Annotated in this window: 40 protein-coding genes (1 of these 40 running past the window's edge); 26 read left to right on the plus strand and 14 right to left on the minus strand. The window is 64.4% G+C overall.

Going from position 1 to position 48,115, the window contains the following annotated elements; genetic code table 11:
• Positions 1–974, plus strand: the 3' portion of a protein-coding gene (locus tag BMX94_RS04390; RefSeq protein WP_091004068.1) for an ABC transporter substrate-binding protein. 121 nt of this gene lie to the left of the window's left edge; only the last 974 of its 1,095 coding nucleotides appear in the window; its start codon lies beyond the left edge, outside the window; its stop codon occupies positions 972–974.
• A gap of 12 nt (positions 975–986) precedes the next feature.
• Positions 987–2,426, plus strand: coding sequence for an ATP-binding cassette domain-containing protein (locus BMX94_RS04395; RefSeq protein ID WP_091004070.1), 1,440 nt, complete (start codon positions 987–989; stop codon positions 2,424–2,426).
• Between the two features lie 39 nt (positions 2,427–2,465).
• On the opposite strand, the gene BMX94_RS04400 is transcribed toward BMX94_RS04395, so the two are convergent.
• The 4 genes from BMX94_RS04400 to yihA form a co-directional block, all read right to left on the minus strand.
• A complete protein-coding gene (locus BMX94_RS04400) occupies positions 2,466–2,708 on the minus strand; it encodes a TM1266 family iron-only hydrogenase system putative regulator (protein ID WP_091004073.1) in 243 nt (80 codons plus the stop codon).
• Positions 2,709–2,854: 146 nt separating this feature from the next.
• Positions 2,855–4,975 carry a HelD family protein gene (locus tag BMX94_RS04405; protein ID WP_091004075.1) on the minus strand — a complete coding sequence of 707 codons (2,121 nt, stop codon included), beginning with the start codon at positions 4,973–4,975 and terminating at the stop codon, positions 2,855–2,857.
• 79 nt (positions 4,976–5,054) lie between these two features.
• Entirely contained in the window at positions 5,055–5,405 is a 351-nt protein-coding gene (locus BMX94_RS04410) for a hypothetical protein (protein WP_091004077.1), read from the minus strand.
• Between the two features lie 58 nt (positions 5,406–5,463).
• Complete coding sequence (gene yihA, locus BMX94_RS04415) at positions 5,464–6,048, minus strand: ribosome biogenesis GTP-binding protein YihA/YsxC (RefSeq protein WP_091004079.1); 585 nt, start codon at positions 6,046–6,048, stop codon at positions 5,464–5,466.
• 260 nt (positions 6,049–6,308) lie between these two features.
• Between yihA and BMX94_RS10735 the strand changes: the two genes are divergently transcribed.
• The 3 genes from BMX94_RS10735 to BMX94_RS04425 all read left to right on the plus strand — a co-directional run bounded on the left by BMX94_RS10735 (position 6,309) and on the right by BMX94_RS04425 (position 8,563).
• A complete protein-coding gene (locus tag BMX94_RS10735) occupies positions 6,309–6,443 on the plus strand; it encodes a hypothetical protein (RefSeq protein WP_286160017.1) in 135 nt (44 codons plus the stop codon).
• A 181-nt stretch (positions 6,444–6,624) separates the two neighbouring features.
• Entirely contained in the window at positions 6,625–7,599 is a 975-nt protein-coding gene (locus tag BMX94_RS04420) for an undecaprenyl-diphosphate phosphatase (RefSeq protein ID WP_091004082.1), read from the plus strand.
• 43 nt (positions 7,600–7,642) lie between these two features.
• Positions 7,643–8,563: a proline iminopeptidase-family hydrolase gene (locus BMX94_RS04425; RefSeq protein ID WP_091004085.1), complete on the plus strand. Its 921-nt coding sequence runs from the start codon at positions 7,643–7,645 to the stop codon at positions 8,561–8,563.
• A 22-nt stretch (positions 8,564–8,585) separates the two neighbouring features.
• On the opposite strand, the gene BMX94_RS04430 is transcribed toward BMX94_RS04425, so the two are convergent.
• Positions 8,586–9,629: a hypothetical protein gene (locus tag BMX94_RS04430; protein ID WP_091004087.1), complete on the minus strand. Its 1,044-nt coding sequence runs from the start codon at positions 9,627–9,629 to the stop codon at positions 8,586–8,588.
• Between the two features lie 375 nt (positions 9,630–10,004).
• On the opposite strand from BMX94_RS04430, the gene BMX94_RS04435 reads away from it, so the two are divergent.
• Entirely contained in the window at positions 10,005–10,439 is a 435-nt protein-coding gene (locus BMX94_RS04435) for an arginine repressor (protein ID WP_091004090.1), read from the plus strand.
• 195 nt (positions 10,440–10,634) lie between these two features.
• Here the strand turns inward: BMX94_RS04435 and BMX94_RS04440 are convergent, their stop codons facing one another.
• Together BMX94_RS04440 and BMX94_RS04445 are read right to left on the minus strand one after the other, a co-directional pair.
• Positions 10,635–12,899, minus strand: coding sequence for a transglycosylase domain-containing protein (locus BMX94_RS04440; protein ID WP_091004093.1), 2,265 nt, complete (start codon positions 12,897–12,899; stop codon positions 10,635–10,637).
• Between the two features lie 139 nt (positions 12,900–13,038).
• Positions 13,039–15,045: a DUF6541 family protein gene (locus BMX94_RS04445; protein WP_091004096.1), complete on the minus strand. Its 2,007-nt coding sequence runs from the start codon at positions 15,043–15,045 to the stop codon at positions 13,039–13,041.
• A gap of 177 nt (positions 15,046–15,222) precedes the next feature.
• Here BMX94_RS04445 and BMX94_RS04450 point away from each other — a divergent pair, with 177 nt between their 5' ends.
• Positions 15,223–16,323 carry an acyltransferase gene (locus BMX94_RS04450; RefSeq protein ID WP_177171323.1) on the plus strand — a complete coding sequence of 367 codons (1,101 nt, stop codon included), beginning with the start codon at positions 15,223–15,225 and terminating at the stop codon, positions 16,321–16,323.
• A gap of 120 nt (positions 16,324–16,443) precedes the next feature.
• A complete protein-coding gene (tyrS, locus tag BMX94_RS04455) occupies positions 16,444–17,661 on the plus strand; it encodes a tyrosine--tRNA ligase (protein ID WP_091004102.1) in 1,218 nt (405 codons plus the stop codon).
• A gap of 107 nt (positions 17,662–17,768) precedes the next feature.
• Here the strand turns inward: tyrS and BMX94_RS04460 are convergent, their stop codons facing one another.
• From BMX94_RS04460 to BMX94_RS04470, 3 genes are all read right to left on the minus strand, one after another.
• Positions 17,769–19,328: a glycosyltransferase-like membrane protein gene (locus BMX94_RS04460; RefSeq protein WP_143052266.1), complete on the minus strand. Its 1,560-nt coding sequence runs from the start codon at positions 19,326–19,328 to the stop codon at positions 17,769–17,771.
• 102 nt (positions 19,329–19,430) lie between these two features.
• Complete coding sequence (locus tag BMX94_RS04465) at positions 19,431–19,835, minus strand: GtrA family protein (protein ID WP_091004108.1); 405 nt, start codon at positions 19,833–19,835, stop codon at positions 19,431–19,433.
• 10 nt (positions 19,836–19,845) lie between these two features.
• Positions 19,846–20,802: a glycosyltransferase family 2 protein gene (locus BMX94_RS04470; protein ID WP_286160018.1), complete on the minus strand. Its 957-nt coding sequence runs from the start codon at positions 20,800–20,802 to the stop codon at positions 19,846–19,848.
• A gap of 246 nt (positions 20,803–21,048) precedes the next feature.
• Between BMX94_RS04470 and BMX94_RS04475 the strand changes: the two genes are divergently transcribed.
• The 8 genes from BMX94_RS04475 to BMX94_RS04510 all read left to right on the plus strand — a co-directional run bounded on the left by BMX94_RS04475 (position 21,049) and on the right by BMX94_RS04510 (position 35,900).
• Positions 21,049–23,553 (plus strand): U32 family peptidase, encoded by a 2,505-nt coding sequence (locus tag BMX94_RS04475; RefSeq protein ID WP_286160019.1) that lies wholly within the window; start codon positions 21,049–21,051, stop codon positions 23,551–23,553.
• Positions 23,554–23,650: 97 nt separating this feature from the next.
• Positions 23,651–23,959, plus strand: a complete 309-nt coding sequence (locus BMX94_RS04480) for a NifU family protein (RefSeq protein WP_091004113.1) — start codon at positions 23,651–23,653, stop codon at positions 23,957–23,959.
• Between the two features lie 15 nt (positions 23,960–23,974).
• Entirely contained in the window at positions 23,975–24,829 is an 855-nt protein-coding gene (gene lgt, locus BMX94_RS04485; RefSeq protein WP_091004116.1) for a prolipoprotein diacylglyceryl transferase, read from the plus strand.
• Positions 24,830–25,442: 613 nt separating this feature from the next.
• Entirely contained in the window at positions 25,443–26,276 is an 834-nt protein-coding gene (locus BMX94_RS04490) for a hypothetical protein (RefSeq protein WP_091004118.1), read from the plus strand.
• 372 nt (positions 26,277–26,648) lie between these two features.
• A complete protein-coding gene (locus BMX94_RS04495) occupies positions 26,649–32,366 on the plus strand; it encodes a DUF4430 domain-containing protein (RefSeq protein ID WP_091004121.1) in 5,718 nt (1,905 codons plus the stop codon).
• Positions 32,367–33,560 (plus strand): DUF4430 domain-containing protein, encoded by a 1,194-nt coding sequence (locus tag BMX94_RS04500; RefSeq protein WP_143052267.1) that lies wholly within the window; start codon positions 32,367–32,369, stop codon positions 33,558–33,560. It abuts the gene before it with no gap.
• Positions 33,561–33,588: 28 nt separating this feature from the next.
• Positions 33,589–34,464, plus strand: coding sequence for an energy-coupling factor transporter transmembrane component T family protein (locus BMX94_RS04505; RefSeq protein ID WP_218138458.1), 876 nt, complete (start codon positions 33,589–33,591; stop codon positions 34,462–34,464).
• Complete coding sequence (locus BMX94_RS04510) at positions 34,461–35,900, plus strand: ABC transporter ATP-binding protein (protein WP_091004124.1); 1,440 nt, start codon at positions 34,461–34,463, stop codon at positions 35,898–35,900. The genes BMX94_RS04505 and BMX94_RS04510 overlap by 4 nt, the downstream gene beginning before the upstream one ends.
• A 57-nt stretch (positions 35,901–35,957) precedes the next feature.
• Here the strand turns inward: BMX94_RS04510 and BMX94_RS04515 are convergent, their stop codons facing one another.
• On the minus strand, positions 35,958–36,398 hold the full coding sequence (locus BMX94_RS04515; protein WP_091004127.1) for a hypothetical protein: 441 nt from the start codon (positions 36,396–36,398) through the stop codon (positions 35,958–35,960).
• A gap of 143 nt (positions 36,399–36,541) precedes the next feature.
• Here BMX94_RS04515 and BMX94_RS04520 point away from each other — a divergent pair, with 143 nt between their 5' ends.
• The 10 genes from BMX94_RS04520 (at position 36,542) to BMX94_RS04565 (ending at position 46,254) form a co-directional block, all read left to right on the plus strand.
• Positions 36,542–37,249 carry an ECF transporter S component gene (locus BMX94_RS04520; protein ID WP_091004130.1) on the plus strand — a complete coding sequence of 236 codons (708 nt, stop codon included), beginning with the start codon at positions 36,542–36,544 and terminating at the stop codon, positions 37,247–37,249.
• Positions 37,250–37,712: 463 nt separating this feature from the next.
• Positions 37,713–38,516 carry a YebC/PmpR family DNA-binding transcriptional regulator gene (locus BMX94_RS04525; protein ID WP_091004132.1) on the plus strand — a complete coding sequence of 268 codons (804 nt, stop codon included), beginning with the start codon at positions 37,713–37,715 and terminating at the stop codon, positions 38,514–38,516.
• Between the two features lie 102 nt (positions 38,517–38,618).
• The gene (locus BMX94_RS04530) at positions 38,619–39,275 is read left to right on the plus strand and encodes a YveK family protein (RefSeq protein WP_091004134.1); all 657 of its coding nucleotides are present in this window, start codon (positions 38,619–38,621) and stop codon (positions 39,273–39,275) included.
• A gap of 3 nt (positions 39,276–39,278) precedes the next feature.
• Positions 39,279–40,331 (plus strand): CpsD/CapB family tyrosine-protein kinase, encoded by a 1,053-nt coding sequence (locus BMX94_RS04535; protein ID WP_177171324.1) that lies wholly within the window; start codon positions 39,279–39,281, stop codon positions 40,329–40,331.
• 21 nt (positions 40,332–40,352) lie between these two features.
• The gene (locus BMX94_RS04540; RefSeq protein ID WP_091004139.1) at positions 40,353–40,994 is read left to right on the plus strand and encodes a CpsB/CapC family capsule biosynthesis tyrosine phosphatase; all 642 of its coding nucleotides are present in this window, start codon (positions 40,353–40,355) and stop codon (positions 40,992–40,994) included.
• 161 nt (positions 40,995–41,155) lie between these two features.
• Positions 41,156–41,962: a sugar transferase gene (locus BMX94_RS04545; RefSeq protein WP_218138459.1), complete on the plus strand. Its 807-nt coding sequence runs from the start codon at positions 41,156–41,158 to the stop codon at positions 41,960–41,962.
• Positions 41,962–42,843, plus strand: coding sequence for a glycosyltransferase family 2 protein (locus BMX94_RS04550; protein ID WP_091004142.1), 882 nt, complete (start codon positions 41,962–41,964; stop codon positions 42,841–42,843). The genes BMX94_RS04545 and BMX94_RS04550 overlap by 1 nt, the downstream gene beginning before the upstream one ends.
• On the plus strand, positions 42,840–43,745 hold the full coding sequence (gene rfbA, locus BMX94_RS04555; RefSeq protein ID WP_091004145.1) for a glucose-1-phosphate thymidylyltransferase RfbA: 906 nt from the start codon (positions 42,840–42,842) through the stop codon (positions 43,743–43,745). Before BMX94_RS04550 ends, rfbA begins: the two co-directional genes overlap by 4 nt.
• A gap of 3 nt (positions 43,746–43,748) precedes the next feature.
• On the plus strand, positions 43,749–44,771 hold the full coding sequence (rfbB, locus tag BMX94_RS04560) for a dTDP-glucose 4,6-dehydratase (RefSeq protein ID WP_091004148.1): 1,023 nt from the start codon (positions 43,749–43,751) through the stop codon (positions 44,769–44,771).
• 10 nt (positions 44,772–44,781) lie between these two features.
• Positions 44,782–46,254: a sugar nucleotide-binding protein gene (locus BMX94_RS04565; protein ID WP_091004151.1), complete on the plus strand. Its 1,473-nt coding sequence runs from the start codon at positions 44,782–44,784 to the stop codon at positions 46,252–46,254.
• 397 nt (positions 46,255–46,651) lie between these two features.
• On the opposite strand, the gene istB is transcribed toward BMX94_RS04565, so the two are convergent.
• The 3 genes from istB to BMX94_RS04580 form a co-directional block, all read right to left on the minus strand.
• The gene (gene istB / locus BMX94_RS04570) at positions 46,652–47,410 is read right to left on the minus strand and encodes an IS21-like element helper ATPase IstB (RefSeq protein ID WP_091004154.1); all 759 of its coding nucleotides are present in this window, start codon (positions 47,408–47,410) and stop codon (positions 46,652–46,654) included.
• Positions 47,403–47,903, minus strand: coding sequence for a hypothetical protein (locus tag BMX94_RS04575; protein WP_091004156.1), 501 nt, complete (start codon positions 47,901–47,903; stop codon positions 47,403–47,405). The genes istB and BMX94_RS04575 overlap by 8 nt, the downstream gene beginning before the upstream one ends.
• A 26-nt stretch (positions 47,904–47,929) precedes the next feature.
• Positions 47,930–48,115: ATP-binding protein (locus tag BMX94_RS04580; RefSeq protein ID WP_177171325.1), on the minus strand; the 186-nt coding region annotated here is incomplete at its 5' end.

Genomic DNA, 48,115 nt, shown 5'->3' on the forward strand with positions numbered 1-48,115 from the left:
CCAGCGATGCCTCGTCCTCGTCGGAAGCCTCCACCGCCTCCGAGGACGTGACCGTCCGCGTGGCATCCCTCAAGGGCCCCACCACCATTGGCCTGGTCTCGATGATGGATACCACCTCCGGCGTCCCCACCGAGGATGCCCCCACCGAGCCCGCCGAAGGCTCCACGGGCATCACCTACTCCTACACGATCTCCGGTGCGGCCGACCAGGTCCTACCGCTGGTCATCCAGGGCGAGGCGGACATTGCCCTCGTGCCCTCCAACGTGGCCTCGGTCCTCTACAACAAGACCCAGGGCGGCATCCGCGTGATCGACGTCAACACGCTGGGCGTGCTCTCCGTGGTCACCGGGGACGCCTTCGTCGAGCAGTTCGAGGATCTCGCCGGCCACATCGTCTACCTCTCCGGTCAGGGAGCCACCCCCGAGTACACGCTCAACTACTTGCTTGACCAGGCCGGGATCAGGGATCAGGTGACCATCGAGTTCAAGAGCGAGCACAGCGAGTGTGCGGCCGCCATCCAGGCAGACCCTACCGCCGTCGCCATCCTGCCCGAGCCCTTCACCACGGCAACGCTGGCCAAGGACTCCTCGCTCTCTGCGCCCGTGAGCCTTACCGACGTCTGGGACCGCTACGCCGGCGGCTCGGGTAGCCAGTTCGTGATGGGAGCGACCATTGCTCGCTCCGAGTTTGTGGACGAGCATCCCGCAGCCATTGCGGACTTCCTCTCGCGCCACGCCGAGTCCGTCGACACCGTGAACGGCGATCCCGCCGCTGCGGCGCCACTCGTGGCGAAGGCTGGTATCGTGGCTAGCGAGGCCATCGCCGAGAAGGCCATTCCCAAGTGCAACATCGTGTGCACTACGGGCGAGGACATGCGCTCCGCGCTCTCCGGTTATCTGCAGGTCCTCTATGATGCCGACGCCTCCTCGGTGGGCGGTGCGCTCCCCGGCGACGACTTCTACTACGAGGCCTAGGCCTCAGCCAGCATGGCAGCCGAGAGTAACAAGCCTGCCGTGGCTCCGCGCGACGTTCTGCGCCGCGCGGGCGCCGTTGCCTTCTGGCTCCTCGTGTGGCAGCTCGCAAGCATGGCCGTTGGCTCCGATCTTCTGCTTGCCGGCCCAGTGACGGTGCTTGTGCGCCTGGCACAACTCGTTCCCACGGCAGGTTTCTGGTCCGCAGTTGGCTTCTCGCTTGCGAGAATAGCCGCCGGATTCGCTGTGGCCTTCCTGCTTGGTCTGGTGCTTGGCCTTCTCGCTCACCGCTGGCACGCGCTGGCGGAGCTTCTCGCCCCGGCAGTGAGCTTCCTTAAGAGCGTGCCCATCGTCTGCGTGATTGTGCTTTTGCTCATGTGGGTGGGGTCGGTGCGGGTCTCGGCCATCGCTGTCTTTCTCGCCGTATTTCCCGCCATTTACTTCAGCGTGCTTGAGGGATGCATGGCGGCAGACCCCGGACTGGGAGAGCTGCTCCGCGTGATGGGCGTCCCCGGCTGGCGGCGCTTCCTGGCAGACACCTGGCAGCAGCTACTCTCGTACCTGGTGGCCACGTGCAGGAACGCCTGCGGCATGGCGTGGAAGGCAGGTGTTGCCGCCGAGCTTATAGGAAGTCCGCGCGGCTCGATGGGGGAGCGCGTCTACCAGGCAAAGCTCCTGCTCGAGACCGGCGACCTTTTTGCGTGGACCATCGTGGTGGTGGCGCTTTCGTGGGCGTGCGAGAAGGCCTTTCTGGCACTCCTGCGTTCCACTGGTGGCTGGGCGATTGCGGCAAGCGTACCGCGAGCTGCGGCGCCGCAGCGCCGACAAGCCTCGCCTGCCCCGATAGGCATCTCGCTTGAGGACGTGACCCTGGGCTACGACGGCGTGCCGGTTGCTACCTGCAGCCTCGCGCTTGCACCGGGCTCGCGCACGGTGCTCGCCGACCCATCCGGCGCGGGAAAGTCCACGCTGGTCAAGGTGGTCTGCGGGCTTCTCGCCCCGCTCGCCGGACTCGTGGAGGCGCCGACTTGGGGTGAGCTCTCGGTGCAGTTCCAGGACCCGCGCCTGGTCGAGGCAATGACTGCGGAGCAGAACGTGCTGCTCTGCTCGGCGGGCACCCGTTCTGCGGGGGAGGCGCATGCGCTCCTGGCGGAGCTTCTTCCCGAGGATGCTCTGGGCAGGCCGATTGCGGAGCTCTCCGGCGGGCAACGCCGCCGTGTGGAGCTGGCGCGGGCGCTCGCGCATCCTAGCGCGGCGGTTGTTCTCGACGAGCCCTTTGCCTCGCTCGACGCCGACTCGCACAAGGTGGCGGCTGCCTTTGTGGTGCGCCACCTTTGTGGCCGCACGCTGCTCGTTGCCTCTCACGCCCCCGGTGACGCCGAGCTTCTCGATGCGCAGCCGGCACGGTTGGGCAACGCAGACGAGAAGGATCGGAAAGAATTCTCGGAAGAATAATTCTTGCGAGAATATTCTAGGACTCTTGCCGAGACGTGCCTACTTCGAGTAGGCCGCTCGCACGCTGACGCCGGGGATGGCGCCGATGCGGCCGGCCAGTGCCGCGATGGTGTCCTGCGGCGCGTCGACGGCGACGGAAATTACGTTCATGTGGCGCTTGGGGTAGGGGATGCCCATGCGGCCGATGATGATACTGGCATTCTCGTGCAGCACCTCGTTGAGGCGCGCGACCGATTCCGTGTCCTCGACGATGATTCCCAGCACTGCGACGCGCGTCTCCATGACTGCCTCCCGTGACCTGCGGTTCCTCGGCTTCAAGCGACAGAATACGCCCTTGTGGCGCCAAAACGGCGCCACAAGGGCGTTCCCGCAGCAACTGCGTACGAAACCCTCGCTGCGCCGCCGAGCCTTCCGGCGCGCACCGCGCCCTACCGCGCGAGAAGCGGCGTCAGCTCGCCCTGCGAGACGATCGTGACCTCGTGCATCGCGCGGCTGATGGCGGTGTAGAGCCGCCGCCGCGAGATCGGCGTGTCCGGGTAGACCCCTGCCTGCGCGTCGGGCACCACCACGTGGTCGAACTCGAGGCCCTTCGCCAGCCGCAGGTCCATGACCACCACGCCACTCGCCGGCATGAGGGTGTCGCGGCTCACAAGGCGCACGCAATCGCCCAGCTGCTTCGCAAGCCAGTTGGCGCGTGCGGCGTCGGCGGCAACGATGGCGGTGAGGCCCTCCTCGTCCGTGGCCTTCTCGGCAATGCGCGCCAGCTCAGCCACGTAACGTCCCGGGTCGCCGTCCGCCACCTCCACAACGCGCGGTGGCGTGCCAGCCCGTTGCACCGAGGTGAGACGCGCGCGCTCGTCAAGCGGCAAGAGGCTCGTGAACAGCTCTGTGATCTCGGGGCTCGAGCGGTAGCTGGTGAGAAGCTCGCAGGTCTCGACCTCGCCATGCGTCGCCGAGAAGATCTGTCGCACCTGGTCGAAGCTCGCCGTGCCCTCGCGGATGGCCTGGTGCTCGTCGCCAAGCAGCATGAAGTGCGCACGCGGGAAGTAGCGCGCAAGCACCATGAGCTGCGTCACGGTGTAGTCCTGCACCTCGTCCACCATCACGTAGCGCGCGGACTTCTCGCCGCCGCCCATCACCAGCAGCTTGAGGTAGACCCACTCTGCCGCCGTGAGCGCGCTCTTGCCCAGCACGCGCATGCCAATACGGTCAATGCGCAGCCAGTTGCCGCGCTCGATCTCGTCGTGCGCGCCGGCAAAGAGATGGCGCACGTACGTGAGCGCGTAGGCGGCGCACTCTTCGTCGTCGGCGGGGCTTATCGTCTGGCCAAAGACCTCGACCTGCTCTTCCACGTCGAGGCCCAGCATCTCCTCCCAGACCTCCTCGCTCTTGGAGAGCGCCGCAAGCTTGCGGTCAAGGCGGTCGTGCAGCTCGTCCTTCACCAGGGCGGTAAGGCGCGGGCCCACGGGAATCTGCGAGAACTTGGCCACGGCACCCGCCACCGAGGATGCCTTGAGCATCACGCGTTCGCCGCAGCGGACCTCGCGCAGGTCGTCGGGCTCAAGTGTCATCGTGCGCACGCCCTCCTCAAGGTGGGCGAGCTCCTCCGGGTCTCCGTCGCGCCCGTCGCCGCGCTCGGAAAGTCCAAGGCTGGCGAGAAACCCGCGCCACGTGAAGATGCGCGGGTTCTTCTCGCCCATGCTGGGCAGCACGGTGTCGATGTAGTGGCGAAAGACGTCGTTGGGCGTGAAGAGAAAGACCTGGTCTGCCGAGAGGGTCTTGCGCTCCTGATAGAAGAGGTACGCCACGCGCTGCAGCAGCACCGAGGTCTTGCCCGAGCCGGCGATGCCGCTCACGAGCAGCACCGGGACGTCCTCGTGGCGGATGACTGCGTTCTGCTCGCGCTGGATGGTGGCGGTGATGGCCGCGAGCTTCTCGGAGTGGTGCTTCTTGAGCGCACCCAGAAGCAGCGAGTCCTCGATGGCCACGGTGGTGTCGAAGTACGAGTTGAGCGTGTCGCGCGTGATGTCAAACTGGCGGCGCAGCAGCAGGTTGACGGTGCGCGTGCGGCCGTCTACCTGGTAGGATGTGGGACCCATCTCCTGGTTGTAGTAGGTCTCGGCCACGGGGCTGCGCCAGTCCACGATGAGCGGGCGCTTGTGCTCGTCGGTCATGCCTGCGGCGCCAATGTAGACGTCGCGCGGCGGACGGCCGGGACGCATCTCCAGCGTGACCTTGGCGAAGTAGGGCTGGCGCAGCAGCAGGAGCACGCGCTGGAGCTTCTCGACGGTGAAGTCGTGGTACTGGTTGTACGTATCGATGACCGAGTTGAGCGTCTCGATGGCGGCCAGCGTCTCCATGGTCTCGTCGGAGCCGCCAAAGTCGGGACGAATCTCCTCGCTCATCTCGCGGAGGTCCGCCGCCGCGCCCCTGTGGCTGGTCTCGATCTCCTCCGTGAGGGTGTCGCGCAGGCCGCAGAGCTGGGTGTATATCGCGCTCAGGTGGTCCTGCTCCTCACGGAACGTCTTGTCGTGCGTCTCGTCTGCCATGCGTCCTCCCCGTGCCCGGCACGAAAGCGTGACGGACTATTGTAGCGCGAGACGGGCGCGGGCGAGCAGGACCGCGGGGCTACTCTGTCGTGTCTCCGTCTCCCGCGAGCCGCACGGTGCAGGATGGGAAGCCCCCGGCGTTCGAGTACGTCACGGTGCAGGGAATGCGGTCGGGGAGCGCCTTGGGGTCGAGGCCCGCGCCAAGCGAAAGCGCACCCATCTCCCGGGCGTTGATGCGCCCTACCAGCTCGCCAAAAACCTGGCAACGCCAGGTGGCGCCAATGCCCAGCGGGCCCTTCTCGCGCACAAACTCGCCGGGTGCCGAGGTGACGGAGTGCTTTGTCATCTCGAGACCGGCGGCAAGGACCATCGTGGTGTTCTCAAAGACAAACTCCTCGAGCCTCTCGGGCTCGCGCCTACGTGCGGACATGTGTGTCTCCTCGTTGCGACCTTGATGTTCTCGATGCGTGTGCCTCGCAGCGCGCCGCCTAGTCGCAGGCCTTCTCGATGCGGCGGCGCAGCTCGTCGATGCCCAGGCCGGTCTGCGCGGAGGTGAGCAGCATCTGCTCGCGCGGCACGTCGAGCTGGCGCGAGAGAAGTTCAACCTGACGCGCCTGCTTGGGTCGGCTGAGCTTGTCTGCCTTGGTGAGCGCGACCACAAAGGGAAGCTCGTTCTCGCGGAGGAACGCCAGCATATCCTGGTCGAGCTTCTGCGCCTCCAGGCGCACGTCGACAAGGGCGATGACCAGGTTGAAGCTGCGTTCCTGCGCAAAGTAGCCAGAGATGAGGTTTGCCCAGCGCTGGCGCTCGGCCATCGAGACGCGCGCGAAGCCGTAGCCAGGCAGGTCCACAAAGCTAATGCCGTCTGCCTCGAAGAAGTTCACGTTTGCCGTCTTGCCTGGCTGCGACGAGACCTTTGCCAGCGCCTTGCGGCCCAGCAGCTTGTTGAGAAGCGATGACTTGCCCACGTTGGAGCGGCCGACAAACGCCACCTCGGGTGTGGTGGGGGCGGGGAGCCCGTCGACGGTTCCGTATGAAGCGATGTAGCGAGCGTTCTGCAGGTTGAGCGCCATGGTTTCCTCTTTTCGCGATGCCTTTGGGTGACGATTTTACCCGAAGCGAGGCTGCGGCCCCTCGCGGCGCGGTCCCGCGCTCCGGTGCGTCACCGCGTTCCGGCCCTCATCCGTCATGCACTGTTGAGAAGGATTTCGACATTCTGCGGCCGGCAAACCGAAGATTCCGTCCAATTTGTTCTCAACAGCGACGGGCATAACCATCAGCAGGACCGGTAGAATGTCGCCGTAGTGCAAAGCGGGCAGGGAGGTGCGACAGCGTGGACGAGAAGGACCAAAAACCTGGCGAGCCACCCAAGCGCTCTCTTCTCGTCACGCTCCTCATCGCGGCAGCGATCGCGCTGCTCGCCGGCTTTCTCGCCTGGGGAGTTCCTGCGCTGCTCGGTGTGAGATAGGTCGAAGCGCCGCCCCCGTCTCCTGCGCGCCGCCCCGTCGCCAGCTGCGCGCCAGCCCTGTCTCTAGTTTTTCGCTGAATGCACGGCGTCCGCGTGACCCGTTCCGCGCGGCCCCTTCATCATTGACACGTTAACAGGCGCGCGCACCCGCCGTCGGCGGCTGGCGCAAGAAGGGGGAAACGTGGATCTTCTCGAGCTTCTCAAGGCAGCGGTCTATGGCGTGGTCGAGGGCATCACCGAGTGGCTGCCCATCTCGTCGACGGGGCACATGCTCCTTCTCGAGCAGGTCATGCCGCTCAGCGTCTCGAAGGACTTCTGGGACATGTTCCTCGTGGTAATCCAGCTCGGCGCCATCATTGCCGTGCTTGTCGCCTTCTTCCACGAGCTCAACCCGTTCTCGGGCTCCAAGTCGGCCAAAGAGCGCCGCTTCACGTGGACGCTCTGGGGCAAGACCATCGTCGCGTGCATTCCCGCCGCCGTGATTGGCCTCCCGCTTGACGATTGGATCGAGGACCACCTGGGCAGCCCCTTTGTGATTGCCGCGGCGCTTATCGTCTACGGCATTGCCTTTATCATTATCGAGACCCTCCGCGAGCGCCGTGCCCAGCGCCTCGCCGCCCCAGCAGCAGGCTCTACCGCAGCGGTCGGCACGTCTGGTTCCTATCGTCCGCGTCACTTCTCCGGCTCGGCCGCGCCGCAGCCGCAGCAGGAGCTCGCGGTCTCGCAGCTTGCAGATTCCGAGGCCTGCATCCAGGACATTGGTGACCTCGACTGGAAGACCGCCCTGGGCATCGGCCTCTTCCAGGTGCTCTCCATCGTCCCCGGCACCTCGCGCTCCGGCTCCACCATCATCGGCGGCCTCATCCTTGGCTGCTCGCGCACCGTGGTCGCGCAGTTCACGTTCTACCTGGCCATTCCCGTGATGGTGGGTGCCTCTGGCCTGCGCCTGGTGAAGTACTTCCTCAAGGGCAACACCTTCTCCGGCCCCGAGGCGGCAATCCTGCTTACGGGCTGCGCCGTGGCGTTTGTCGTCTCCCTGGCGGCCATCCGCTTCCTTATGGGCTTCGTGAAGAAGCACGACTTCAAGCCCTTCGGTTGGTACCGCATCGTGCTGGGCATCGCCGTCATTGCGTACTTTGCGCTGGTCGCGGCCTAGGGGCACGGCGAGAAGAACGGGCTGCCGAGAGGAGCGTCGCATCATGGTGCGCGAGCGCGAGGGCTACATTCCGTTTGCGGGATACCAGACCTACTACCGAGTGGCGGGGGAGTGCCAGCCTGGTAAGCTGCCCCTGCTCGTCCTGCACGGCGGACCCGGTGCCGCCCACTACTACCTGCAGTCTCTCGATGGCATTGCCGAGAAGTACGGTCGCGCCGTTGTCTACTACGACCAGATCTCCTGCGGCCGCTCCAAGACGCCGCCCCTGCCGGATCTGTGGGGATGCTCTCTCTTTCTCGACGAGCTTGCCTGCGTGCGGGCGTATCTTGCGACGACCTTTGGCTGGGATCGTCTGCACATCCTGGGCCAGAGCTGGGGCGGCATGCTGGCCATGATGTACGCCATCGGCGAGCCCTGGCATAGTCACGGACACGACGGCCTGGCCTCCATGGTGGTTGCCAGCTCGCCCGCGAGCATGGACCTGTGGCTTCACGAGGCCATCCGGCTTCGCCACTACCTGCCGCAAGAGATGGACGAGGCCCTGGCGCAGGCCGACGTCGACGGTGACTACAGTCGTCCCGAGGTCCGTGCGGCGACGGCCGAGTATTACCGACGCCACGTCTCCAAGGTGCCGGAGGACGAGAGGCCCGCGCATCTCCACAGTCCCGAGCCGGATCCGGTTGGAGACGAGTGCTACCACTTCATGCAGGGGATGAGCGAGTTTGTCGTCACGGGCGCTCTCTCGCACTGGAGCGTGGTGGACCAGCTGCCCAAGATTGACGTTCCTACGCTCGTGACCTCGGGTGCGGCTGACGAGTGCACACCGCTTGTGGCAAAGCAGGTGGCTGACGGCATTCCCGGTGCCCGTTGGGAGCTCTTCGCCGATGGCACGCACTGGGTGCACGGCGAGCAGCCTGATCGCTATAACGCGGCGGTCGAGCGCTTCCTCGAGGAGCACGAGTAGGGCGGCTCCGCCGCCGTGCCGGCTACGACGCCATCTTCGTGAGCGCGTAGAACTTGCCCGTCGACGCGTTGGCGAGTGTGTCGGCATCCCAACTCCGGGAGGTCACGTCGCTTGAGGTGGGGTCGTGCACGGTGAAGGTGCCGTCGGAGCCCTTCTCGACCACAAGAATCCAGTGCTCGTAGGGGGTGAGGCTATCGGCCTTGACCTCCATCGCAACCACGGTTCCCGACGTGACCACCGCCGAGATGTTGTCGGCCGAGGTGTCGTACGTGTGATAGACCACGCCAAGCGCGTTGGATTCGTTTGTGAAGAAGTCGCCGCTCAAGCTTGAGTCACCGGTGGCGAGCCCGTCCTTCTCGGCAAGCGTTGCAATGGTCGCGGGCGTGTTGTCGGTCGAACCGGTAAGGCCAATCGTTGCCATGGACATCACCGTGGGACCAGACCCCGTCACCGCAAGCGCGCTGCCTGCGTAGTCCACCGCACCCCAGCGGGAGTCCCAGTCATAGAGCTGCGGGTAGCTGCCAACCGCCCCCTCCTCGCCGTAGGCCTGCGCCGTCTTGTCGGACTCCAGGTAGCCGGCGACAAGCGAGATGGCGTCGGGCTCGTTGAGCGCCAGCTCAACCAGGCGCTCGTCGGAGTACTGGTCGGCATTGCTCGCAATCTGGGCCATCTGATCGTCCTGGTCGAGTCGCGCAGTAAGCGCCTGCGAGAGGTCGTCCGAGATACCCGTGGCAACGCGGGGCTTCTCCTCCACCCGTTGCTCCTCCTGGGCGGCGTTGCCCGCCACGCAGCTCGAGATGGCAAAGACGAGAAGCACCACGGCGACAATGCCCAACACCAACGCGGCGACCATGCGCGTGTCAAGGCTGCCCGTGCGCCTCCCGCGTCCTGCGCTCGCAAAGCCAATGCTGCGGCTTCGCAGCTCATAGCCCTGGCGTCTGCCACGACTGCGCGAGCCCGTTCCAAGCGGCCTCTGCTGGCGCGGGCGAGAGGAACCGCCGCGACCCCCGCGCGAACCACCCGCGCGGCGCTGAGATCTCTGGGGCCTGCCGTCGGAGTACTCCATGAAGCCTCCCTGCGTGGTGCGCGCGCCGGGATGCGCGTGCGCGCCAAAAAGTCGATGCAACATTTCGAATGACGCGTGGGCCAGTCGCCTCGCGAATCTCTGCCCCGCACATCACATATGCACTATAAGACAGTGTTGCGTTTTGCATGCGGGCGACTCCTCCGAGCGGCGCCAGTGCTATGAAACGCTGCCTCAAGCGGCGCCGCATTGTCCGCCAAGCAGATGAGACCCTAGCTGAGCTGTTGGTATGGTGCTTGCGTGACCCTGGGAACGAATATGGGTATTGTTCATTTTTGATACGTATAATCCGATAGAAGTATTCACCCTTGTATGGGGTGGACCAACAGGCTCGGACCGTTAGTTGAGAGGCATCACGTGGCTAAGCAGAGAAACGACAGGCAAGAAGCCATCAGGCAAATCATTCGCGACAAGTCCATTCGCACTCAGCGAGCGCTTGTGGAGGAGCTCCAGGCAGAGGGTTTCTCGTGCACGCAGGCAACGGTCTCGAGAGACATCACCGAGATGGGTCTGCGCAAGCTTCCCGAGGGCATCTACGTGCTCTCCGAGGACCTGCACCTGCAGCGGATGCTCTCAGAGTTTGTGGTGGATGTGCTCCGCGCCGAGAACCTCGTGGTGATCAAGTGCCAGCCTGGCACGGCGTCGGGCGTTGCCGCGGCAATCGATGGGGCGGCGCTCTCGCACGCGCTGGGTTCGGTTGCTGGCAACGACACGGTGCTCGTGGTTGCCATCGACGGCCAGCACGCGGCCGACCTTCAGGCGCTCGTGAAGAAGCTCGGCAGCTCCAAGTAGGCATTGTGTCAATTGCTGCCGTGCCATACTAGCCGGCGTCGGGCAGACTGATTGCCGCCGCGCCGCGCCAAGGCGCCGCCAAGACGTGCGAGACGTTCAAACCAACAGGCGAGAAAAGAGAGGGCCCCGGCACGCTGCCGGGGCCCTCTTGCCATCGATGCAACGGGGTGCGCGCAAGCCGTTGCCTGTAAGCCGCTACTGGCCTTGTGTCCCTCCGGTGTTGGTGCCCGTGTTTGTCCCGGTGTTCTGACCCGTGTTGGTTCCGGTGTTTGAGTTCTCTCCCGTGTTTGTCCCGGTATTTGTTCCGGTGTTCTGGCCGTTGCCGCCGTTGCCACCGTTGCCATTCCCACCGTTGCCGCCCGTACCGGTACCGGAGTTGGTCTCGGTGTTGTTGGTGTTTGTCTCGGTCTTCTCGGTAGTGGTGCTGGTCGTGGACTCCGTCCTGGTGGAGTTGCTGGTGGAGTTGTCGGTGACGGTGTTCCACGACGAACCGGAGTTCGTGGACGCAGAGGTACCCACAAAGCTCCACGAGCTGTTGTCCTTGTAGGTGACGGTCTCGGTGGAGACGGGGAACTCCTCGCGGTCAACGCCCTTGAGCACGGTGTTCATGTAGTTAGTCCAGATGGGCTGCGCCGTAGTGGGGGTCGAGGCGAGGGCTCCCTTGTAATAGGCCGCCTGGTTGTTGTCGCGGTTGCCGCACCATACCGTGGTGGTGAGCTGCGGGGTGAAGCCGCAGAACCAGAGGTTGTCGGCCTTGTCGGAGGTACCGGTCTTGCCGCCCACCGGCTGGTTCGCGGTGAAGTTGGCATGCACGTAGTTGGTGGTGTAGCCCGCCTTGACAACCCCCTCGAGGACCTTGCGCGCATCCTGGGCAACGCCCTCGTCGATGACCTGCTTGGGATCGTCCTCGTGCTCATAGACCGTGTTGCCGTTGCGGTCCTCGATCTTGGTGATGGCGATCGCGTCGCGGTGGACGCCGTTGGTGGCAAAGACGCTGTACGCCTCGCACATCTCGAGCGGGGTGACGCCGGAGGAGCCAAGCACCAGCGAGGGGACGGACGAGAGGTCCGAGTCGATGCCCATGAGATGGGCGGTCTCGATGAGCTTGTCAACGCCAACGGCCATCACGACCTGCGCGTATGCGGTGTTGGAGGAGAGCTCTGTCGCGCGCGCGAGCGATACGTAGCCGTACTGCGCGTTCTCGTAGTTGTGGGGCGTCCAGGTGGATGTGATCTGCATGGGCGAGTTGCAGTTGAGGATGATGGAGGGGTTCATGCCGTCGATCATCGCCGCCATGAGCATGAACGGCTTGAAGCTGGAGCCAGCCTGCCGCTGGCTGATGGCGAGGTTGATCGAGCTCTGGCCCTGGGTCTCGTCGTATCCGTAGTTGGTGCCGCCGACCATCGCCACGATGTGGCCGTTGGTGTTGTCGACGGACACGAGCGCGGCGGAGAGCTGGTCGTTGCCGGACTTGGAGATGAGGTCGTTCACTGCCTCGTCGGCGGCCTGCTGCTTGTCGACCTCGAGTGTGGTGTAGACGCGCAGGCCGCCCTTGAGGATGGTGTCGTTGTCGAAGTCGTTCTGGAGGAGCTGCTTCACGTAGTCGGTGAAGTAGGGATACGAGCCAGAGACCTCGTCCTGCAGCGAGCCGGGGCTGAGCGTGAGCTCCTCGGCGGTGGCCTCGTTGTACTCGTCCTGCGTGATGTCGCCCATCTCGAGCATGTTGCCCAGGACCTTGTTGCGCCGCTCGACGCAGGCGTCAGGGTTCACGAACGGGTCGTAGTAGGAGGGGGAGTTGGGGATGCCCACGAGCGTCGCGGCCTCGGCCAGCGTAAGCTCGCTGGCGTGCTTGTTGAAGTACGTGACGCTTGCTGCCTCGATGCCGTAGGCGCCCTCGCCGTAGTAGATGGTGTTGAGGTACATGTTGAGGATCTGGTCCTTCGAGTACGTCTTCTCCATCTGGATGGCGATGTAGGCCTCGCGCACCTTGCGCTTGAGGGTCTGGTCGAACTGCTCTGACGAGAGGACCGTGTTCCTCACGAGCTGCTGGGTGATGGTGGAGGCGCCCTCGGAGCGGCCGCTGAGCTGGCTGGCGATAGCGCGCAGGATGCCCTGGGGGTCAACGCCGTTGTGCTGGTAGAAGCGCTCGTCCTCGACGTCGACGGTGCCCTTCTTCACGTAGTCCGAGATGTCGTCGAGCGTGACGGAGCGGCGGTTCTGGAGGTAGTACTCCGCAATCTCGGTGCCGTCGGCTGCGTAGACGATGGTGGGCTCTGCCACCAGGTAGGCATCTGCCGACTCGTAGTCGGGCAGGTCCTGGAGCCATGAGTCGACCACGGCGCCCAGGGAGACGGCGAGCGCCAATGCAAAGAGCGCTATGAAGCCAAACACGCCGGCGATGCCAAATCCGACGGCGTGCGTACTTGCGTGCTTGTGAGCCCTGCGGGTTCTGATGCCCATGGAACCTCCTCGTGTGGACACAATCGCTCACATTATAGGGAATGGGCCTTGTCGGCTTGTGTCCGTTCTGCGTGGACGCGGGACGAGAGGGACGCTAGCAGGCGCCGTGCTGCAGCGAGCGTGGCGCGGTCCTTGCGGCCTAGTCGACTACGTGGTACAGCCGAATGTCCCGGTCCTTGTAGACAAGCTGGAACCCCGGGGTGTTCTCGTCAATGGACTCGATGCCCGCCCAGTCTTCCGGGTTATAGGAATCGCTCGACTGTTGGGTTCTCCCCGTGACGTCCATCTGGAGCACCCACCGTATGCCCAGGCGCTCCGCCTCTGCGCGGACGTCCTCGTTGGTCGCTATCTGGTCGAGGCCGGTGCGCACGAGCTGCGCACCCTCTGTGTCCAGGTGGCCTCGCTCGTTTGCAATTCCATCGTTCGTCCTGTAGAGCACGTGGATGTCGTTGGCCCCGTAGAGATACAGGCTTTTGTCGTAGGTGGAGTTGGCCACGGTGTCATCCCCCACGATTTCCTTAATGTCTTGCAGGTCGCTGCGAATCGCCTCGCTGTTGAGGGGGTTCCATCTGCCGTATGCGGCGTCTATTTCGTAGCGGGCATGATTGAGCGCACCGTAATAATGGACGGGGACAAGCGCCTCGACGGAGACGAGGGCGATGGCGGCAAGCGCCGGGAAGACGGCCATGGCCCTGCGGACTCCTGGGCGCCCGGGAGACTTCCCCAGTTGCGTCTTGACGAGGCAGCAGATTCCCGAGACGCCTTCTGCGGCAAACATGATGGCGGGGATGACGAGAAACGCGGCGATTCGGTTGGAGTCCGTGTACCAGAAGCCGGTGAGGAGCTGCCTTGCCAGCCCCTCCGCGGACCCCGCGACAATGCACATGACCTGAACCATCACGTACGAGGCCACCAGCCCAGGGTGGCGAAGCCTCACGAGGTCGGTAATTACCCCGATGCCCGCAAGGGCAAAGAGGAGCGGCTGACCCTCGTGCAGCTCGTAGAGGTAGCTGCTCGTGATGAGTAATGCCTGGTTGCGTATGGCTTCTGGGACGCTTTCGTAGGTGCCCCAGTAGTTGCTAACGACACCTCGAAGGAACGGCGCGTTGAAGAGGGCAACCCAGGCTGCGATTGCCGCTGCTGACACTCCCGCCGCCATTGCGCAGGCGCGTGTGAAGGAGGCGCCGCGGCGGCGCTGTGCGCGAAAGACGTGTACCGCAACGGAAGGCGCGGTGAGCACGCCAAGTGAGAAGTCGGCGTTCGGGTGCACAAGAGCAAGGGCGACAACCGTGACGAGGAGGAAGGCTGCGTAGAACGCGTGGCTTCCCGTCTCGTCACGCATGAGCCCAAACATCAGCGCTACGCCCAGGGGCAGCAGCGAAAAGGCAAAGAGGTTGGGGTAGAGCGGCCCAAAGACGACCAGCGCGTAGGGCATGGCGGGGAAGAGACAGCACGGCACCGCCCCGGCGAGCAGGGCCGTCGCATCGCCCCGGAAGACCTCGGAGATGCAGAACGCCATCGCGAGGGGAAACACGACGGAGCCCAACACAACAATGGAGGCGTTGATTGCCAAAGGGGCGGAGACCCCCGCCCCGAGGACGGCAAGCGCGCAAAGCCCGTGGTAGGTGGCAGGGTAGAAGCTGAGGATGGCGCCCGTCTCGCCAAAGGGGTTGGCGACGGCGTCCGCAGCGGTGAGGTAGGCGCTTGCGCGGAGCGAAGACATGCTCTGCGAATCGGCGAACGCCCGGATGATGCTAAGGTGGGTGTCGTTGTCCCACTGCTGGATGAAGCCTCCTGCGGTGGTGTCTCGAGAGATAAAGACGTAGAGGCAGACGGCGGTTCCTGCGGCAACGTAGAGCAGGATGACTTGTGGGGTGAGCCCCTTGCCAACCTCTGACAGCTTGCTGCGTCGGCGTGCGAGAAGAAACGCCGCAAGCAGGCAGACTGCGGTCAGCGGCACGAACATGGTGAGTGGGTTTGCGGGAATTCCTGTGAGTGCGTATACGACTCCCGCAACTCCCAGCCATGCCGTCGAGACGATGGGGGAGAGCGCAAGGGAGGCGCATGCGGGGATTCCCGCGGCGACAAGCGCGATAGATCCGGGTGCGAAGAGCATGAGAACCATGACGAGAACGGCGATGAGCATGAAGCTTAACCTCACAGAGCGATAGCTGGTCGATGTTCGTACGCTACCACTGACTGTTGGCTCCATTGCCAAGCTTTGTCCATGGGGTTGCGTCCGTTCGGTGCTGGGTGCATCATCAGGGACTGCACTTTCAGTTATTCTGTGACAACTTGCTTTATTTCTGTTGAAGGGCCTACATTGTCCGCATCCGCTTGTACGCGCCTCTATTTCGAGGACGTTCTCAACGTTCTTTCGTGCTTTGCCGTTGTGGCGCTGCACTGCTCGCTCACCGTCTTTGGCCCAGGCCGCGGGCGCGAGTGGGAGCTCGCGCTCGTGCAGCAGGCGGTCTTCATCTTCGCCGTTCCCGTGTTCATGATGCTGAGCGGGGCAAACCTCATGGAGTACCGCAGCCGCTACTCGACTCGCGAGTTCTTCCGCAAGCGAGTTCTCAGGGTGGGCGTGGCGCTTCTCGTGGGAAGCGTTGCCTGCTACCTCGCATATTGCCTCTTTCCGGACTCGTTCTGGGGTGCGCGCGACGTCGCGAAGGACTTCTCCCTGCGGGCGTTCGTCCATGGGTTTCTGGGCGACACCATCAACAACACCTATTGGTTCTTCTATGCCATTCTCGGCGTCTATTGTGTGGCCCCACTGCTCTCGCTTGCCGCCGACAGGCCCCGCATGCTGCGCGGGCTTCTGGCGGGAGGGTTCCTCTTCGCGTTTGTGGTGCCAACGCTTACCTGGGCGCATGTCGTGAGGCCTGAGGACGCTAGCGCCGTTCAGGGCTGGCCCCTCCTTACGAGCACATCCGTCTTCTATTTCCTCCTAGGCTACTATCTTCGCAGGTACGTACCGGACACCAAGGCGGTTCGCGCGGTTGCGGCCATAGCGTTGGTTGCGTCGCCGGTGCTCATGCATGCCATCGGGCATGCCGTGAACGTTTCGAGGCCCGAGTACGACTCCTTTCCCGTGAACGCGTTCTTCCCGCTTGCAGCCACCTATGCCGCGGGCCTGTTCTGCGTTGTGCGTGCGCTTGAGCCGCGCCTTCAGGCGATGGGAAAGCGCGCGAGGGGCGCCCTCGTCACGCTCTCCTCGGCTTCCCTGTACGTGTATCTGTTCCACATCCCCGTGATCAACTGGCTTGGGGCAAACGTCACGCCCGAGCAGGGCGCCCGCTTCTCAAGGCATCCGCTCTACGAGGCCGTCATAGTGTTTGTCCTTGTCGGCGTGCCGAGCGTTGCGTACGCGCTTGCCAAGCGTGCCGCGAAGCGCCGCTCGAAGGAAGCTGCCAGCGCGCGGTAAGGTGCTTTGACGTACAGGCTCCTGCGGCAGGCGCGTGGCAGCAACCTGCGCTATCCTTGTGCGTGCGCGGTCGCAGGCGCGATCCGCGAAGACACGCGAACATACACGGAGGACAGAGCTTTGCTGCCAGTCGAAGAACAGCTGAAGGTCATCACCTCGGGCACCATGCAGATCGTGCCCATGGACGAGCTTCGCAAGAAGCTTGAGCGCGGGGTGCCGCTCAACGTCAAGCTGGGCGTGGATCCCACCAGCCCCGACCTCCACCTCGGTCACGCCGTCCCCCTGCGCAAGATGCGCCAGTTCCAGGACCTGGGCCACAAGGTCACGCTCATCATTGGCAACGGCACGGCGCTTATCGGCGACCCGTCCGGCCGCGACTCCACGCGCCCGCCCCTCACCGAGGAGCAGGTCGAGGCAAACGCCAAGACCTACGTGGCGCAGGCCATGAAGGTCCTCGACCCCGATAAGACCACCATCGTCCACAACGGAGACTGGCTGAAGCCCCTCGACCTCTCCAAGATGCTCAAGCTCATGAGCCAGTTCAACGTGGCACGCATCCTCGAGCGCGAGGACTTCCACAACCGCTATACCAACGGCCAGTCCATCGCCCTGCACGAGTTCATCTACCCGGTGCTGCAGGCCTACGATTCTGTCGTGGTGAAGGCGGACGTCGAGATGGGCGGCAACGACCAGATCTTCAACCTGCTTGCCGGCCGTGACCTCATGCGGGCCATGGGCATGGAGCCGCAGGTTGCCCTCACGGTGCCGCTGCTCGTGGGCACCGACGGCGTCAAGAAGATGTCCAAGTCCTACAAGAACTACGTTGGCCTCACCGACCCGGCCGATGACATGTACGGCAAGATCATGTCCATCACCGACGAGCTGGTGCCGCTCTACTTCCGCCTGTGCTCCACGCTGCCGGTGGACCAGATCGACGCCATCGACGCCGAGTTCAAGGCTGGGACGGCCGACCCGTACGCCCTCAAGCGCGAGCTTGCCCGCAACATCTGCGACCTCTACCACGGTGCCGGTGCCGGCGACGCCGCCCAGGCCGCCTTCGACGCCACGTTCAAGAAGGGAGAGGTCCCCGAGGACATTGCGGAGTTCCCGCTCTCCACGGTCCAGGTGAACGACGAGGGCAAGGTCTACCTGGCCAAGCTCCTGGTGGACGTCAGAATCGCTAGCGGCACGGGCGAGGCGCGCCGCCTCATCGACGGCGGCGGCGTCAAGATCGACGGCAAGGCCGTGGCGCCCAAGTGCTACAACGTGGACCCCGCGCTCTTCTCGGCGGGCACCGTGCTGCAGAGCGGCAAGAAGCGCTGGGCCAAGCTGGTGTAGTGAGGGTTTGCAACCATTTTGATGGCAACCGTTTGGGGCCGGCGCTCTCTCGGGAGTGCCGGCCCCAAACAACTTTCTGGGCAAGACGGTCTTTCTCGGGTAGGAGGCTATTCTTTCGAATCCAGGCGAGGCGTAGCTTGCCTCCGAGGACGCCTGACGTGCCACGAGGCGAGCCTCTGTGACGCCTGCCGGTATCCGTACATTCCGAGCAGTACGAAATAGCCGGAATACAGGTAGAGATACCGCGCCCTCGCCTCAAACGCGAGGAGGAAAAGGAGTATTGCCCCCACGCAATAGGCAATTACGAGCCAAGCGGGCTGAGAAGAGTTACATTCTTTCTCGGTCCAGCCACGATGCCTTCTCGGCCGTAGGAGCCCCAGGGGAATTCCAACAAGGCAGACAAGCCAGAGGGCCTGTTCGATGGTGCAGAAGAGCCGATATGGGGCTCCCTCCGAAGCATTGGCTGGTGGATAGATGTAGCTGTGGAAAAAATTGGAGCTGTCGTCCGAGGCAACGCCGACGGTCTCATGGATGAAGTCTCCCTCGGCGAGCCACGCAAAGGTTCCGTCATTGAAACACACGAGCGTTTTTTTCACGAGGTGCCTCGCCAGGCCAAGAGGGCCGTACGTCTCCAGACGTTCCTTGGTGACAGCCTTGTTTACTTCCTCGCGAGCCTTGACCGTGCTCTGGGTCATTGACAACACGATGTCATCGTAGGAGTAAACCCCATCCGTATCGTCGTTGAGCCCCATCATCAGGTAATGGCTTATCGTGAACCGGGGGTTGTCATCCCAGGTAATGTCGAGTTTCTCGGTCGCTGCACGAACCCCTGCGAGTGAGACGACAAAAGCGAGCAGCATAATCGCAACGTTAGATACTGCCTTGCGGAAGATGGGCGTCTTCAAAGACTCCAATACCCAGACCAGGCAAGCCGAGATAAGCACAAAGATGCAAGTTGGTTTGATATTATACGCAGCTGCGCTAAGCAGCCCCAGGGCGATGAGCGACAAGGGGTTGTCGACGTGGCACACGAGAAGGTAGAGCATCAGCGTGCAGAAGAAGAGGCCATACGTGTCTGAGTAAGGAATCATGTACCACGGGGAAAGCCCCACCAGTACAAAGAAGACGATGTCGGCAAGCAGCGAGGTCCTTCCTTGGCCAAGCAGCTTGGCAGAAACCCTAGTGAACAGGTAGAAGGATAGTGACACCAAGAGCATCGAGATGATGGCAAAAAACACGCCTTCGGCCATCTGTGGTACCACGGCTGCGCGAATGCGGTCTTGTGCTCGGAGGAGAATCAGCAACAGGAGGTTGTTGGGATAGCGCGAGAAGTACGAGTAGTACGAGCCATCCGCAGCAAGCGTTTGTGAAAGCGGAGCCGGAAGGATGGAGGCCTCGCGGACGATCCCCGCATCCCATCCGGTGAGAAAACCGACGTTGTAGAAGGAGACGAGCTGATAGCAATACAGGGCTGCGGTCGCTATGATTGCAACCCTCCTGCCGCTGCCAGCATGTATGGACTCTTTGGTGGTGGTTCTTCTCTGCAAAACAAGCTTATGGAAGAGAATCACGCCTACGACGGCTATCGCGAGAAGGGCGAGGTTTGGGAGAAGGGGAACGTTATACGAGCGCAGCCTGTAGTCGATATTGCGGTCAACGAAGACCACAATCGCGCACACCAGTACATAGACGAGAAGTACGGCATTCATCAGACCCCGTGCAAGTCGCCGGCTCCAGGTGTCTGGCGCATTGCTCATTTGAACCACACCCTATTTGCGGTCCGCGTCAAGCCAGTGCTTGCGGGAGAAGAAGTTCCACAGCATCACGATGCCCGTGGCGAGTACCTTTACCAGGATATACCAGCGCTCGCCCAGTGCGGCTGTGCCACCCCACATGATGAGCTGGTTGAGGCCCAGCCCGATGAGGGAGAGCACCACAAAGATGATGAACTCGCGCCCCTTGGAGAGATCCTCCCTATGCCTGAACACAAAGCGCATTGAGGCCAGGTAGTTGAAGACCGTGGAGGTGCAGAACGATATGCCCGAGGAGATGACAGGATCGACACCAAATACCTCGGTGAGAAAGATCATGATCCCAAAGTCGATGCCCGTGGCTATTGCGCCCACGATGCCAAACTTCATGAACTGCGTAACGAGATTCTCGAGTCCGCCCATGAGCGGGTGCCTAATCTAGCTCGACGTCCACGATGTAGCGTGGACGCTGCTTTGTCTCGAGGTACGCCTTGCCCACGTACTCACCGGTCACGCCTAGCGAGGTGATGACAAGGCCACCCACCAGCCAGATGGAAACCATGAGGCTGCCCCAGCCGGCAACTGCGTTGCCCGTCGCGCAGCTCACGATTGTGTAGATGAGCATGATGAGGGCGACGAAGAGGGCAACGACGCCGACGGTCGTCATCACGTGCATGGGCTCAATGGAGAATGACGTGATTCCCTCGGCTGCGAGGGCGAGCATCTTTGAGAGGGGGTACTTCGACTCGCCTGCCATGCGCTCCTTTCGAGCGTAGTAGACCTCGTCGGACTTGAAGCCAAGGGAGGGAACCATGCCGCGCAGGAAGAGGTTTGCCTCGCGGTACTGTGCAAGCGCCTTGAGAGTACGCGAACTCATGAGACGGAAGTCCGCGCTGTTGTAGACAACCTCAGCTCCCAACTTGTTCATGAGACGGTAGTAAGCCTGGGCGGTGTTGCGCTTGAAGCCGGTGTCTGTGTCGCGATTGTTACGAACGCCATAGACTATCTCGGCGCCTGCAACGTACTTGTCGACCATCTCTTCGATTACGCTGACATCATCCTGGAGGTCGGCGTCGATGGAGACCGAAATATCGCAGCCACGGTCGAGCGCATCCATGAGCCCTGCGTAGAGGGCGCGCTGGTGCCCCTCGTTGTGAGCGAGCTTGATACCAGTGAAGACGCGGTTGCTCTCGTGGAGCGAGCTGATGATGCTCCACGTTGAGTCCCTGGAGCCATCATCCACAAAGATGATGCGGCTGTCTGACGAGACCTTTCCCTTACTCACGAGGTCTTGGACGGTGCTCGCAAGGATGTTGCTTGATTGAGGAAGGACTTCCTCTTCGTTGTAGCAGGGAACGACTATGCAGAGTAGTGGTATGTTATCTCGCACGCTCGGGGGGACTATATTTAGATGCCTGTCGTTCAAGGCGTTTCTCCCAACGTTGTGACCGTGCTTGGCGATGACGCTAGCCATTATATTCGGGCCATTGGGCCCCAAGTAGCGCCTGGCTCAGAGAATATCTGAATATCTGTGGTTGGCCTCATGTGGAGGGGCGAGCATTTCTATGATTGCAATGCAAGTTTTCTCGGCCGGGGCTGTTCCTCGCGCCTTATCCAACTGACAGGGAGAACAAGTTTGACCACTACAAGGGGCATAGAGCTCCTGGCTCCGGCCGGAGGTCCCGAGGCGTTCAACGCCGCGCTGGCAGCCGGCGCAAATGCCATCTACTGCGGACTGGGCAACAACTTCAATGCCCGGCGCAGCGCGCACAACTTCACCGACGAGACCTTTGGCGAGGCGTGCCGCCGTGCGCACCTGGCAGGAGCTCGCGTCTACGTGACGGTGAACATTGCGGTCGCCACGCGTGAGATTCCGCAGGTGCTCGAGCTTATCCGCCGCGCCTGGCTGCTGGGGGCGGACGCCTTCATCATCCAGGACTGGGGGCTTCTCGCCGAGGTGCGCCGCAGCTGGCCGCAGATCGAGTGCCACGTCTCCACGCAGGCAAACGTGCACGACGCCCGTGGCACCGCCTGGTGCCGCGAGCTGGGCGTTGCTCGCGTGACGCTCTCGCGCGAGCTCTCGCTGGACGAGATGCGCACCATCGCGCGCGAGGGCGTGGAGCTTGAGGCCTTTGGACACGGGGCCCTCTGCTTCTGCTACTCAGGCGTGTGCATGATGAGCTCGCTTGCAGGAGGGCGCTCGGCCAACCGAGGCCTCTGCGCGCAGCCGTGCCGCCTGCCATACGACCTGGTTGACGAGGACGGCCACGTAATCGAGGCCCCCGGCCGTACGCGCCCCCTCTGCCCCAAGGACTATTGCGTTGTTGATGACCTTCCGCAGCTGCGTGACGCGGGCGTGGCCTCGCTCAAGGTCGAGGGCCGCATGAAGTCGCCGGACTACGTGTACTCCGTGATCTCTGCCTACCGCGGGGCGCTCGACGTGCTGGCTGCGGGCGAGAAGGACGAGAAGGCCGTGGCCGCACGCCACCGCACGCTGCGCCGCGTCTTCAACCGCGACTTCACCGACGCCTACCTCTGGGGCCGCTCCGGCGACGAGATGATGAGCTACGAGCGCTCAAACAACCGCGGCGAGCTGGTGGGCGAGGTCGTCTCGTCCCGCCGCCTGGAGGACACGCTCGTGCGGCGCGGCGGCTCCGACGGCGGGCGCGAGCGCATGCGGCGCCTCACCCGCGCGGACGTGGGGATTCGCCTGGACCAGCCGGTGGGGGAGGGCGATCTGCTCGAGCTTAGGCCGGTGGAGGACCCCTCGCAGTTCCTCACGGTGCGCGCCGAGCGCGCGGCAGCGGCTGGCGAGACGATCACCTGTCGTGCTTCTCGACCCATCCCGGCGGGCGCGGTGGTGCGCGTGATTCGCTCACAGGCGGCGATGGACGCCGCCGCGCGCGTCTCCGGGCTGGACGTGCCGCGCCGCCGTCCCGTCACCGTGACGGTGCGGGCGCGCCTGGGCGAGCCCTTCTCGGTGACGCTTGCCTGCGCGGACGGGAGCGCTTCTGCCACGGCGGAGGGCTTTGTGGTCGAGGCTGCCCGGACCAAGGCCGTGACCAGGGAGGACCTCGTCGAGCACGTGGGCCGCATGGGGCAGAGCCCCTTCGAGCCCGTCTCGTTCGAGGTGGAGATGGACGAGGGCGCGGGCATGGGCTTCTCGGCCGTGCACAAGGTGCGCGCGCGGGCGTGCAGTACCCTTGAGCAGCAGATTCTTGCTCCGTACGAGATGCGCGGAGAGGGCCTTGCCGTGGCTCCCTCGGCACGCGGCGTGGCCGCGCGCCTGGCAGAGGTGCGCGAGAAGGACGGCCTTGCCGTGCCGGACGCGTGGGACCGGCCCGCACCGGAGGCCTGCGCGCTTGTCGCTTCTGCCGAGGCAGCGCGTGCCGCGTTCGAGGCCGGCGCCGCGCGCGTCTACGCGACGTCGGACGCGCTTGAGGATGGTGGCACGTGGCCGGAGGGCGTGATTCCCTGGCTCGACGAGGTGTGCCGCGAGGGCGACCACTCACGGCTTGACCCCTGGGTGCGCGCCGGTCAGCCCGTGGGCGTGGGCAACGTCTCTGAGCTGGCGCTTGCCGCCTCGCGCGGGGCGCTGCCCGAGATTCGCACCTGCATCCCCGTGCACAACGAGAGCTGCCTTGTGGCACTTGAGACGGCGGGCGCCGCGGGCTTCTGGCTCTCACCCGAGCTCACGCTGGAGGAGGTCTGCGCGCTTGCGGGCGCGGCGTCGGTGCCCGTGGGGCTTGTGGTCTCGGGGCGCGCGCGTGCCATGACCAGCGAACACTGCGTGCTTCAGGCGGCCGGGCGCTGCATCCACGACTGCCCCAACTGCGAGCTGCGCCGTCGGCGCCTCTCGCTGCGCGACATCGACGGCAACCTCCTGCCGGTGCGAACGGACGTCCACGGGCGCTCGCGCATTTGGGCGGCGCATCCGCTGGACGCAACGCCGCAGGCAGATGCCCTTGTCGCCGCCGGCGTCACGCGCCTTATGGCCGACGCCACGCTCCTCTCGCCCGAGGAGTGCGCGTTTGCCGTCGAGCGCGTGGTGCGCGCGCTTGCCGCCGTGGCCGAGGGGAGGCGGCCTGCTCCTCGTGTGCAGGGCGCAACCTCCGGGCATCTTTTCTCGGGCATTGGGTAATATGTGACCTTGTAACCCATCATTGCGCTAGGAATTCGCACATCGTGAGTTCGCGCGAGACCACAGGCGCGGGGGCACCCGCGCGGGAGGAGAGACCATGGCAGAGAACGAGACCCCCAGCACCGAGCAGGTCGCAAACGACCAGGCCAACGAGGCCAACGAGGCCAAGCCGGTGCTCAACCGCAAGCTTCTGTCCGAGACCATCGACATCATCCGCCAGAGCCTCCAGGCCGACGGCGGCGACCTTGCCCTTGTCGACTGCACCGACGACGGCGTGGTGACCCTCGAGATGCAGGGCGCCTGCGCCGGCTGCCCGCTCTCGACCTATGACATGTCCGAGGGCATCGAGCGCATCCTCAAGGAGCACGTGCCTGGCGTCACCCGCGTGCAGCCTGCGGTTCTCTAGGCCGGGTGCTGCCCCGTGTGGCTGAACGACTTCTACCACTCACTGAATCCCATCGCGTTCACGCTTGGACCCTTCCAGGTGCGCTGGTATGGCATCGCGTACCTGGCGGGGTTTTTGTGCGCGGGGTTGGTGATCGCGCGCGTGGCCAGGCGCTGGAAGCTCGACCTTTCCACCGACGACGTGCTCTCGGTGATGATCGACGTCGCCGTGGGCGTCATCGTGGGCGCACGTATCTTCTACGTGGTGTTCTACGGCGCGGGGTACTACCTCGAGCACCCGCTCGAGATCTTCGCCCTCAACCAGGGCGGCATGAGCTTTCACGGAGGGCTGGTGGGCGCCCTTCTCGGCGGCACCATTGCGTGCAGGCGCTGGAAGCTCTCGGTGCTCACGGTTGCCGACCTCGCTGCCATCGGCGCGCCCATCGGGCTCTTCTTTGGCCGCTGCGCCAACTTCGTGAACGGCGAACTGTGGGGCAAGGAGACCTCGTTGCCGTGGGGCGTGATGTTTCCCAGCGGCGGGGCGGTGTGCCGGCACCCCTCGCAGCTCTACGAGGCCCTGCTTGAGGGTGTGGTGCTGTTCTGCGTGCTCTTTGCGCTGTCAAGGCGCCGGCCTCCCCGGCCGCAGGGTACGTTCATCGGGACATTTCTCATGCTGTACGGCGTGTTCAGGTTCCTCATCGAGTTCGTGCGACTGCCGGACGCGCAGCTGGGATACCTTCTCGGCACTGGCTGGCTCACGATGGGCCAGGTACTGAGCCTGCCGCTTGTGGCGGCGGGGATTGTGGTGCTGGTGCTGTCCTCGCGGCACGGCCGTCCGCAGGTGGGGCACCTCGATGCCGCGCCGGACGGCGACGCCGCGGCAGCCAGATAACGCCGCTGCAGCCAGATAACACCGCTGCCGCAAGATAACGCTGATTTCCGATACACATTCGGACCCGAATCTGTGACGCGCCAAGGTCGATACACATTCGGATGACGAATGTGTATCGACCGAGCCATCTGCGGGGGCGCCTTTTGTCCGTGGGCGTCAGCAAGCTCGAGTCCCCGCTAGCCTAACCTCGTGTTGAAAAATCCCGTGCGCGCCTGTGACACGGCGGGCACGTCCAGAACGGCAAATCTTTGATGCCCTTCGTATCCACGCGGCCTTCACATTTCGTACCCACCTTTACCAGGGGCTTTTCTGAGCCACCCGCATTCGTTGCTGGCGATAATAACCCGCACCTCGCAACCCGCACCCCAAAATTCCTGCGCGAACCTCTCAAGCTGCAAGAAAGCTGTCAGAAGCGTGCAAGAACCCCGTCGGCCTTTCTCAGAAACTCGGTTAGCCACCCGGCGCCCGTCGATATCCTTTGGGCATGGCAATCTACCTGGGACATACCTCGGCACTTGAGTACTGGCGCGGCAACGATTGGCCGCCGCCGGACGCGTCTCGCTCTGTCCGCATCGACCGACTCGGTGCGAGCTGTTCTGTAGAACGAAAGGCCTTGGCCTTCTCGCCTCCGTTGTCCGAACTCACCCTTCCCCTGGAGGTCCTCGTCAACGGTTCTACCAGGCGCGCCGCAACAGCTCTCGAGCATCCCCACTACTGGAAGTGGGGCGGGCTCTTCCTGCCGCTCGAGAACAGCGTCTTCGTTGCGTCCCCCGCAGACACGGTCCTCCAACTGGCACACGATTTCGACCTCCCTGAACTGCTCCTTCTCAGCTATGAGCTTTGTGGCACATATCGTTTCCCGGTGCGCGGAGAAGAGACTGCCTACGGGCGTCCCGCCTGCATGATGCCCGAGTCGTTGCGACGTGCCCTGTATGGGCGAGAGGGGATGCATGGCATCAAGAAGATTCGTCTCGTGCTGCGCTATCTGCTGCCAAAGTCGGGCTCTCCAATGGAGACGGTGCTGGTACTCGTGCTGACGCTGCCTCCGAGGTTGGGCGGGTACGGGCTTCCCACCCCAGTGCTCAACGTGCGCTGCTACATCGACGAGAGCGGAATGACGTACTACATCCCCGACCTCTGGTGGCGGGATCGGAACGTCGTTCTGGAGTACTTTGGCGGGCGCGACCACACGGAGCTGCACGACATGGTGTTGGACAACCTGCGGAGAAATGACCTTCTCGACAGCGGCCAGCAGGTGCTTGTTGCCGTGTACGAGCACCTCGCGAACGGGGCGAGCATGGATCGCCTGGCCGCGCAGCTGTCGCATCAGCTTGGGCTGGGCAAGATCGAGATGAGCAGAGAGGCGCGGGAGCGCCGGCGCGAGCTGCGGACCAGGCTCCTTCGATGGCGAGGTGGCGTGGAGGGGCGAAACCGCGAGGGCGCATGACGACCACCGCCGTGCCGATGTGCCGCTGCTGATACACATTCGTCCTCCGAATGTGTATCGACCTGGGCGCGTCACACATTCGTGTACAAATGTGTATCGGGCGTGTATCGGGCGAGAAGTGCTCCCGCCGCTCTCCGGCAGCAACAGGCGCTTCTCGTCTATACTTCAGGCGACATTCAAACCGAGGGCACGGTTTGGGCAGCTGTGAGGCCTGCAAATGGATCCCGGTTCTACTCCGGGTCAGCAACCAGAACTGTGCTCAGATGCGCGCGCCACGCTGTTGGCGGCGTTGCGCCGTGAGGCTACCGTCGCCACTCGACGGCCCTGCCTGCCCTCGACGCTCCCAAGGGAGCAGATCACAGGGAGGCGGGCATGAAACCCACAAAACCCATGGCAGCGTCCGGGACAAACCTGCGGAAGCGCATCCTGGCGGTCACGTTGTCGCTGGTCACGGCCGCATCGATGGTGCCCACGAGCGCGCTTGCCGAGGCTGCGGCGGAGTCCGCCCCGGCCACGACGTCGGCAGCGGCTGCCGCGAACGCATCGGTCAACATCTACTCCACCTACCTCACCACCAGCGAAAGCTCGACAAGCGGCACCTACGCCTACGCCGCCTCGGACACGCTGTGGGCGTGGGCGCGCGAACGTGGCGCCAGCGCTCCCATCGATGCCTCCACCCTCACGTACCAGTGGCAGGTGAGCTCCGACAACTCTACCTGGGAGGACATCCCCGGCGCCATCGCGCAGTCCCTCTCCCTCGCCAACTACGCTGGCCGTTACGTGCATTGCGTGCTCACGACGGCCGACGGCGTCTCCACGCGCACAACGCGCAGCCGCAACGCGGTTGCCGCTGCCGGCTCGGTCAACCTCGTAAGCGTGTCGCTGAGCAACACCGGCAAGCTCGCACCCGGCGACACCCTCACCGCAACGGCCAAGGACGCAAGCGGCGCCGACGCCACCTCCAATGCCAGCGTTACCTGGTCCTGGTACGCCAGCGACTCGGCGTACGGCACGGGTGAGAAGATCCCCGGCGCCGAGGGTCCAACCCTCACCGTTACCTCCGACCTCTTGGGCAAGTACCTCTACGCGAGCGCAGACGGTGGCTACGGGGCAACCGAGAGCTCCGCCGCGGGACCCGTACAAGAGGCCGGCGCCGTCACCCTGTACAAGGTGACGGTCGACGCGTCCGGCCGCGCGACGGTGGGCCAGACCATCTCGGCCACGTCATACACCGGCCCCTACACCCAGGCGACCTCCGCAGACGTGGTGCACTACCAGTGGCAGTGGGCTGCAAGCAACTCGACGGACGACACGGCGTTCACCGACATCCCCGGAGCCACCGCCGCGACGTTCACCGTTCCCGCGCAGACCGCTGACGGTATGTCGCTTCTCGGCACGTACCTGCGCGTCAAGGCAATGAGCGGCAACTCCGTGGTCTCCACCAGCGTTCCGTCCTACTACGGAACTACCTCGCAGGCCCCTGTTGGCCCCGTCGCGCTGGCGGGCGCCTACGACGTCTCAAGCGTGAAACTCTCGTCGTCGGAAACAAACGCGCAGGTGGGGGCCACGCTCACGGCGCAGCCCCAGTACGAGAAAGCCAGCAGCTGGGGCACCTATGAGGCGGATCTGCCCTCGGACGCCCAGCTCACCTGCACCTGGTACGCGGCGGATGACGCAGCGGGCACCAACGCGCGCGAGCTCACGGCGGCCGACGGCGCAAACGGCACCACGCTCGTGCTCTCCCCGTCGCTTGAAGGCTCATACGTGTGGGCAAGCTGCAGCGCGCTCATGGCGTCGGCCAGCAGCGAGAAGACCCAGGTCAAGGCCGCAGGCAGCTACGACCTCCACCACGCTTTGGTATCGCCTGCGTCGGGCACGCTCGTCACCGGCGACACCGCAACGGCGACGGTCTACGCCGCGCAGCTCTCGGGCAGCAACGTGGACGTGACCGGCAAGGACGGCGTGAACTTGCAGTGGTACGTTGCCGCAAGCGCCGATGCCCCGTCGGCAGAGTGGCAGCCGCTTGACGGCTGCACGTCGGCAAGCCTGCAGGTTCCTGCAAGCGCGGCGGGCAAGTACCTCAAGGTCGTGGCAACAAGCGGCGACGCCTCCGTTTCCGCCGCCTTCGACCAGCCCGTCGCCGACAGCACCACGCTCGCGGGCGCCGTCGCGCGCCTCCAGAACGAGAACTGGCGCCCCTCGCTCACGTACGGCACCGACACCAACGTGAACGACGTGCTTCTCGCCAAGCTGGCCGAGGAGGGCGTGGACACCACGGGTCTCACCGTGCGCGTCACCAGCGTCGACTTCCAGGACACTGGCGAAAACGCCACCGTGGGCATCTCCACCGCAGACGCGGACAACGGCACCGTCACGTACTTCTCGTGCGATACCGACAAGGTCTCCAGCTGGAACATGTCCTCGCTTCAGACGGTGAGCTCGATCGCGTTCACGCTCTCGCGCGGCGACGAGACCGCAACGTACACCCCCAACCGCACGTTCCAGGTGCCCTGGGACGAGGCTGCGGCGCGCGCGGTGCTCCAGAAGAAAGCCGATGCCATCACGCTGGGCTTTGCCGAGGGCGACTCCGCGGGCTCCGTGACCCAGGCCTTCTCGCTGCCGGTAAGCCTGGGTGGCGCCACTGCCTCGTGGAGCGCAAGCGACGGCACCGTGAAAGTAACCGGCGAGAGCTGGGACAGCACCCTCACGGCAACGCCCACGCGCGGATTGGTTGATACGCCGACAACCCTCACGGCAACCGTGTCCTTCACGGGCTACGGCATGCCCAACGTTACGGTGACCAAGGGCTTCCCGGTTACCGTCAAGGCAGACCCCGAGGCTGTTGCCGCAGCTCAGGCGGAGCTTGCGTCTACGGTCGAGACGGGCTTCACGTACGAGAAGGTAACCGCCTTCTCGACGGGGGACGCCGTCGACCACGAGGCCATTACCGGAGACTTGCAGCTTCCTACCACTCGCGCGCTGGGTGTGGACGGCAAGGCCTACAGCGTTTCCTATACCAGCGACGATCCTCTCGTCAGCTTCAACGGCTACCACGCCATCGTGGTGCGGCCCCTGGGCACCGCGCGCACCGTTGCCATTACCTGCACGGTCACGGATAAGGCGAACCCCCAGGTCACAGCCACCAAGACGCTCGAGTTCACACTCGCTCCCGTAAGCGAGAAGGAAATCGACGAGGCGGTCTCGCTCATGGAGGACGCCAAGGCGGGGTATGCCTTGGCGCTTCTCGACGGGCAGGGTGCCAGCAACGTGACAGGGAGCCTCCACACGTTCCTGGGCGCCTACCGCGACGCTTCCGGCAACCTGGCATGGGCGCGCAACCGCGACACCCAGTCCGCGCACCCCGGCATCGTGCTGGTTGACCTGCCCGGATACAGCGACATGGGAGGCATGACCTGGCGCACCTTCAAGTCAAGCCGCCCGGACGTGATCTCCAACGAGCTTCTCGCCTACACCAAGCCCGCCGACAACACGCGGGTTACCGTAATCTCGCGCCTTGCCGACGAGCGCTTCCAGACCTACTACGAGTTCTACAAGGATGACCCCACGGTGAGCGACCAGCTCAAGGCCAAGCTGGCGAGCCTTGTGGACCAGGACGTCTCGGCAACGTTTACGGTCGCGGGCACCTCCGGCCAGGACGCGCCGGCAACCGTTTCGGCAAGTTGCGCGGTCATTGGCCCCAACGCCACCGGCGCGAGTGTCAGCTGGGCGCCTGAGACCTCGCTTTCCGTCGAGCCGGGCACCACTGCGGCAGACCTCACCAAGCAGGTTCTCGACGCCAACGGCATCACCTATGACGCCGACCTCTACACCTTCGCCAAGGACGGCACCTTGCTTGGCTACGACGCCGCAACCGGCAAGTGGTGGCAGCTCTTCATCAATGGTGAATCCGCCACGGTGATGGCCTCAAACTACGTCCTCAAGGAGGGCGACAAGGTCGTCTGGTACTACTCCGCCTGGGGCGACTCGCTTCCGGGCCAGGTCACCGGCTCGGTCAAGGTGATAGGCAAGGACGCCTCGGGCCTCGACCAGGTCTGGGCGGATACCACGTCGCTCACCCTCGTGGAGGGCTCCACGGCTGCCGACCTCTCCGAGGCGGCGTTTGCCGAGAAGGGCCTCGCACACGATTCCGGCACCGCAAGCTGGGGCTGGTACCTCAATACCATCACCTCGCCCGTGGATGGCCGCGTGCTTGGCTGGGACGCCGAGACTAACGCGTACTGGCACCTGTTCGTAAACGGAAAGATGTCACAGGTGGGCGCCGGCAGCGTGAACATAGCCAACGGCGACGAGGTCGTGTGGTACTACTGCGCGGACGCTGACAACCTTCCCAAGAGCGACGCCCTGGTTGTCGATCCTGCGGCCAAGCGTCCCGTTGACCTGAGCGCTGCCTGGCCCGGCTACAAGGGCGCTGACGAGACGGGCGTGGTGCGCGGGCTCTCGACGCCCGTGCCGGGCTCCGGCACCTACGCCAAGCTCGACTGGGCGCAGTCGCGCCTCACCACCGCCATGTACGTCAACGCGAGCGACGCGATCATTGTGAACGGCGACGTCTATGACGCCGTACAGACGCAGCTCTATCGTCGCGACGCGTCCACCGGCCTGGTGCTCGACGAGGCGCACCTTGCCGCGAGCGTTGACTCCACGGCGCGCCTGCAGTACGCCGACGGCCTCATCCTTGTGCCCCTGCATAGTGCCCGCATACAGGCGCTCACCGCCGACACGCTGACCACGGTTTGGGTCTCGGCGGCGTTGCCCAGCTCGACTAGCTCGAGTGGCAAGGCCGTTGACCAGCAGCTTCTCTCGTCCGTTACCGTGCGCGACGGCAAGGCGTACTTCTCGACCGTAGCCCCCGACGGCAGTGACTCCTGCGGCGGCTACGTGGCCTGCGTGAGCCTGGCGGACGGCAGCATTGCATGGTCGCACGAGGACACGGATGCGGGCTACTACTGGACGGGAGCCGTGCCAACGTCTGCGGGGGTGCTCACGGCCAACGATGCTGGGCAGGTCTCGCTGCTCGATGCGGCGACGGGTCGCGTGCTCTCCTCGGTCGAGCTGGGCACGCGTTGCCGCGCGCAGCTGGCAGTGAGCGGCAACGTGGCATACGCGGTCACGACCGACGGCTCGCTGCACAAGCTCTCCCTGGGTTCTGACGGCTCGCTGACGGCTGGCCGCAGCGTGAAGTTTGGCTCGTACTCCACCTCGTCGCCCACCATCTGCGACGGTCTGCTTTACGTGGGCGGCTCCTCGTCCGCAGACGTGACGCGCGGCGCGCTCTTTGTGATTGACCTTGCGTCCATGCAGGTGACGCATGAGGCGCTGGTGCCTGCGACTGCCGTCGAAGGCCAGGTGGGAACCGGCGACGTGAAGAGCACGCCGCTGGTGAGCGTTGCCGCCGACGGTAACACCTACGTGTACTTCACCTGCAACGGCATGCCCGGCGGCGTGTACGCCTACCGCCTGGGCGATACGGTCGCCACCACGCTCTACCAGCCCGCGGCCGACCTCTGGCAGTACTGCATGAGCTCCATCGCCTGCGACGCAAGCGGCAACCTCTACTTCTTCAACGACTCCGGCACCCTCTTCAAGCTGGACGCAAGCGAGACCACGTCCGTTCCTAACGGGGACGAGGCCGAGAACGGCGAGAACAACGGTGGCTCTGCGGATGGCAGCGGCAACGCTGGTACCAGCGGTAATGCGGGCGGCAACACCGTAGGCGGCGCCTCTGACAATACCGTCTCGACCCCATCCGCCATGACGTCAGCAAAGCCTCGCGTACCCGTCTCTGCCAGCAACGCGTCGACCGGCTCCGTTACAGTTGACCCCGCAGCGTCAGATAACGGCTCGCTTCTCGACAGCTACTCGTCAGAGGACGTGACGAGCGTCACCTCCATTGGCGACAAGGACAACACGGTTACCGGCGAGACGCCCGCAGCTTACGAGGCAACACAGAAAGGCCTCCCCATCTGGCCCATCGTGGGCACCTGCGTGGGTGTGGCACTGTTCGTCATCCTGCTTGCAACGCGTCGTCGCCGCAGCGAGGGCGACGCCACCGAGGGGAGGCGCGGCTAGATGTCAGACAACGACACGCTGTCCAACAGCAAGCAGCCCGCAAGCGGCACGCGCACTGCCAGGGTGATCCTTGCGGTTCTCGCCGCCGCCCTCATCGCCTTCTGCGTGTGGGCGATGTCCGTCTACGCGCAGGGTGGCGACCCGCTCGCGTGGGTTACGGGTTCCGATGCGTTCCAGACCACGGCTGACGAGACGGACCAGGCAGCCGGTCAGGGCGATGACAGCCAGCAGCAAGCATCACAGGCGCTCACCGTCACTACGGATGATGTCTACACGGCGCTTGCGTCGCTCCAGTTTGATGGCATGGACGTCTCGCTCGAGAAGGACGCCACCCACGTGGTCCTCTCCGCGGATGGCATCTGGGTCGAGGAGGCAAGCTCCGCTCCTGCGCCGGACATGGCACTTGCCTGCGCCCAGCGTTCCGCGGCCCTCGCCACCTGGGCATCCGAGCAGGGCGTGGGCATCCCGAGCGTCACCTGGATCTGCGAGGACGGCGCTGGCGCCGTGCGCATGGCCATCACCATGCCTACGGACGGCGCCCCCACCACGGGCAGCCTACCTGCGCTCCTCTCGGCAGCAACGGGCTACGGCATCTCCGGCAACGCGTATGCCCGGCTGGACGCAGACGACATCTCGCAGCTTGCGGGCACCGCGCCGACGCTTCCGGACGGCACGGCCGTCTCCATAGACGCCGCCGTGACGGCTTCTGGCGAGGACCTCTCCACCACAGATGTCGCAACGCGTCAGAAGGAGGTCAGCGCCGGGACAGCGGACACCTCCGGTGCCGGTGCCACGTCCGGCTCCAACGTCTCGTCCTCTAGCAACTCCTCGTCGGCAGGCGGCACGCAGCCCGAAAGCACGTCTGCCAGCCCCGCCCCGCAGGAGTCCAAGGTCCGCGTCACCGTGACCATCGACGCGCGCGCCGACGGAGGGTCCACCAGCTCGTATACCGTCTCGCTCGACCCCGGCGCCACGGCATACGACGCCCTGGTGGCAACCGGTGCCAGCGTGAACGCGCGCAGCACGGCCATGGGCGTCTACGTTGCCGCAATCAACGGGTACGCCGAGAAGGACCAGGGCGGCGAGAGCGGCTGGAAGTATGCGGTCAACGGCAGCTACCCCAACTACTCGGCAGGTGCCTGCACGCTCTCGGATGGCGATGCGGTGACGTGGGTCTACGTTACGTCGGCATAGTGCAAGGAAAGTGCGTCATACTCGTCCCATGCTAACCATGCGAGACACACATACCGCCTTCGACACCTGTCACCCGGCCGTGCCGGCAGCCTACTTCGCCGCCGCCATCCTCATCGCCATCTTCGCGATGCAGCCGGTCTGCGTGGCCATATCGCTCGCGGGGGCGCTCGCGTTTTCGTTCGCCGCGCGCGGATGGCGCCGCACGCTCAAGGGCCTCCGCTGGCAGCTCCCCATGGTGGCGCTGGTCGCCGTGGCCAACCCGCTCTTCTCGGCATCTGGCTCCACGCTGGTGGCCCAGCTTGGCCCTATGGCCATCTACCAGGAGAGCATCGCCTACGGTGCCTGCGCGGGAGCCCTTCTCGTTGCCGTGGTCCTGTGGTTCGAGGACGCTGCCTGCGTGCTCACCCAGGACCGGCTGCTCCAGCTGGGCGCCCGCGCGCTTCCCACGGTGACCCTCGTGACCTCGATGGCGGCGCAGATGGTGCCACAGCTCTTGGATCGTGCGCAGACCGTGCGCGCAGCGACGCTCGCCACCACGGCTGCCGCGCCGCAGGGCTCGCGCGACCGCGGCGTGCGCGTGGCAGACCAGCTCATGAGCTGGTCGATGGAGGACTCCATCGAGCGCGCCGACGCCATGCGCGCCCGCGGATGGGGCGCTACGGACTGCCGCAGCTGCTACCTGCCCGATTCCTTTCGGAGCTCTGACGCGCTCGCGCTTGCGGGCATAGTGCTCCTGGCGGCGGCAAGTGCGCTTCTCGTCTCTGTGGCCTGCTCGCAGTGGCGCTTCTATCCAACCATGCCTCGCCTGGTTGCCTGGTGGGGCTATGTTCCGTACATGGTGCTGGCGCTTCTCCCCACCCTGCTTGACCTGGGGCAGCGCATACGGTGGGGGAGGGTCGCATGAGTGCGCTTGAGTTTGAAAACGTGAGCTTCACCTATCCCGCAACAGACACGGAGCCGCACCCCGCACCAGTGCTTGAGCATGTCTCGCTTGCGGTGCCCGAGGGCGCGTTTGCGCTGCTCACGGGCAGCACCGGCTCGGGCAAGTCGACGCTTCTGCGCCTTGCCAAGCCCGAGGTGGCGCCGGTAGGCACGCTTGTCGGCCACGTGCTCGCGTTTGGCAAGGACGTGCGCACGCTCTCGCCGGTGGAGTCCGCGCAGACCGTGGGGCTCGTCTTCCAGAGCCCCGATAGCCAGATCGTCTGCGACACCGTGTGGCACGAGATGGCCTTTGGTCTGGAGAACCTGGGGACGCCTGTAGCCGAGATGCGCCGCCGCGTGGCCGAGACCTGCATGTTCTTTGGCATGGAGCCATGGTTTCGCCAAAAGACGGCAAGTCTCTCCGGCGGCCAGCGCCAGATGCTCGCCCTTGCCGCTACGTTGGCCATGCGTCCGCGCCTGCTGCTTCTGGACGAGCCCACCTCGATGCTCGATCCAGTTGCCGAGAAGGACTTTCTCGCCATGCTCTTTCGCGCAAACCGCGAGCTTGGGGTCACCGTGGTGGTGGCAACGCACGCGCCGGAGCCCATGCGCGTCGTGGCCACCTGCGCCTTTCGCGTGGAGGACGGCCACGTGAGCGAGCTCTCGCTCGAAAAGGCCGTTGCCGCCTGCGCCTTTAGGCCGGAGGAGGTGGCGGCAAAAAGCGTGCCTGCCAGCGGCAAGCCCGCTGCAGGTGGCTTGACACCTGCGCTCTCCCTTCGCGACGCGTGGTTTCGCTACGGACGCGATGCTGACTGGGTTCTGCGCGGGTTGGATCTCACGGTGCCCGAGGGCCAGGTCACGGCCATCGTGGGCGGAAACGGCTCGGGCAAGACTACCCTCTTGCAGCTTGCGTGCGGCTCGCTTGCACCGCAGCGCGGCCGCGTCTCTCGCCCCCATGCGGCGTCCCAGGCGTACCTGCCGCAAAGCCCGCGTGCGATTCTCTCGGCGCAGACCGTGCGCGACGAGCTCATGCTCTGGTCAAAGGGCGCGGGCTACGGCGATGCCCAGGTCACGGCCATGATGGGGCGCCTGGGTCTTTCAGACGTTGCGGCGAGAAACCCGCTTGACCTCTCCGGTGGCCAGCAGCAGCTCGTGGCCTTTGCAAAACTGCTGCTTACGAAGCCGGACCTGCTCGTTCTGGACGAGCCCACCAAGGGCCTCGACGCCGCGGCTCGCACCAAGCTTGCCCGTCTCGTGCAAGAGTTGCGACAGGAGGGGAGAAGCGTCCTTCTTGCCACGCACGACCTTGCGTTTGTCTCTGCGGTGGCAGACTCCGTGTCGCTGCTCTTCGACGGGGCCGTAACGTGCACAGAAGGACCCGACGAGTTTCTCGCCGGGTCCTGGCTCTACCACGTGTGAGCTGTGGTGCACGACGTAGCGCCGTCGGCACGACGACAGCCTGCTGACGGCAATCCGCTAGAAGGTGAGGAACGGCTCCTCCATGCCCTCCTCCTCGAGGTCGTCCTCGGTGAGGTCGTCCAAGTCCTCCATGTCGTCGAGCTCGATTTCGTCGCCGTCGTCCTCGCCCCAGCCGTATGCGCTGGCAGCAAGCTCGTCCACGCTCGTGTCGGGAAGGGCGCTGGTCACCGAGCACAGGCCGTCGATGGCGGGGACAATCTTTTGCCACTGGGTGATCACCGGCTCCTGCGGCACGCCTTCCAGCTCGACGAGGGAGTCAAGGTAGATCTCGCTTGCGCCCTCAAGCAGGTCAGACTCGGCGCGAACGCTCGCGAACTTTGACGCAAACTTCTCGAGGGCCTCGTCCGCCGAGTCCGCCTCAACCACGCACGGCATGAGGCAGTAGTTGTTTGCCTGGTCCTTGTCATCGTTGTAGCTAAAGTTTCCAACGTAGAGCATGGGGCCTCCTCCGGTCGATGGGTGCGGCACATGCTCATCTTAGGCAATTCGGCGCAGCTTGGGGGCTGGTTCCCGCAAGCGGGCGCTACGCTATGTGGCATAGAGTGTCACATGCTGGTTTTCTGACGAGAAAGGCAAGGGCCATGGCAACGAGCAGCGCGATCGCAACCTGCCAACGTGTCATCGCTGGCCTCGAGGTGCCGTCGATAGTCGCTGTTCCCGCGGTTCTCGTTGCCTGCGCCGTGAACGGCGTGCAGGCGGCTGCGGGGCTCTCGCTTCTGGTGGTGGTTCTCTGCGTGGGGCTCTTTCTGGCCAGCTTCGAGGCCTCGCGGCCTGCGCTCCGACAGGTCATGCCCACGGCCACGCTCGCGGCGCTGGCGGCGGCCGGGCGAATCCTCTTTGCCCCCATTCCCGACGTCAAGCCCGTCTCGGCGATTGCCATTGTCGCGGGCGCCACGCTGGGCAGACGCGAGGGCTTCATGGTGGGTGCGCTGGCGGCGCTGTTGTCCAACTTCTTCTTTGGCCAGGGCGTGTGGACGCCCTGGCAGATGTACGCGTGGGGGCTCGTCGGCTACCTCGCGGGCGTGCTGGGTGAGCGCGGTCTTCTTAAGCGCCGCGGCGCGCTGCTCGCGTACGGGTTTCTCTCGGCTCTCCTTTACGGGGCGATTCTCAACGGCTGGTACGTGGTTGGGTACGTGGAGCCCATCACCTGGCCCACCGTGGCCGCAGCGTATGCGGCTGGTCTCCCGTGGGACTGCCTGCACGGAGCCGCCACGGTGGGCTTTCTCGCAGCAATCTGGGTGCCGTGGGGCGTGCGCATCCGACATGCCGTCGCGAAGTACGGCCTGTAGCGGGTCGCCGGGCCGCCGCCGGGCCGTCCCTCCCCTCGAAACGGGAAAACTGCGGCTTAATTGCAGTTCAAGACAGAGGCTGCCGAGAAGAACCGCAGGTAGCGTGCTTGGGCCTTCGTGGCGAGGTGCAATTAAGTCGCAGTTTTGGCGGCTGGGCCGCGTCCGGGCAGGTTCCGGGCCCCGCCGCCCGTGCCGCCCCCGCACCCCGCACCCCGCGCCCGCACGCCCCGCGCCCCCACCAAAAATTGTGAAGAAACCCGGACTTCCGCCCCGCGCTACGCGCCCCCATGCCCGCTCACCCTTGCGTCAGCGTCAACAGAGAGTAAAATTTCATAGGTTCAATGGGTATCGACCGCGTTCGCAGCCCCTGTCGCCCCAAGGTGACGCCAGCCGCACGCCCTCGCGCCCGCAGCAAGCAAGAAGCGCGGACGCGTGCCCGCGCGCCGTGTGGATAGGAGACTCAATGTCCGGACACTCTAAGTGGGCTACCACCAAGCACAAGAAGGCGGCCATCGACGCCAAGCGCTCGTCGCTCTTCTCCAAGCTCTCGCGCAACATCACCGTTGCCGCCAAGATCGGTGGCGACCCCAACCCGGACAACAACGCCACCCTCGCCGCTGCCGTCCAGCGCGCCCGCATGGTCTCCATGCCCAACGCCAAGATCAAGGCGGCCATCGACAAGGCCTTCGGCGCCGGCGCCGACGCGGCCGTCTACGAGGAGATCACCTACGAGGGTTACGGCCCCGCAGGCGTTGCCCTCTACGTCGACTGCCTGACCGACAACAAGAACCGCACCGCCGCAGACGTCCGCTCCGCCTTCACGCACGCTGGCGGCAACCTCGGCACCTCCGGCTCCGTCGCGTTCCAGTTCGAGCGCAAGGGCTCCATCGCCGTCGAGAAGGTCATCCACAGCGACGAGAAGAAGGTCCCCGACCGCGAGAACGCCGTGGACGAGGACGAGTTCATGCTCGCCGTGGCCGAGGCCGGCGGCGAGGACTACGAGGACGCCGGAGACGAGTGGATCGTCTACACCGCCTACGACAAGATGCAGGACGTCCAGAAGGCGCTCGAGGCCCAGGGCATCGAGGTCAAGGGCTCCGAGCTCACGATGATGCCCACCACCCCCACCGACGTCTCCGTCAACGACGCCAAGAAGGTCCAGCGCCTCATCGACCGCCTCGACGAGCTGGAGGACGTCCAGAACGTCTACAGCACCATGAACGTCACAGACGAGATCGCCGAGGCCCTCGCAGAAGACGAGGACTAGCACGCTACCGGCGCCGGCGGCCACAAGGCCCCGGCGCCGCTCTCTTCTCGGCACCCGTCTGCAAGGCCCCAAAAGCCAAGCTCCCGTCCAAGGGAAAGGTCAATGACTCTTCTCGAACTCCTCCAGCTGCTGCGCAAGCACCTCAGGCTCGTGGTCCTGCTTCCCGTGGCATTCGCGGTCATTACCGGCGTGTACGCCTTCTTCCTCCCCAACCAGTACACCGCCAGCACCTCCATGTACGTGCTCTCCAAGTCCAGCAGCCCAGACGGCACCACCGTCACGCAGGGCGACCTCTCGGCATCCCAGATGCTCACGAACGACGTGTCCAGCATCATCAAGTCCGACCGCGTGAAGGGCGACGTCGCTACCCAGCTGGGTCTCGACAACCTCAACGCCTACAAGATCGACGTCACCAGCTCCACCACCACCCGCGTGATCGACCTCTCCGTCACCGGCACGGACGCCGAGAAGGCCGCGGAGGTCGCAAACGCGTTGGTAACGGACGTCTCGAACGTCGCCGCACAGGTCATGAACGTGCAGTCCGTCAACGTGATCGACGCGGCCGTCACGCCCACCACGCCCTCCGGCCCCAAGCGCGCGCTCTACATGGCGGTCGCGTTTCTCGCCGGGCTCTTCGTGGCCGTCGTGATCGTGGTCGTTGCCGACATGGCCGACACGCGCGTGAGGAACAGCAAGGACGCCGAGGAGATCGCGGACCTGCCCGTCGTGGGCCACTTCCCCAAGGTCGAAGGGATGTAGCAGATGCCTAGGAGAAACCAGCGCGCCGAGGAGCAGAGCCAGGCGGTCTCTAACGCCGCGCAGACCCTCTTCGCCAACATTCGCTTCATGAGCGTCGACAACCCCGTGCACGTCCTTGCCATCACGTCCTCGGTCCCCAACGAGGGCAAGACCTTCGTCTCGGTGAACATCGCCTCGGCCATCGCCGCCTCCGGCGCCTCCACGCTCCTCGTCGAGTGCGACATGCGCCGCCGCAGCGTTGCCACCCGCATTGGCGTGCACGCCCAGACCGGCATCTACTCCGTGATGACCGGTCAGGTCTCGCTCGAGCAGGCCGCCGTGCGCACGCCCACCAAGAACCTCTACTTCCTGGATGCCGAGCCGCACATTCCCAACCCCTCGAACATCCTCAACTCGCACCACTTCCAGAGCTTCCTGGACAACGCGCGCGGCCGCTTTGACTATGTGGTCTTCGACACGCCGCCCGTGACCACCTTCGTGGATGCGGCCGTCCTGGGCACCAAGGTCGATGCCGTGCTGCTCGTCGCGCGCGAGAACTTTGTCAAGCGGGCGGAGCTCCAGCAGGCCGTGGACCAGCTCCGAGCTTCCAACTGCAACCTCGCCGGCGTGGTCATGAACGGCTGCGACTTTGGCAAGGGCAACAGCTACTACTCGTACTACTACGAGAGCGGCGAGGGCGGCCGGCGCAACCGCGCCGAGGAGGAGGCAAGCGCCCCCAAGTTCGTCCCGGCCAAGCCCCAGCCCCAGAAGGCGCCCGCCTCAAGGCCCGCCAGCAACGGCCACCAGAACGGCTCCGCCTCCCAGACGCCCGTGCCGGCAGGCCCGCCCCCACGCAGGAGCCAGCCCCAGCAGCAGGCGCGGGCGGCACAGCCCCAGCCCCAGCCGGCCCCGGCGCAGCGCCCTGCCCAGCAGCCCCAGGTGGCAACGCAGCCGCAACTCCAGCGCACCCACGTGGCCGGCCCCGGCGATACGGCCATGTACCAGCGCCTGGCCGAGCAGTCCCGCGTTGCGCGCGCCGGCCGCAGCTATCCCCGCTATGATGACGAGGAATACTAGCCCACGGTAGGGGAGCGAGGCGTGCACGATATTCACTGCCACATACTTCCCAGTGTAGACGACGGCTCCTCCTCCATGGAGGAGTCGCTTGCTATGCTTGCGGCCGCCAAGGCGGCCGGCGTGACGGAGATAACCTGCACGCCGCACTGCCGAGACCCCTACTTCGACTACGATGCCATGTGGCAGGCCTTCTACCAGTTCCAGGACGCGGCCGGGGGCTTTCCCCTGCACATGGGCTTCGAGGTCAACCACCACAAGCTCATGGACCTGGGGATGGACTGGGCGCGCGTGCTCGGCTGCTATGGCACGGCGGACTTCCTGTTGGAGCTCTCGGTCAACGCGTCGCCATCACGCTTTGCGGAGTACGAACGGACCATCTTCGAGCTGCAGGGGATGGGCTTCAACGTGATCATTGCGCACCCTGAGCGCTATGTGGCAGTGCAGCGGGACGTGGGGCTAGCCCAGGAGCTTGTGGACATGGGCTGCAGGCTCCAGGCATCTGCGGACTTCATTGCGGGTGGGCGTCTGGGTGCCGAGAAGCGCCCGGCAATAGAGCTCTTGAAGCAGGGGCTCTACACCTTTATTGCAAGCGACGCGCACTGCGTGAAGCACTACCAGTACCTTGCCAAGGCGCTGAGAAAGTACGGGAGCTACCTTGCGTAGACCTACAGGCCATGGGCTTGTTTCGACATACTGATGTGATGATTGTGGCGTGCGGGACTGAATGTCCTTTCCATTGGCCTGAAATGCGACCAAGACATAGAATGGACTTGCACTCAAGGATAAAGTGTGTTCCCCGATAATTGTTCGGGGGGGGGGTCTTCGTGGAGCGACAGAGCTGCGAATCATTATACTTGGCCGAAGCCGGTCGAGCATCGAGGGAGCAGGCGTCGGTACTGCCCACCAAGTCTCGCAAGCCTACCGAGTTCACAACTCTACAGGGCACCAAGGATGCCGACAAACCCTGTCCCGGCTCTGAGGAGTTCGTCGCCCTCTGCAAGTCCCTTGACTCTAGGTCCTTTGGCTATCGGTTTGTTAAGCGCGCCTTTGATATTGCATTCTCGGGATGTGTGACCATTATCGGACTCGTCCCGTGCGTATTGCTGTCCGTTGCGATTGCTGTAGATACCAAGGGGACTCCAATCTACTCGCAGGTGCGTGTGGGCAGGTATGGGAGGCCTTTCCATATCTATAAGTTTCGTTCCATGGTGGCGGATGCTGACGATGTTGAGAAGTACCTCACACCCGAGCAGCTCGCCGTTTGGAAGCGTGAACGCAAGGTAGACAATGATCCGCGTATCACCAAGCTTGGCCGAGTTCTGAGGAAGACCTCTATTGATGAGCTTCCGCAGTTTCTCAATGTGCTGCTTGGCCAAATAAGCGTCATCGGTCCTCGCCCTATTTCATATGACGAGCTTGAACACTTTGGCGATGATGCCGCGCTGCTCTGCAGCGTTCCGGGGGGCATCACTGGTCTCTGGCAGTCCTCAAAGCGTAATGACGCCACCTTTGAGACAGGTGAGAGGCAGAAGATTGAGCTGAGGTATGTCAAAGAGGCGAGTCTTGGGCTAGATGCCAAGTGCTTCATTAATACCTTTAGTGCCATGTTTAGCAAGAGGACTGGTCGATAGTGTGCCAGCCTACTATTAGTGTCATTATTCCCACACTCAACGCTGAAAATGAGATTGATCAACTGTTGTCTTTGCTAGAACGACAGACTCTCACCCCGAGTGAAATACTCGTGGTAGATTCGTCCTCTGATGACAATACAGCGGCTGAGGTTAAGAAGCATCCTTCGACTTCCTTGATGGTCATTGATAGAAGCTCGTTCAACCATGGTGGAACGAGGGACCTTGCCTTTCGCAAAACAACAGGTGAGATTGTTTGCTTTCTTACACAGGATGCAATACCCGAGAACTCCGACTATCTAGAGAAGCTCGTTCGTCCGATTCTTGATAACCCTGAGGTTGCACTTTCAAGCGGAAGGCAGCTGCCCAAGTCCGATGCTAGACGATTTGAACAGCTAGTCAGGAGCTTTAACTATCCAGATTATGCTTCAGTTCGTGGCAAGGAAGACCTGTCGATATATGGCATCAAGACCTTCTTTGCCTCGGACGTGTGCTCTGCCTATCGGCGTAGGGCATACATTGCATGCGGCGGCTTCCCTCAAGTCGTAACAAATGAAGACATGCTGATGGCTGCGCGTTTCATAGACAACGGTTACAAGGTTGCGTATGTGCCTGCGGCGACAGTTTTCCATTCGCATAACCTCAAGCCAAGCCAACAATATGAGCGCAACAAGGCAATTGGCTCTATTCTGGAGTCTCATTCGGATGAGCTAATGGGTGCAAGTGAGATAGGCGAGGGCGGAAAACTTGTTAAAGCGGTTTCCGCTCAATTGTTACGTGAGGGTCGGGTTGGAGAGTTCTTCCTGTTTGGAATTGATTGTGCCGCCCGCTTTCTTGGCAATCGTGCAGGTCGAGCAGAGGCTAGAAAGGTAATGAAAAAATGAAGGGTATTATTCTCGCCGGCGGCTCGGGCACGAGGCTGTATCCGCTGACCACCGTGACCAGCAAGCAGCTCCTGCCGGTCTACGACAAGCCGATGGTCTACTATCCGCTGTCCACGCTCATGCTGGCAGGCATCAGGGACATCCTCATCATCTCGACGCCCCAGGACGCCCCCAACTTCGAGAGGCTGCTCGAGGACGGGGAGGACTTCGGCATCCGTCTCTCCTATGCGGTGCAGCCCGAGCCCGACGGCCTGGCGCGCGCCTTCCACTACGGGGCGGGCTTCGTGGACGGGGATGCCTGCGCGCTCGTGCTGGGGGACAACATCTTCTACGGCAACGGCCTCTCCCGCCACCTGAGGAGGGCGGCGGAGAATGCCGGGAAGGGCCGCGCCACGGTCTTCGGATACCGGGTGGACGACCCCGAGCGCTTCGGCGTCGTGGAGTTCGACAGGGACTACAACGCCGTCTCGATCGAGGAGAAGCCGGCACACCCCAAGTCCAGCTACGCCGTGACGGGCCTCTACTTCTACGACAGCAGGGTCACGGAGTATGCGTCCAGGGTCGTGCCCTCGGCCCGCGGCGAGTACGAGATCACGGACCTCAACAGGATGTATCTCGAGGACGGCACGCTCGACGTCGTGACGCTGGGGCGCGGCTACGCGTGGCTCGACACCGGCACCATGGAATCCCTCTACGAGGCGGGGGAGTTCGTGCGCACCGTGGAGCGCGCCCAGGACCTGCCGGTGTCCGTGCCCGAGGAGATAGCCTACGAGAACGGGTGGATCTCCAGGGACCATCTCCTTGCCTGCGCGGAGCGCTACGGCAAGAGCAACTACGGCAGGCATCTGCGCACGGTGGCGGAGGGCGCCATCGTGCCGGACGGCAGGAACAGGGAGGACTAGGACATGGCAGAGGTCGTCTTCGAGCCGAGAAACATCGTCGTCACGGGCGGCTGCGGCTTCATCGGGTCCAACTTCGTGCGCTGGGTGGCCAGGAACCATCCGGAGGTGCATGTGACCGTGCTCGACAAGCTCACCTATGCAGGGAACCCCGCAAACATAGCAGGCCTCCCGGAGTCCCAGGTGGAGCTCGTGGTGGGCGACATCTGCGATGCGGACCTGCTGGACGAGGTGGTGCCGGGGCATGATGCGATCGTCCACTATGCGGCGGAGTCCCACAACGACAACTCCATCGCCGACCCCGAGCCCTTCGTGCAGACGAACGTCGTGGGCACCTACAGGCTCCTGCAGGCAGCGAGGAGATATGGCATCCGCTACCACCACATCAGCACGGACGAGGTGTATGGGGACCTGGCGCTGGACGAGCCGAGGCGCTTCGAGCCTGACGACCCCTACAGGCCGAGCAGCCCCTATTCCTCGACGAAGGCATCCTCCGACCTGCTGGTGCGCGCCTGGGCGAGGACCTACGGCCTTGCGGCCACGATCTCGAACTGCTCCAACAACTACGGCCCCTACCAGCACGTCGAGAAGTTCATACCCCGCCAGGTCACGAACATCCTCTGCGGCATCCGCCCCAAGCTCTACGGCACGGGGGAGAACGTGCGCGACTGGATACACACCGAGGACCACTCCCGCGCCGTCTGGGACATCCTCACCAAGGGGAGGATAGGCGAGACCTACCTCATAGGCGCCGACGGCGAGAGGTCGAACATCGACGTCCTGAGGGAGATCCTCTCCCTCATGGGAGAGCCCCAGGATGCCTTCGACTGGGTGCGCGACAGGCCCGGCCACGACAGGCGGTACGCGATCGACCCCACGAAGCTGGAGCGCGAGCTCGGCTGGAGGCCCGTCCACACGGACTTCGCCGAGGGGCTCGCCCAGACCATAGAGTGGTACCGCACGCACGAGTCCTGGTGGCGCCCCGCCAAGGAGGCCACCGAGCGCAGGTACGCGGAGCAGGGCCAGTAGGGGGAGAGGCATGTCCGACATTCAGTTCGAGAAGGACCTCAGGGTCGAGGAGACCGGCATAGAGGGGCTCAAGGTGGTGGAGCTCGCCGTCCACGGCGACTCCCGCGGCTGGTTCAAGGAGAACTGGCAGCGAGCCAAGATGGTGGCGCTCGGGATCCCCGACCTCCATGTCGTGCAGAACAACGTCTCCTTCAACGCGGAGAGGGGCGTGACCCGCGGCATCCATGCGGAGCCCTGGGACAAGTTCATATCGGTCGCCACGGGCTCGGTCTTCGGGGCCTGGGTGGACCTCAGGGAGGGCTCTGCCACATTCGGGAAGGCCTATACCTGCACCCTCGACCCGTCGCGCGCGATATACGTCCCCAGGGGCGTCGGCAACTCCTTCCAGGCATTGGAGGACGGCACCGCCTACACCTACCTCGTCGATGCCCACTGGTCGGCGGAGCTCAAGCGCACCTACACCTTCGTGAACCTGGCGGACCCGGAGCTCGGCATCCAGTGGCCGATTCCCCTCTCGGAGGCCACGCTCTCGGAGGCCGACCTGCACCATCCGATGCTTGCGGATGTCGTGCCCATGGCGCCGAAGAGGACGCTCGTCACGGGATGCAGGGGCCAGCTGGGACGCGCCGTGAGGCAGCTCGCCGAGGAGAGGGGCCTTCTTCCCTCCTTCGACTTCTGCGACATAGACACCTTCGACATGGCAGATCCCGAGGCCTACTCGCAGTATGACTGGGACCTCTACGGAACCGTGATCAACTGCGGCGCCTGGACGGCAGTGGACAGGGCCGAGACCCCCGAGGGACGCATCTCCTGCTGGAAGGCCAATGCCCAGGGCCCGGCGCTCCTCGCAAGCACCTGCGCGGAGCACGGCATCCGCCTCGTCCACATCTCCTCCGACTACGTCTTCGACGGCACGCAGGAGCTCCACACGGAGGACGAGCCCTTCGGCCCCCTCTCCGTCTACGGCCAGTCCAAGGCCGCGGGGGACCTCGCCGTCGCGGGATGCCCCAGGCACTATATCCTGCGCTCCTCCTGGGTCATAGGCGACGGGCGCAACTTCGTGCGCACCATGGTGGGCCTGAGCGACAGGGTCGCCGACCCGGAGGACAGGCTGGACCATGTCACGGTCGTGGACGACCAGCTGGGCCGCCTCACCTTCACGCGCGACATGGCCGCCGCGATCTTCCACCTGCTCGGCTCCCACGCCCCCTACGGCACCTACGACTGCACGGGCTCCGGCGCGGTGCGCTCCTGGGCGGACATAGCGAGGGCGTGCTTCGAGGCCGCCAACGGCAACGGGGACGCGGTGGTGCCCGTCTCGACGGCGGAGTACTACGCCGGCGCCGAGGGGCCGGTCGCCCCGCGTCCCGTCCACTCCGCGCTCGACCTCGCCAAGCTCGAGGCCACGGGGTTCTCCATGCCCGACTGGGAGCAGGAGCTGAGGGAGTACCTCAATAAACTCGATGGCGAAAACATCTGCTAGGTGGTCTTGATTCATGCACGGACAACACGAATTTAGCGAGACTTTCAAGAACGACCGGGCGCTGTTGTTGACAAGAGTATGGTTTTCTGGTGTATGTCGCGTGGGGTGGCCATCCTATCGCAGAGGAGATAGGAGCCGTTTCTCATGCCGGGGCGGACTTACCCTCAGCTATTTTTGTAGGTTCGAGACTGGGCCGAACGGCTCTATCAGAATCGGCGAGAACTGCAAGATTAACGAACACATGCGCATCCCCTCATACGACAGCGTGATCATCGGTGACAATGTTCCGATGGCTTCAAAGATATTCATCTCGGATTACAATCTGTATCCCGTCAAGTAAAAGTCGACAGTTCGCTCTGTCGATTTCCCACACTTCGCTCGGGGCATGCCCGCACCCCTAGCTTCCGTTACCAGAGAGCATGAGCGCCTGGTCCATGCGGTGGCTCGTCCCGTTGAACTCGACCAGCCTGCTGTGGTGGACGACCCGGTCGATCATCGCCGCGGCGAGCTTGTCGTCGCCGAGGACCGTGCCCCACCTCCCGAACTCGATGTTGGTCGTAATGACGAGGCTCCTCCTCTCGTAGCAGTCCGACACCACCTGGAACAGCAGCCGCGCACCGGCGACGTCGATCGGGACGTAGCCGAACTCGTCCAGGATCACGAGGTCGGCGTTGGTGGCGTCCCTCAGCGCGCCGTCGAGCTTGCCCTCGGCGCTCGCTCGCTCCAGCTGCATCACCAGGCGCGCCGTCGAGTGGAACCGCACCGGGCGACCCATCGAGACGGCCCGCACGCCCATCGCCGTCGCGAGGTGGGTCTTGCCCCTCCCGGTCCTGCCGTGGAACACGAAGCCCTCGGCGGTGTCCAGGAAGGCGAGCGACTCGAGGTCGGCCGGCCCGTAGCCGTCGGGGAAGGCCACCTGCGAGTAGTCGTAGCCCTCGAACGACTTGACCTGCGGGAACCTGGCCCTGCGCATGAGGCGCTCCCTCCTGTGCACGTCGCGGCTCTCCAGCTCGGCGGACAGGAGCCTGTTGGCCGCGCGGACCTCCGCGGCCGTCGCGCCGTCCAGGAAGCCCCTCACGACGTCGCCCGACATGAAGAGCCTCCTCGCGTTCGCCGCGAGCTCCCCGTCGATGGTCGACCTTGCCGCCCTACCCATCGGCAACCACCCCCGCGAGGCGGTCGTACTCGGCGAGGTCGACCGCCTCGTCGTAGGAGACCTCGCCCGTCTCGGCGCGGGATGCGGCCAGGGCGACCGCGGAGGGGTCTATCCTGCCCGACGCCCTCAGGGAGACCGACGCCGCGCGCACGGTCGCGTCCCACCCGGACAGCGCGCACTGGTCGCGCATGCACCTCACGGCCTCCCCGAGCCCCCTCCGGTCGAGCGCGTCGATGTGGTCCCGCAGGTCGTCCGGCAGCGCGGCCCTGACCCTGCTCTCCCGCCAGGCGCCGAGCCTGTTCGCGAGCAGCGGGAGCTGGGACGCGGGGTCCGTGGTGTCGGTGGGCGCGTCGCCGTAGGCGCGCGCGTGCTCCGCGACGACGGCGCCGTCGCCGTCCATCACCGCGACCCTCGTCGCCCAGAGCCCGACGACCTGTGTTTCGTCAAGAGAATTTGAGCAAAAAGAGCATCGGATATTGAGCAGCCTGAGCATCGGAGGCGCGCACGCTTTTTGAGCGGCTAGCTCTCCTGCATGAGGGCATGGCGGACGCGGTAGGACTCGCCGCGGAACTGGATGAGCCTCCCGTGGTGGACGATGCGGTCGATCACGGCGGCGGCCATCTGGTCGTCCCCGAACACCGACCCCCACCTGCTGAACTCCAGGTTCGTGGTGATTACCACCGACTGCCTCTCGTATGCGTCGGC

Source organism: Olsenella sp. KH3B4 (genome assembly GCA_900111695.1).
In the GTDB taxonomy this organism is placed as follows: Bacteria; Actinomycetota; Coriobacteriia; order Coriobacteriales; family Atopobiaceae; genus Tractidigestivibacter.

Excerpts from the sequence above, each read along its gene's own strand:
- BMX94_RS04515 (WP_091004127.1), bottom strand. The coding sequence starts at position 36,398 with ATGCTCTACGTTGGAAACTTTAGCTACAACGATGACAAGGACCAGGCA.
- BMX94_RS04500 (WP_143052267.1), top strand. The coding sequence starts at position 32,367 with ATGTCAGACAACGACACGCTGTCCAACAGCAAGCAGCCCGCAAGCGGC.
- BMX94_RS04520 (WP_091004130.1), top strand. The coding sequence starts at position 36,542 with ATGGCAACGAGCAGCGCGATCGCAACCTGCCAACGTGTCATCGCTGGC.
- BMX94_RS04395 (WP_091004070.1), top strand. The coding sequence starts at position 987 with ATGGCAGCCGAGAGTAACAAGCCTGCCGTGGCTCCGCGCGACGTTCTG.
- BMX94_RS04565 (WP_091004151.1), top strand. The coding sequence starts at position 44,782 with ATGTCCGACATTCAGTTCGAGAAGGACCTCAGGGTCGAGGAGACCGGC.
- BMX94_RS04465 (WP_091004108.1), bottom strand. The coding sequence starts at position 19,835 with ATGGGCGGACTCGAGAATCTCGTTACGCAGTTCATGAAGTTTGGCATC.
- BMX94_RS04535 (WP_177171324.1), top strand. The coding sequence starts at position 39,279 with ATGCCTAGGAGAAACCAGCGCGCCGAGGAGCAGAGCCAGGCGGTCTCT.
- BMX94_RS04530 (WP_091004134.1), top strand. The coding sequence starts at position 38,619 with ATGACTCTTCTCGAACTCCTCCAGCTGCTGCGCAAGCACCTCAGGCTC.
- BMX94_RS04405 (WP_091004075.1), bottom strand. The coding sequence starts at position 4,975 with ATGGCAGACGAGACGCACGACAAGACGTTCCGTGAGGAGCAGGACCAC.
- rfbB (WP_091004148.1), top strand. The coding sequence starts at position 43,749 with ATGGCAGAGGTCGTCTTCGAGCCGAGAAACATCGTCGTCACGGGCGGC.
- istB (WP_091004154.1), bottom strand. The coding sequence starts at position 47,410 with ATGGGTAGGGCGGCAAGGTCGACCATCGACGGGGAGCTCGCGGCGAAC.
- BMX94_RS04510 (WP_091004124.1), top strand. The coding sequence starts at position 34,461 with ATGAGTGCGCTTGAGTTTGAAAACGTGAGCTTCACCTATCCCGCAACA.
- BMX94_RS04410 (WP_091004077.1), bottom strand. The coding sequence starts at position 5,405 with ATGTCCGCACGTAGGCGCGAGCCCGAGAGGCTCGAGGAGTTTGTCTTT.
- BMX94_RS04400 (WP_091004073.1), bottom strand. The coding sequence starts at position 2,708 with ATGGAGACGCGCGTCGCAGTGCTGGGAATCATCGTCGAGGACACGGAA.
- BMX94_RS04430 (WP_091004087.1), bottom strand. The coding sequence starts at position 9,629 with ATGGAGTACTCCGACGGCAGGCCCCAGAGATCTCAGCGCCGCGCGGGT.
- BMX94_RS04505 (WP_218138458.1), top strand. The coding sequence starts at position 33,589 with ATGCTAACCATGCGAGACACACATACCGCCTTCGACACCTGTCACCCG.
- BMX94_RS04440 (WP_091004093.1), bottom strand. The coding sequence starts at position 12,899 with ATGGGCATCAGAACCCGCAGGGCTCACAAGCACGCAAGTACGCACGCC.
- BMX94_RS04425 (WP_091004085.1), top strand. The coding sequence starts at position 7,643 with ATGGTGCGCGAGCGCGAGGGCTACATTCCGTTTGCGGGATACCAGACC.
- rfbA (WP_091004145.1), top strand. The coding sequence starts at position 42,840 with ATGAAGGGTATTATTCTCGCCGGCGGCTCGGGCACGAGGCTGTATCCG.
- BMX94_RS04495 (WP_091004121.1), top strand. The coding sequence starts at position 26,649 with ATGAAACCCACAAAACCCATGGCAGCGTCCGGGACAAACCTGCGGAAG.
- yihA (WP_091004079.1), bottom strand. The coding sequence starts at position 6,048 with ATGGCGCTCAACCTGCAGAACGCTCGCTACATCGCTTCATACGGAACC.
- BMX94_RS04445 (WP_091004096.1), bottom strand. The coding sequence starts at position 15,045 with ATGCTCATCGCCGTTCTCGTCATGGTTCTCATGCTCTTCGCACCCGGA.
- BMX94_RS04575 (WP_091004156.1), bottom strand. The coding sequence starts at position 47,903 with ATGCTCAGGCTGCTCAATATCCGATGCTCTTTTTGCTCAAATTCTCTT.
- BMX94_RS04480 (WP_091004113.1), top strand. The coding sequence starts at position 23,651 with ATGGCAGAGAACGAGACCCCCAGCACCGAGCAGGTCGCAAACGACCAG.
- BMX94_RS04525 (WP_091004132.1), top strand. The coding sequence starts at position 37,713 with ATGTCCGGACACTCTAAGTGGGCTACCACCAAGCACAAGAAGGCGGCC.